The 55,592-nt window shown below is 65.9% G+C and carries 58 protein-coding genes and 1 tRNA gene (1 of these 59 running past the window's edge); 18 read left to right on the forward strand and 41 right to left on the reverse strand.

Annotated elements, in window-relative coordinates; translation table 11 throughout:
• Positions 1–276 (forward strand): hypothetical protein (locus DIE16_RS36910; protein ID WP_221625272.1); only part of this gene is annotated, 276 nt, incomplete at its 5' end.
• A 260-nt stretch (positions 277–536) separates the two neighbouring features.
• Here DIE16_RS36910 and DIE16_RS20165 read toward each other — a convergent pair.
• The gene (locus tag DIE16_RS20165) at positions 537–1,070 is read right to left on the reverse strand and encodes a cytochrome b (RefSeq protein ID WP_124486767.1); all 534 of its coding nucleotides are present in this window, start codon (positions 1,068–1,070) and stop codon (positions 537–539) included.
• Positions 1,067–2,155, reverse strand: a complete 1,089-nt coding sequence (locus tag DIE16_RS20170; RefSeq protein ID WP_124667504.1) for a catalase family peroxidase — start codon at positions 2,153–2,155, stop codon at positions 1,067–1,069. The genes DIE16_RS20165 and DIE16_RS20170 overlap by 4 nt, the downstream gene beginning before the upstream one ends.
• Positions 2,156–2,314: 159 nt before the next feature.
• On the opposite strand from DIE16_RS20170, the gene DIE16_RS20175 reads away from it, so the two are divergent.
• Positions 2,315–2,833, forward strand: a complete 519-nt coding sequence (locus DIE16_RS20175) for a sigma-70 family RNA polymerase sigma factor (RefSeq protein WP_124520413.1) — start codon at positions 2,315–2,317, stop codon at positions 2,831–2,833.
• On the forward strand, positions 2,830–3,591 hold the full coding sequence (locus DIE16_RS20180; RefSeq protein ID WP_124486770.1) for an anti-sigma factor: 762 nt from the start codon (positions 2,830–2,832) through the stop codon (positions 3,589–3,591). The genes DIE16_RS20175 and DIE16_RS20180 overlap by 4 nt, the downstream gene beginning before the upstream one ends.
• A 1,092-nt stretch (positions 3,592–4,683) precedes the next feature.
• Here the strand turns inward: DIE16_RS20180 and DIE16_RS20185 are convergent.
• The 4 genes from DIE16_RS20185 to DIE16_RS20200 form a co-directional block, all read right to left on the reverse strand.
• A complete protein-coding gene (locus DIE16_RS20185; RefSeq protein ID WP_124486771.1) occupies positions 4,684–5,022 on the reverse strand; it encodes an EamA family transporter in 339 nt (112 codons plus the stop codon).
• On the reverse strand, positions 5,019–5,807 hold the full coding sequence (locus DIE16_RS20190; protein WP_124486772.1) for a bifunctional 2-polyprenyl-6-hydroxyphenol methylase/3-demethylubiquinol 3-O-methyltransferase UbiG: 789 nt from the start codon (positions 5,805–5,807) through the stop codon (positions 5,019–5,021). The genes DIE16_RS20185 and DIE16_RS20190 overlap by 4 nt, the downstream gene beginning before the upstream one ends.
• A gap of 71 nt (positions 5,808–5,878) precedes the next feature.
• On the reverse strand, positions 5,879–7,387 hold the full coding sequence (locus DIE16_RS20195) for a hypothetical protein (RefSeq protein ID WP_260434418.1): 1,509 nt from the start codon (positions 7,385–7,387) through the stop codon (positions 5,879–5,881).
• Between the two features lie 138 nt (positions 7,388–7,525).
• Positions 7,526–8,461: a glycosyltransferase family 2 protein gene (locus DIE16_RS20200; protein WP_044845175.1), complete on the reverse strand. Its 936-nt coding sequence runs from the start codon at positions 8,459–8,461 to the stop codon at positions 7,526–7,528.
• Positions 8,462–8,817: 356 nt separating this feature from the next.
• On the opposite strand from DIE16_RS20200, the gene DIE16_RS20205 reads away from it, so the two are divergent.
• Positions 8,818–8,894, forward strand: a tRNA-Val gene (locus DIE16_RS20205).
• Between the two features lie 229 nt (positions 8,895–9,123).
• Here DIE16_RS20205 and DIE16_RS20210 read toward each other — a convergent pair.
• Both DIE16_RS20210 and DIE16_RS20215 read right to left on the reverse strand, forming a co-directional pair.
• A complete protein-coding gene (locus DIE16_RS20210; protein WP_124893299.1) occupies positions 9,124–10,005 on the reverse strand; it encodes a sigma-70 family RNA polymerase sigma factor in 882 nt (293 codons plus the stop codon).
• Complete coding sequence (locus DIE16_RS20215; protein ID WP_124893300.1) at positions 10,005–10,481, reverse strand: carboxymuconolactone decarboxylase family protein; 477 nt, start codon at positions 10,479–10,481, stop codon at positions 10,005–10,007. Before DIE16_RS20215 ends, DIE16_RS20210 begins: the two co-directional genes overlap by 1 nt.
• A gap of 299 nt (positions 10,482–10,780) precedes the next feature.
• On the opposite strand from DIE16_RS20215, the gene DIE16_RS36655 reads away from it, so the two are divergent.
• The 6 genes from DIE16_RS36655 to DIE16_RS20245 all read left to right on the forward strand — a co-directional run bounded on the left by DIE16_RS36655 (position 10,781) and on the right by DIE16_RS20245 (position 14,811).
• Positions 10,781–11,056 carry a hypothetical protein gene (locus DIE16_RS36655; protein ID WP_185735490.1) on the forward strand — a complete coding sequence of 92 codons (276 nt, stop codon included), beginning with the start codon at positions 10,781–10,783 and terminating at the stop codon, positions 11,054–11,056.
• 11 nt (positions 11,057–11,067) lie between these two features.
• Positions 11,068–12,306 carry an ergothioneine biosynthesis protein EgtB gene (egtB, locus tag DIE16_RS20225; RefSeq protein ID WP_124893301.1) on the forward strand — a complete coding sequence of 413 codons (1,239 nt, stop codon included), beginning with the start codon at positions 11,068–11,070 and terminating at the stop codon, positions 12,304–12,306.
• Positions 12,290–13,303, forward strand: a complete 1,014-nt coding sequence (gene egtD / locus DIE16_RS20230; RefSeq protein ID WP_124893302.1) for an L-histidine N(alpha)-methyltransferase — start codon at positions 12,290–12,292, stop codon at positions 13,301–13,303. Before egtB ends, egtD begins: the two co-directional genes overlap by 17 nt.
• 282 nt (positions 13,304–13,585) lie before the next feature.
• The gene (locus DIE16_RS20235) at positions 13,586–13,888 is read left to right on the forward strand and encodes a hypothetical protein (RefSeq protein ID WP_044845179.1); all 303 of its coding nucleotides are present in this window, start codon (positions 13,586–13,588) and stop codon (positions 13,886–13,888) included.
• A gap of 56 nt (positions 13,889–13,944) precedes the next feature.
• A complete protein-coding gene (locus DIE16_RS20240; protein ID WP_124893303.1) occupies positions 13,945–14,199 on the forward strand; it encodes a hypothetical protein in 255 nt (84 codons plus the stop codon).
• A gap of 222 nt (positions 14,200–14,421) precedes the next feature.
• On the forward strand, positions 14,422–14,811 hold the full coding sequence (locus tag DIE16_RS20245) for a hypothetical protein (protein ID WP_124667511.1): 390 nt from the start codon (positions 14,422–14,424) through the stop codon (positions 14,809–14,811).
• Between the two features lie 259 nt (positions 14,812–15,070).
• On the opposite strand, the gene DIE16_RS20250 is transcribed toward DIE16_RS20245, so the two are convergent.
• The 10 genes from DIE16_RS20250 to DIE16_RS20300 form a co-directional block, all read right to left on the reverse strand.
• Positions 15,071–18,106, reverse strand: coding sequence for a type III restriction-modification system endonuclease (locus DIE16_RS20250; RefSeq protein ID WP_124893304.1), 3,036 nt, complete (start codon positions 18,104–18,106; stop codon positions 15,071–15,073).
• Positions 18,106–20,124, reverse strand: coding sequence for a site-specific DNA-methyltransferase (locus DIE16_RS20255; protein WP_124893305.1), 2,019 nt, complete (start codon positions 20,122–20,124; stop codon positions 18,106–18,108). The genes DIE16_RS20250 and DIE16_RS20255 overlap by 1 nt, the downstream gene beginning before the upstream one ends.
• 375 nt (positions 20,125–20,499) lie before the next feature.
• Complete coding sequence (locus DIE16_RS20260; protein WP_124893306.1) at positions 20,500–20,781, reverse strand: hypothetical protein; 282 nt, start codon at positions 20,779–20,781, stop codon at positions 20,500–20,502.
• Positions 20,778–21,200 (reverse strand): hypothetical protein, encoded by a 423-nt coding sequence (locus tag DIE16_RS20265; protein WP_124893307.1) that lies wholly within the window; start codon positions 21,198–21,200, stop codon positions 20,778–20,780. The genes DIE16_RS20260 and DIE16_RS20265 overlap by 4 nt, the downstream gene beginning before the upstream one ends.
• A 632-nt stretch (positions 21,201–21,832) precedes the next feature.
• Entirely contained in the window at positions 21,833–22,963 is a 1,131-nt protein-coding gene (locus DIE16_RS20275; RefSeq protein WP_124486784.1) for a porin, read from the reverse strand.
• A gap of 256 nt (positions 22,964–23,219) precedes the next feature.
• Complete coding sequence (locus DIE16_RS20280; RefSeq protein ID WP_044845185.1) at positions 23,220–23,897, reverse strand: response regulator; 678 nt, start codon at positions 23,895–23,897, stop codon at positions 23,220–23,222.
• Positions 23,898–24,020: 123 nt separating this feature from the next.
• Positions 24,021–25,388 (reverse strand): sensor histidine kinase, encoded by a 1,368-nt coding sequence (locus DIE16_RS20285; RefSeq protein WP_124667513.1) that lies wholly within the window; start codon positions 25,386–25,388, stop codon positions 24,021–24,023.
• A gap of 76 nt (positions 25,389–25,464) precedes the next feature.
• On the reverse strand, positions 25,465–26,322 hold the full coding sequence (locus DIE16_RS20290) for an ABC transporter permease (RefSeq protein ID WP_124520428.1): 858 nt from the start codon (positions 26,320–26,322) through the stop codon (positions 25,465–25,467).
• 24 nt (positions 26,323–26,346) lie between these two features.
• Positions 26,347–27,144: an ABC transporter ATP-binding protein gene (locus DIE16_RS20295; RefSeq protein WP_044845187.1), complete on the reverse strand. Its 798-nt coding sequence runs from the start codon at positions 27,142–27,144 to the stop codon at positions 26,347–26,349.
• Between the two features lie 115 nt (positions 27,145–27,259).
• Positions 27,260–28,264 carry an ABC transporter substrate-binding protein gene (locus DIE16_RS20300; RefSeq protein ID WP_124893308.1) on the reverse strand — a complete coding sequence of 335 codons (1,005 nt, stop codon included), beginning with the start codon at positions 28,262–28,264 and terminating at the stop codon, positions 27,260–27,262.
• Between the two features lie 316 nt (positions 28,265–28,580).
• On the opposite strand from DIE16_RS20300, the gene DIE16_RS20305 reads away from it, so the two are divergent.
• Positions 28,581–29,306, forward strand: coding sequence for a response regulator transcription factor (locus DIE16_RS20305; protein WP_260428107.1), 726 nt, complete (start codon positions 28,581–28,583; stop codon positions 29,304–29,306).
• A 33-nt stretch (positions 29,307–29,339) separates the two neighbouring features.
• On the opposite strand, the gene DIE16_RS20310 is transcribed toward DIE16_RS20305, so the two are convergent.
• From DIE16_RS20310 to DIE16_RS20325, 4 genes are all read right to left on the reverse strand, one after another.
• Complete coding sequence (locus DIE16_RS20310; RefSeq protein WP_124571513.1) at positions 29,340–29,660, reverse strand: hypothetical protein; 321 nt, start codon at positions 29,658–29,660, stop codon at positions 29,340–29,342.
• 73 nt (positions 29,661–29,733) lie between these two features.
• On the reverse strand, positions 29,734–31,884 hold the full coding sequence (locus DIE16_RS20315; RefSeq protein ID WP_124893309.1) for a peptidase domain-containing ABC transporter: 2,151 nt from the start codon (positions 31,882–31,884) through the stop codon (positions 29,734–29,736).
• 40 nt (positions 31,885–31,924) lie between these two features.
• The gene (locus DIE16_RS20320; protein WP_124571511.1) at positions 31,925–33,184 is read right to left on the reverse strand and encodes an HlyD family secretion protein; all 1,260 of its coding nucleotides are present in this window, start codon (positions 33,182–33,184) and stop codon (positions 31,925–31,927) included.
• Positions 33,181–34,563 carry a TolC family outer membrane protein gene (locus DIE16_RS20325; RefSeq protein WP_124893310.1) on the reverse strand — a complete coding sequence of 461 codons (1,383 nt, stop codon included), beginning with the start codon at positions 34,561–34,563 and terminating at the stop codon, positions 33,181–33,183. Before DIE16_RS20325 ends, DIE16_RS20320 begins: the two co-directional genes overlap by 4 nt.
• A 766-nt stretch (positions 34,564–35,329) precedes the next feature.
• Between DIE16_RS20325 and mchS3 the strand changes: the two genes are divergently transcribed.
• From mchS3 to DIE16_RS20340, 3 genes are read left to right on the forward strand one after another with little or no spacing between them, the layout of a single operon-like run.
• A complete protein-coding gene (mchS3, locus tag DIE16_RS20330) occupies positions 35,330–35,797 on the forward strand; it encodes an MchS3 family protein (RefSeq protein ID WP_124893311.1) in 468 nt (155 codons plus the stop codon).
• A 12-nt stretch (positions 35,798–35,809) separates the two neighbouring features.
• The gene (locus DIE16_RS20335) at positions 35,810–36,007 is read left to right on the forward strand and encodes a hypothetical protein (RefSeq protein ID WP_124571508.1); all 198 of its coding nucleotides are present in this window, start codon (positions 35,810–35,812) and stop codon (positions 36,005–36,007) included.
• A gap of 45 nt (positions 36,008–36,052) precedes the next feature.
• Positions 36,053–36,991 (forward strand): cupin domain-containing protein, encoded by a 939-nt coding sequence (locus DIE16_RS20340; protein ID WP_221625273.1) that lies wholly within the window; start codon positions 36,053–36,055, stop codon positions 36,989–36,991.
• A 516-nt stretch (positions 36,992–37,507) separates the two neighbouring features.
• Here the strand turns inward: DIE16_RS20340 and fliR are convergent.
• From fliR to DIE16_RS20385, 9 genes are all read right to left on the reverse strand, one after another.
• Positions 37,508–38,290: a flagellar biosynthetic protein FliR gene (gene fliR / locus DIE16_RS20345; protein WP_124667517.1), complete on the reverse strand. Its 783-nt coding sequence runs from the start codon at positions 38,288–38,290 to the stop codon at positions 37,508–37,510.
• A 29-nt stretch (positions 38,291–38,319) separates the two neighbouring features.
• Positions 38,320–38,592 carry a flagellar biosynthesis protein FliQ gene (gene fliQ / locus DIE16_RS20350; RefSeq protein WP_006750427.1) on the reverse strand — a complete coding sequence of 91 codons (273 nt, stop codon included), beginning with the start codon at positions 38,590–38,592 and terminating at the stop codon, positions 38,320–38,322.
• 16 nt (positions 38,593–38,608) lie between these two features.
• Positions 38,609–39,370 (reverse strand): flagellar type III secretion system pore protein FliP, encoded by a 762-nt coding sequence (fliP, locus tag DIE16_RS20355; protein WP_044845189.1) that lies wholly within the window; start codon positions 39,368–39,370, stop codon positions 38,609–38,611.
• 36 nt (positions 39,371–39,406) lie between these two features.
• Positions 39,407–39,967 carry a flagellar biosynthetic protein FliO gene (fliO, locus tag DIE16_RS20360; protein WP_124520431.1) on the reverse strand — a complete coding sequence of 187 codons (561 nt, stop codon included), beginning with the start codon at positions 39,965–39,967 and terminating at the stop codon, positions 39,407–39,409.
• Positions 39,964–40,455 (reverse strand): flagellar motor switch protein FliN, encoded by a 492-nt coding sequence (fliN, locus tag DIE16_RS20365; protein WP_124486791.1) that lies wholly within the window; start codon positions 40,453–40,455, stop codon positions 39,964–39,966. Before fliN ends, fliO begins: the two co-directional genes overlap by 4 nt.
• Entirely contained in the window at positions 40,448–41,446 is a 999-nt protein-coding gene (fliM, locus tag DIE16_RS20370) for a flagellar motor switch protein FliM (protein ID WP_124486792.1), read from the reverse strand. Before fliM ends, fliN begins: the two co-directional genes overlap by 8 nt.
• Before the next feature lie 22 nt (positions 41,447–41,468).
• Entirely contained in the window at positions 41,469–42,005 is a 537-nt protein-coding gene (gene fliL / locus DIE16_RS20375) for a flagellar basal body-associated protein FliL (protein ID WP_124893312.1), read from the reverse strand.
• Between the two features lie 200 nt (positions 42,006–42,205).
• Positions 42,206–42,928, reverse strand: coding sequence for an LrgB family protein (locus DIE16_RS20380; protein WP_044845194.1), 723 nt, complete (start codon positions 42,926–42,928; stop codon positions 42,206–42,208).
• A gap of 13 nt (positions 42,929–42,941) precedes the next feature.
• Entirely contained in the window at positions 42,942–43,418 is a 477-nt protein-coding gene (locus DIE16_RS20385; RefSeq protein WP_044845195.1) for a CidA/LrgA family protein, read from the reverse strand.
• Positions 43,419–43,557: 139 nt separating this feature from the next.
• Here DIE16_RS20385 and DIE16_RS20390 point away from each other — a divergent pair, with 139 nt between their 5' ends.
• Positions 43,558–44,484 (forward strand): LysR family transcriptional regulator, encoded by a 927-nt coding sequence (locus DIE16_RS20390; protein ID WP_044845196.1) that lies wholly within the window; start codon positions 43,558–43,560, stop codon positions 44,482–44,484.
• 66 nt (positions 44,485–44,550) lie between these two features.
• Here DIE16_RS20390 and DIE16_RS20395 read toward each other — a convergent pair whose 3' ends face one another.
• Both DIE16_RS20395 and DIE16_RS20400 read right to left on the reverse strand, forming a co-directional pair.
• Positions 44,551–46,113, reverse strand: a complete 1,563-nt coding sequence (locus DIE16_RS20395) for a DHA2 family efflux MFS transporter permease subunit (RefSeq protein ID WP_124486794.1) — start codon at positions 46,111–46,113, stop codon at positions 44,551–44,553.
• A gap of 175 nt (positions 46,114–46,288) precedes the next feature.
• Positions 46,289–46,777 carry a MarR family winged helix-turn-helix transcriptional regulator gene (locus DIE16_RS20400; RefSeq protein WP_124486795.1) on the reverse strand — a complete coding sequence of 163 codons (489 nt, stop codon included), beginning with the start codon at positions 46,775–46,777 and terminating at the stop codon, positions 46,289–46,291.
• 175 nt (positions 46,778–46,952) lie between these two features.
• Here DIE16_RS20400 and DIE16_RS20405 point away from each other — a divergent pair, with 175 nt between their 5' ends.
• A complete protein-coding gene (locus DIE16_RS20405; protein ID WP_082088525.1) occupies positions 46,953–47,237 on the forward strand; it encodes a multidrug ABC transporter ATPase in 285 nt (94 codons plus the stop codon).
• A gap of 273 nt (positions 47,238–47,510) precedes the next feature.
• The gene (locus tag DIE16_RS20410; RefSeq protein WP_124486796.1) at positions 47,511–49,058 is read left to right on the forward strand and encodes an efflux transporter outer membrane subunit; all 1,548 of its coding nucleotides are present in this window, start codon (positions 47,511–47,513) and stop codon (positions 49,056–49,058) included.
• Positions 49,059–49,085: 27 nt separating this feature from the next.
• Here the strand turns inward: DIE16_RS20410 and DIE16_RS20415 are convergent, their stop codons facing one another.
• From DIE16_RS20415 to gspG, 8 genes are read right to left on the reverse strand one after another with little or no spacing between them, the layout of a single operon-like run.
• Entirely contained in the window at positions 49,086–49,874 is a 789-nt protein-coding gene (locus tag DIE16_RS20415) for a type II secretion system protein N (protein WP_044845203.1), read from the reverse strand.
• Positions 49,875–49,905: 31 nt separating this feature from the next.
• Positions 49,906–50,412, reverse strand: a complete 507-nt coding sequence (gene gspM, locus DIE16_RS20420; protein ID WP_124486798.1) for a type II secretion system protein GspM — start codon at positions 50,410–50,412, stop codon at positions 49,906–49,908.
• Entirely contained in the window at positions 50,409–51,782 is a 1,374-nt protein-coding gene (gene gspL / locus DIE16_RS20425; RefSeq protein WP_124486799.1) for a type II secretion system protein GspL, read from the reverse strand. The genes gspM and gspL overlap by 4 nt, the downstream gene beginning before the upstream one ends.
• 24 nt (positions 51,783–51,806) lie before the next feature.
• Positions 51,807–52,919: a type II secretion system minor pseudopilin GspK gene (gene gspK, locus DIE16_RS20430; RefSeq protein ID WP_124893313.1), complete on the reverse strand. Its 1,113-nt coding sequence runs from the start codon at positions 52,917–52,919 to the stop codon at positions 51,807–51,809.
• 2 nt (positions 52,920–52,921) lie between these two features.
• Positions 52,922–53,626 carry a type II secretion system protein J gene (locus DIE16_RS20435; protein WP_124893314.1) on the reverse strand — a complete coding sequence of 235 codons (705 nt, stop codon included), beginning with the start codon at positions 53,624–53,626 and terminating at the stop codon, positions 52,922–52,924.
• Entirely contained in the window at positions 53,604–54,089 is a 486-nt protein-coding gene (gspI, locus tag DIE16_RS20440) for a type II secretion system minor pseudopilin GspI (RefSeq protein WP_409364462.1), read from the reverse strand. The genes DIE16_RS20435 and gspI overlap by 23 nt, the downstream gene beginning before the upstream one ends.
• On the reverse strand, positions 54,086–54,619 hold the full coding sequence (locus tag DIE16_RS20445) for a GspH/FimT family pseudopilin (RefSeq protein WP_124520436.1): 534 nt from the start codon (positions 54,617–54,619) through the stop codon (positions 54,086–54,088). Before DIE16_RS20445 ends, gspI begins: the two co-directional genes overlap by 4 nt.
• Before the next feature lie 42 nt (positions 54,620–54,661).
• A complete protein-coding gene (gspG, locus tag DIE16_RS20450; protein WP_027783126.1) occupies positions 54,662–55,114 on the reverse strand; it encodes a type II secretion system major pseudopilin GspG in 453 nt (150 codons plus the stop codon).
• Positions 55,115–55,291: 177 nt separating this feature from the next.
• Between gspG and DIE16_RS20455 the strand changes: the two genes are divergently transcribed.
• A protein-coding gene (locus DIE16_RS20455; RefSeq protein ID WP_044845208.1) for a hypothetical protein crosses the window boundary here: on the forward strand, positions 55,292–55,592 show its 5' portion. 110 nt of this gene lie beyond the right edge of the window; the window shows 301 of its 411 coding nt (coding positions 1–301); it begins with the start codon at positions 55,292–55,294; the stop codon falls past the right edge of the window.

The raw sequence follows: 55,592 nt of genomic DNA on the forward strand, positions 1-55,592 counted from the left end.
TCACTCAAAGCTGACAGGAATATGAATCACTTCATAAACCTGACTTACTTTAGTGTGAGACTCTTGATACTTTCGCCATCTGATCCAAGGATCAGCTCGCTGCCATCAAGCGCCCACACTTATCGGCTGTTAATTTTTAAAGAGCATTTCTGCGAGGACCCGGAGGTTTTCTCAGCAGCGCCGCGTTTTCAGCAGCAGAGAAGCGAGATTATCAACCGTTTTTTAAAACTCGTCAACAACTTTTTTAACTACTTCGTTGCGACGACTGCGGTTTAATTTCGTATGCACTGGAGTCGATAAAACCGACTTCAACAGCACCGCTTCCTTTCTTCCCCCGCGCTGCGTTTCCGTTAGCGCGAAAGAGGCGTGATTCTAAGCACCTGCCCCGGTCTCCGCAACCCCTTTTGTGAAATATTTTTGACGTGCAGTGCCGAGGACCGGTGAGCCTCCCCATTGGTCATATATAAGCGGCACGGCAAGAGCAGCCTCGGTCGCCCGTGAACCGCCCCGCCGCAGCGAACTCAATCTTCTGTCGATTACCGCCCAACCATCGCTCTCACCACGCCGTCCCGTCGAATCAGTCCGTGATACAGCGCCGCCGCGAAGTGCGCGAGGAACGTCAAGAAGAACAGATAGGCCAGCACGCGATGCGCGACCCGGAGCCAGGCGAACGCAACCGGATCAGCCGCAACGATCGCCGGCAACTGCACGCCGCCGCCCAAGGTCACCGGATACCCGCCAGCCGACAGCATCGCCCACCCGATCAGCGGCATCGCCAGCATCAGCGCATACAGCACCAGATGCGACCCATGCGCGGCAACCTTCTGCCACCAAGGCAAATCCTCAGGCAACGCCGGCGGCTTCGACGACAGCCGCACCACGATCCGCACACACACCAGCACCAGCACGGCAATCCCCAGCGGCTTGTGCAACGCCACCAGGAAATCGTGCCGCCCGGAAACCGACGCCACCATCCCTACCCCGATGAACAGCATCGCGAGGATCATCGCGGCCATCACCCAATGCAGCAGCCTCGCCGGCAAGCCAAACGTCGTAGCAGCCTTCATCATCGTCCCTCCGCACTCAATCGCGCCGCGCCGGCCACGCCGGCCTCTTCACTCGTCCTGCGCAGATACGAATCCGCATAAGCCGCCGACCGCGCCGCCAGCAACGGATCCCCCGACACCTGAATCCCCTGCGGCAGCACCGTCGGGTCGTAATTCACGTCCCGGCACGGCCCGCTGTCCTGCGGCTCAACGCGATCGAGCACGAGCGTGCCCGCGTCGATCGTCATCCGCTGCGCGGGCCAGGTCTTCGTCGCGTCGTCCACCGGGTCGCCGGGTTCCGCCAGCGTGACCAGCAGCTTCCACTTCTGCGCGCCGTCCGCGATGCGCCGCGTCAGGTCCTGCTGCAGCACGTTCGGATCCGCGGCCGTCGCGACGTCCCCGGCGCCCGCCGTCTGCTCCGGCACGACGCGCCATCGCACCGCCTGGCGCTTGCCGGCCGCGTCGACGAAGTAAAACGCGTTCAGCCCGTAATAGCTTTCGGTGACGTAGCTCGCGCTCGGCTTCGCACCCTTCACCCAGGCGCGGAACGCGGCCGTCTCCGGATGTGCGCCGAAAAACGCCTTCACCTTTGCCGGATCGGGCTTGCCCGTCGCCGGATCCGGTTGCGTCGCGAGCAGTTGCGCGTAGAACGCCTTCGGCGTCGCCACCGGAAACACCGGCATCGCGTTCATCCCGGTCCGCCATTGCTGGCCGTCCGGTGCGGTGAGCTTCAGCGCGAGACTGCGGATCGGCACGCTGCTGTCGGGCGCATACGGATTCCCGCCCGGCAGCGCAAAGCGGCCGACCACCGGCGTGCGCACCGCCTTGAAGAACGGCGCGACCGAATATGCGCTCGCGGCGCCGTTACCTTCGAAGTAACCGGTCACGCACACGCCCTTCGCGTGATTGCGCCGGAAACCCGGATGCTCGCCGCCGGCCGTCTGCAGCGCGTCGACGAGCCGGTGCGGGGTCAGACGCGCCGGCGCGAGCCAGCCGCCGACATACCCGAACGCCACGGCCACGCCGGCCACCGCGCCGCCGATCACGGCCCAGCGCCACCATCCGCGCCCAGGCTCGCGCGGCGGTGAAGAAGAGGATGATTGCTTCATGGATGCACTCCCGATCGTCAGATCATTGTCGAACGCGTGTAGGACGCCACCCGCGCCGCTTTATTCCATGAAGAAATTTTTCGTATGCTGACGGAATAAGCGGCGCCGACCGGCGTCCTACGCGGCATCTCCACGCTTATCGGCTCGCGCCCCCCGGCCATGCCCTCAAACGCCCCCGACGACGACGCATTACGCGAACTCATCCCCAGGCTGCGACGCTTCGCGCTCTGGCTGGCACGTGATGTCCACGCGGCCGACGATCTCGTCCAGTCGACGCTCGAGCGTGCGCTGTCGCGCTGGGCGAGCCGCCGCGACGACGCGTCGCTGCGCAGCTGGCTCTTCACGATCCTTTACCGGCAGTTTCTCGACGGCAAACGCAGCGCAAAGCGCTATGCGTGGCTGCTCGGCCGCATTCGCGACGACGACGAGGCGCACTGGCCGTCGGCCGAACGCGAGGTGGCCGCGCGCGCGACGCTCGAAGCGTTCGGCCGTTTGTCCGACGAGCAGCGCAGCCTGCTGCTGCTCGTCGCGGTCGAGGGCTTCACGTACCGGGAAGTCGCCGACCTGCTCGATGTGCCGATCGGCACCGTGATGTCGCGACTCTCCCGCGCCCGCCAGGCGCTGCGCCAGCTCAGCGACGGCGAGCTTCCCGCTCCTTCTCTCCGTTTGATGAAATGAATACGCTCCGTCCCGACGAACACGATCTCCAGGCCTATGTCGACGGCCAGCTCGACGACGATGCGCGCGCCGCGGTCGAGCGATATCTCGCGCTGCATCCGGAGAGCGCGGAACAGGTGAAGCACTGGCAGCAGGATGCGCAGCGGTTGCGGGCCGCGCTCGAAGGCGTGCGGATGCCCGGCGAGAATCCTGCGCTGGATCCGGCGGCGATTCGTGCGAAGCGTGCGGAGCGCTCGCGGGTGCGGTTCGCGATGGCGGCGTCGTTCGTGTTCTGTATCGGGCTCGGGACGTTTGGCGGGTGGCAGGCGCGTGGGTGGAACGCGGCGCCGCCGATTGCGCCGATGAGCGATGCGGTCGAGGCTTACCGGATGATGGTGGTCGATCAGGCCGCGAAGGTGGATTTCCGGCCGACGGGTGCGAAGGATTTGCAAACTTGGCTCACCCGGCGCGTGGGGGCATCGGCCAGGCTGCCGGATTTGAGTGCGGCGGGGTTCCGGCCGGTTGGCGGGCGGTTGTTTACGACGGATAGTGGGGCCACGGCCGCGATGGTGCTCTATGAGGACGACGCCGGGCGGACGCTGAGCTTCTATCTCCGGCCCGCGGAATCGAAACATCGGCTGCTGCCGGCCGGGCAACGCGTGGATGGGTCGTTGCTGGCGCGGTATGGGTCGGTGAATGGGCTCAACTTCGCGGTGGTCGGGCCTGTGGATAGTCTTGGTGAGCACGCGGTCGTGAGGGCGCTCGATCAGCAGATTTGAGCTGGACGATACGCTGTCCGTTGGTGGCCGTTGTGCGCTGACTGCGGTCCGTCCGATGCGGTTCGACAAGCCTGAAAGCACGCACGTTCACCGTTCGGGGCCACAGCGTTTAAATTCGCTTTCGTGGTGGTTGTCCACACCGCGAACCTCGTCGCGGTGCGTTCCCGGATGGGTAGACCCTCTTCGGTTCCGACGTCACAGGGTTTGGCGTCTTCTGGACGCAGGATATCCACATCGGCCGCGACGGCTCGGCATGCCGCCTCTGGTTGAATCACTCACCTTCGGCCTGCACAGTATTTCGAGTGTCTTTGGGTCGCGATATCCACATCGCCCTCGCCGAGCTGGTACACAGGATTTCGATTCGGCCGCTCACGGGGTGTTCGCATGCGCGTGAGCGCTTCGAATCAATGTGTTCCCGAGGGGGCACACAGCGTTCCTGATTGTTTTGCGTGCCGGTTGTCCACACGCGACAATCGGGCGCCACGGCCGCACGGACTCCAGCGTCGTGTCGTCCGTCATGTCGTACGACGGTGGCGTGGTTGTCATAACGGATCCTTGTGCAGCCGCATCGGTCATGAGCACCCACGACGCAGCCAGCAATATCCATCACCAGCATCTCATTGACGGGAGCGTTCATCGATCGTCGGGATCGAACTTCACGTTGAATCGCTGGCCCTTGAACCGACAACGATCCCGAACCCCGGCGATTCTACCGATACGAGCGTTCGAGCGGTCACCGGCTTCGGCTTCGCTTGATCCATCCACCGCACGCAGTGCATATCCCGCCCGGAGCACAGTCGACGGACTGTGCTTATCCAAAGGTGTTAACAGAGTTCGTATATATACGTAGTGATAGTTAACAAGCCCGCAGCCTCACAGTGGATAACTTCCGTAACGCCCTGAATTTTCAGCATGAAGTGGAATGCATAACCACAGGCGATGCACAGGAGAATCGCTGTGCATCACAGAACAACTTTCCGTCGATTCACAGTCGCGTCGACATATCCTCAATCGTTCCACTGTGAATCCAGAGGCTTGCCGGACGGTTATCCATAGCGCGCTGTGGATAAGTTGCAGCGCCAGTCCGCCCCGCTATCGAACCATGGCGATCAGATACAGCCCGCCGAGGATCATCGCGACGCCTCCCCATTGCGCATACGACACACGCTCGCCGAAGAACACGATTCCGGCCAGAAAGACGAGCACGAACGTAAGCGCGGTAAACGGATACACGACGGTGAGCCCGGTCTTGCTCAAAGCGAAGATCCAGAGCACCGTGCCTGCGCCGTAGCAGAGCAACCCGAGCGCGACCCACGCATTGATGAATTCAGTCAATGCATGGCGGCCGTCGGCACCGATCTTGAACGCGACCTGGCCGGTTGCCGCGAGGAACACGCCGGCCAGAATGAGCACGTAGACGGACAGTTTCACCGGTGTTCCTCGTGGCGCTTCAATTGGTTGGCGACCATCCGGCTCTTCAGCATGGCGATGCCGGTTTTCACGCGCACCGGCAACCAGCGCAGCAGCAACTTGCGCGCCTTGTAGCCGGGCGGCGACACATCCGGTATGCCCGAACGGCTGTCGACGCGGTGTTGTCCGATCGCGTCCGGCAGCCACTCCGCTTCGTCGGCGGCAGCGAAAAAGAGCAGGTTGTAGCGGTACCACGGCTCGATGCGCATGTCCGTGGCGATCATCGGCCGGACGAAATCGAACAGCTGGTAGCCGTGGCGCGCGAACAGGTCGCGCCAGAATTCGTAGCGCTGTTCGTTGATGTGGTTCTCGCCACCCTGGCCAGGCACGGCGGCGGAAAACAGCACGCGCTTGCCGTGCCGGACGAGATTGTCGACGAGTGCCTCGCTGGATGCCTTTGGCACGTGCTCGCCGACTTCGAGGCACTGGACGAGATCGAACGATCGCCCGAGATCGAAGCGCTTCGAAATATCGGCCGGTACGAAATCGGCGGGGTCGACCATCAGCATCGAACGATCGACATAGTCGCCGTCGATGCCGGTGATGTCCTGCACGCCGAGCTGGCGATGCACGCTGAGCCATGCTCCGGCACCGCAACCGACGTCGAGGATACTTGCAGGCTTCAGCAGCGCGTTGACGCCGGGCAGCACGCCATGCGCCGACCGCGCCGATCCCTCGCGCTGGTATCGGTAGAAGATCTCGTCATACGAGCGCGGCGTATCGTCCGCGATGAATCCAGGTGACATTGCAATCTCCCGATGGCGCGATCGGTGCACGACGTGGCGCGACGCATCGCACCGCACGCGACGCAGTGCAATCAATCGCCCCGACAAGCCTGCTTCTCGTACACCGACCATTCGCCCGCCGTCTTCACGCGCACGACGCGACAGTCCGGATTGGCGAAAAACGTGTCCGGCAGCGGTGTCTCGGCGCGAACGAAGAAATACCGGTACAGGCGCCCTTGGTGCCGCTGCCAGTCGAAGTGCCGGTACAGCGGCAGCGGCGAGACGTCGGACGGCCCGACACCGGGCAGCCGGTCGAGCCGAAAGCGGACGATCTGCGGCGGGAACCGCGCGGCATTGAAATCGACGAATCCGCGGTGCTCGGCCTGATACCAGAGCGCGAAGTTCTCGTAGGCATACGGGTTGCCGGCACCCGGGCTCGTCCTGTCGACGATGATCGCAAGGCCGCGCTGTGCGGGTTCGATCGCGTTGGCAACCACGTCGAAATCAGCGCTCTCGTCGGCGAAGCGCAGCGCGCGGACACCTTGCTGAACGATGAAACCAGCGCAGACCACGGCAAGGAGCAACTGCGTCATCAGCGCGAGTTGCGGCATTCGTCGGCCGGGTTCCATCGGTGCGGGCGCGCGGAACATCAGCGCATAAAACGGAAACAGGAACAGCGCAAAGCGCGGATACAGGAAAAACGTATTGATCGCGAACAGCGGCACGGTAAACCAGACGATGGTCACGATGATCGCCGGTACATAGGCGGCGACCTGCCGGTTCGGTATCGATGCCATCAGGAACGGTGCGGCAGCGATCAGCAGGAATGCCAGCAGCGAACGGCTGTCGCCGGCGACACCCCACGGATAGAGCACGGCCGCGAACACGCGCACGACTGGGCTGATCCCCCACATCACGGTAAACGGATACATCGGCGTCAGATCGACGTCACGATGCAACGCCGCGTACAGCACGGTGACGGAGGCGAGGATCGCATACGGCCACGAGGCGAGCAGCACGCGCGGCAACATGCTGGTCGTGCGCAGGCGCACGAGCAGGAACAGCACGCCGATCGCGTTCGCGAACACGAAGAGTAGTCCGTGCGAGAAAAACAGCGCGAGATTCACGAGCACCAGCATTGCGCCGCGACGGGCTGTCGGCCGCCCGGCATAGTCGAGCGCGAGCGCCAGGAAGATCATCGCGACCGGTACGGCGACGAGGTACGAGTAGAAACCGAACTCGTATGCGAAGCCGAAGAATCCGGGCACGCACAGCCAGTCGAGGCGCGGGTCCGTACCGAGACGCCGGCGCAGCGCGAGGTACGCGGCGACGAAACCATAGAACGACAGGGTCAGCATGACCTTGAACGCAGCCGCGACGGGCATCGCGAACGAAAGCAGCGCTGCCGCGCCATAGCCGAGCAGGTAGGGCGTAAACAGATTGATCCGCAGCAATGGCGCCCATGGCGACTGGCCGCGCAGCAGGTCGCGCAGCGTGGCGACCTGCGCCGCATGCTGCGGAAGATCGACCATCGGCGGGTGCGGCGCGAGCCAGAACAGCAGGCCGGCGGCGGCGACCGTCGCAACGAACAATGCGCGCAACGTGCGATCGGCTGTGCGATATGGCCACGCACGCGGCAAGCGGCCGCTTACCGTGCTGTCATCCATTGCACGAGCCCCCGCGTGAGAGACCGCCGCCGGCCCGGCACCGGGTCGTTGCGCGACAGGACCGATGGCCCGTCATAGCGTCTTCTCGACGATGAAGCGCGGGCGCTGCTTCGTCTCCGAATAGATCTTCGCGACATAGCCGCCGATTACGCCGAGGAACAGCAACTGCAGGCCGCCGAGAAAGTACATCGGGATCACGGTGGACGCCCAACCGGGCACCGAACGGTCGGTGAACAGCCGGATCGACAGCGCCCAGATGCCGAACACGGTCGAGGCCAGCGCGAGCAGCGCGCCAACGTACGCACTCCATTGCAGCGGCTTCGTCGAAAACGACGCGACACCGTCCGACGCGAGCAGGATCATCCTCGCCAATGGGTACTTGCTTTCGCCGGCGAAGCGCGGCTGCCGGTCGTACCGGACGATCGCGGTACGGAAGCCCAGCAGCGGCACGATGCCGCGCAGGAACAGGTTGACCTCGCGGAAGCCGCGCAATTCTTCGATCGCCCGGCGGCTCATCAGGCGGAAGTCCGCGTGATCCGGCAAGATGTCGACGCCGAAGCGGCGCAGCAGCCGGTAGTAGCCGCGCGCACTGACGCGCTTGAAGAAGCCGTCGCTGTCACGACGCTGCCGCACGCCGAATACGATCTCGGCGCCGGACTGGTATTCGCGCAGCATGCGCGGAATCGCGTCGAGGTCGTCCTGGAGATCGGCGTCGAGACTGATCAGCACGTCGCCGTTGACTCTCATGAGCCCGGCAAGCAATGCGTTCTGGTGCCCGTGGTTGCGCGACAGCTTGAGGCCGTGGATACGTGGATCAGCGGCATGGAAGCCTTCGATGAGGGACCAGGTCCGGTCGTGCGAACCGTCGTCGACGAAGGTCACGCCGCTCGCGCCGTCAATGATGCCGTCGCGGGTAAGCTGATCAAGCAGGATCGTGAGCCGGCGTACGGTTTCCGGCAACACGGCTTCTTCGTTGAAGCAGGGAATTACCAGATTGAGCGCGACCATACCCACCCCGATATCGTTACGCGTACGTTGCGGTCTGCCGTCGTCACGAGGTGCTACTGGTTCATGCAAGGTGGCGCGCGGATCGTGCATCGCGCGCGCCTGTTCCCCGTGACCGGATCGGGCCGGTTCCTGCTCTTGATTGTCGTTCGCAACCCCCGGCCCCGGATTCGCGACGAATCCATTATGACGGAACGTACCCGGGCCCGGTGAGACGTCGCAGTGAGGATGAACCCGGATGCGATTGCGGTCTGCGCTCGAGCGCCGGACGATCCCCCAACGCATCCTCCCCGATTCAAAAAATTTTCACGAAGGGGCTTGCGCACCTCCAAAACCCTCTCTATAATTCGCGGCTTCTTAGGCTCGTAGCTCAGTTGGTTAGAGCACCACCTTGACATGGTGGGGGTCGTTGGTTCGAATCCAATCGAGCCTACCAACGAACAAAATGAAGGGGTCTGGCAGCTCGCATTGCCTACAGGCAATCCGGCTCGCCAACATACAAACGCCACGCGGCAACATCGCGTGGCGTTTTTCTTTTTGCGGCCGAAACTGCGCAGGCATGTGCAGGTGCAGCGTATACGATCCACGCGCAACAAGCAGCCGGCAGCCGGCAAAGCAGAACGCAGAGCAGGGGAAGCGGGCGCAAAGCGCCCATCCGCCACCCCTCAATGCAGATGCCTCAACTTGTCAGGATTCCGCACGACATAGATCGCGACGACCTTCCCGTCCTCGATCTCGAGAGCCGTCGTCTGCAGCTCGCCATCCGCTTCCAGTGTGACGAACCCCGGTAGCCCGTTGACGAACCCCGCGCGCACGAGCTTCGACGCATGCGTGGCGAACAGCTCGGCGAGGTACGCGTGCACCTTCATCACGCGCTCGAAGCCGAACACCGGCTTGCCCGCGGCCGTGCGCTTGCCGCCGCCGTCAGAATGCAGGCTCACGTCCTCGGCGAGCATCGCGCCGAGCGCGCGCATGTCGCCGCTGCGTGACGCCGCGAAAAACGCCTCGGCCAGCTCGATCCCGCGCTGCTTCTCGACATGAAACCGCGGCCGCGCCTCGCGCACATGCGTGCGCGCCCGCGCGGCGAGCTGCCGGCAGGCGGCCGGGTCACGCTGGATTGTCGTCGCGATCTCGTCGAACGCGAGGCCGAACACGTCGTGCAGCAGGAACGCCGCACGTTCGAGCGGCGACAACCGTTCGAGCGCGAGCATCAGCGGCAGCGTGACGTCCTCCTGTTCATCTTCCTCGACGACCGGCTCGGGCAGCCACGGGCCGATGTAGGTCTCGCGCTGGTGCCGCGCGGACTTCAGCTGGTCGAGGCACATGCGCATCACCATGCGGCGCAGGAACGCCTCGGGCACGCGCACCTCGGTGCGATCGACGTCCATCCAGCGGATGAACGCCTCCTGCACCATGTCCTCGGCGTCCGCGACGGAACCGAGCATCCGGTACGCGACGCGCATCAGCGTCCGACGCAGCGGGTCGAAGCTCGCCGCTGCGTCGGCCCGGTCTGCGGCGCTGCCGGCGGCCGGATCGAGGTGGGTCATCACGCCACCATCTTCGCGGCAGCGGCCTTCGCCTCGGCGGGATCGATCCACAGCCCGAAGCCGACGGCCAGCCGGTTCCAGCCGTTGATCACGTTGATCATCACAGTGAGTTTCACCTGTTCCTCCTGGCTGAAGTGGTCGTTCAGCACCGCATACGCGGCCTCGTGCGCGCCATGGCCTTCTGAAAGCCGCGTGAGCGCGTCGGTCCAGCCGAGCGCCGCGCGTTCGCGGTCGGTGTAGCAGGGCGCTTCACGCCATGCGGCCAGCAGGTTGATGCGCTGCTCGGTCTCGCCTTGCTCGCGCGCCTCGACGGTGTGCATGTTAAGGCAGTTCGCGCACGCGTTGATTTGCGACGCGCGGATCTTGACCAACTCGATCAGTGTCGGCTCGAGGCTCCCGGCAGCGGCGACCGAGACGGCCATCCAGTTCTTCATCAGTGCGGGCGCGGCGGCAAACGGATTGAGTTTCGCAGTCATGGTTCCTTCTCCTTTCGTGTGGGTTCCGGCGATATGACGAGCGAGCCCTGCGCCCCTGTGACATCGACGCAAAAAAATTTTCAAAAACGGGGAAGCGCGCGGAGGGCAGAGCGGTTGAACGGCGGTGTCGAGGTCCGCGACACCGACGCGCGGACCCGTGCCGATTTCAATTCCATGGCGCCGCTCCCATGGCGAACCCGTGTCATCCGATCTTTCATGACGCCGGCGTGGATGTCATGAGGCGTCGGCATGGCGAACCCGCGGGCATGCACATTGCGCTCACCCTCCGAGCCCCCGTCATGACGGGCATCGACGGTTCGTCACGCCGCCGCTCCGCGCATGGTCGATGCTTTCATTTTTCTTTCGCGCTCGTTTCACCCGAAATGCGATTCGCGACCTTCACATTTCTGGCCCATACTGTTCTGCACGGGCAGATGAAGTCACGCCGCACCAGCGGCCAGGCGCGCGCGCCGGCTGCCCGACGACGCAGCAATGAAGGTCGCACGTCAGCCGCGCGCATCCCAGCGCAAGGCTTTCCTTTTTCCGGCAACGCAACGCAGCGAATCGCGACGTGAACGGTAAACCGATGAGCCTCCTTGCATCCCAGCTTCAGCGCCGTTACCAGGACGTGCGCGCCCATAGCATCGCGTTGACCGCGACGCTGTCCGCCGAAGACCAGGCCGTGCAGTCGATGCCCGACGCGAGTCCGGTGAAATGGCATCTCGCACATACGACCTGGTTCTTCGAAACCGTCGTACTGATGCGCCGCGTGCGCGGCTACGCGCCGTTCGACGACGCGTTCCAGTTCCTCTTCAATTCCTATTACGAAGCGCTCGGCCCGCGTCATCCGCGGCCGCAGCGCGGGCTGCTCACGCGTCCGTCGCTCGATGAGGTGCACGCGTACCGGCAGTACGTCGACGATGCGATGCTGCGCGCGCTCGACGGCGCCGATCCGGCGCTGCTCGCCACGATCGCGCCCGAGATCGAGCTCGGCCTGCATCACGAACAGCAGCATCAGGAACTGATCGTCACGGACATGCTGCACGCGTTCTCGTGCAACCCGCTGAAGCCCGCGTTCCGGCCGCGCAGCGGCGCCAATGCTCACGCCGGGCACGCCGCCCTGGCCGCGGGCGATGCCGGCCCGCTGCGCTGGCTGCATCAGCCGGGCGGGCTCGTCGAGATCGGCCACGATGGCGCCGCGTTCTCGTTCGACAACGAACGGCCGCGCCATACCGCGCTCGTGCGTCCGTGCGAGATCGCGAACCGTCTCGTGACGAATGCGGAATTCGCGGCCTTCATCGCGGATGGCGGCTATGCACGCCCCGAATACTGGCTGTCCGACGGCTGGGCGACGGTGCAGCGGGAAGGGTGGCAAGGGCCCGCGTACTGGATTCCCGGCGACGACGGTGATCCGGCAGCCGCACACGCCTGGCGCGCGTTCGGCCTGCACGGCGCGGAGCCACTCGCGCCCGATGCGCCCGTGTGTCACGTGAGCTTCTACGAGGCGGCGGCGTATGCGGAATGGGCCGGCGCACGCCTGCCGACGGAATTCGAATGGGAGGCCGCGTTCGGCGCGGATGGCATCGCGCAGATGCTCGGGCACGTATGGCAGTGGACGCGTTCGTCCTACGAGCCGTATCCGGGCTTTCGGCCGCTCGCAGGCGTCGCCGCGGAATACAACGGCAAGTTCATGGTCGGCCAGCAAGTCCTGCGCGGCAGCAGCATCGCGACCCCGCCGGGGCACGAACGGCCGACGTACCGCAATTTCTTTCCGCCGGCCGCGCGCTGGCAATTCACGGGAGTGCGACTTGCGCGAGACGTCTGATCTGACGGCCACGAGCGGTGGCCTGCAACCCGCCCGCGATGCGCGGCCGAGCGCGTTCGAGCGCGACCTGATCGATGGGCTGTCGCGCACGCCGCGCAGCATTCCGCCGAAATACTTCTACGATGCGGCCGGCTCCGCGCTGTTCGATCGCATCTGCGAACTGCCGGAGTATTACCCGACGCGGACCGAACTCGGGATCCTGCGCGATCGCGCGGCCGAGATCGTGCGGCGCGTCGGCCCGCATGCGGACATCGTCGAATTCGGCGCGGGCTCGCTCGAGAAGATCCGCGTGCTGCTCGACGCGTGCGCGGACAACTACGCGAACGCGCCGGCGCGCTACGTGCCGATCGACATCTCGGCCGACTACCTGCACGGCGCGGCCGCGCGGCTGCGTGCCGCGTATCCGTGGCTCGACGTCGCGCCGCTCGCGGCCGACTACACGAAGGCCGAGCAGCTGGCCGAGCTGACCGGCACGCCACGCCGGCGCATCGGCTTCTTTCCCGGCTCGACGATCGGCAACTTCTCGCCGGAGGAAGCCGATACGTTCCTGCGCGACGCCGCGCGGCTGTTGCGCGGCGGCGGCCTGCTGGTCGGTGCGGATCTCGTGAAGGACGAACGCACGCTGCATCACGCGTACAACGACGCGCAGGGCGTGACCGCCCAGTTCAACCTGAACCTGCTCGCCCGCGCGAACGCGGAGCTCGGCGCGGATTTCGATGTCGACGCGTTCTCGCATTGCGCGTTCTACGACCGTGAGCTGCAGCGCATCGAGATGCATCTCGTCAGCGATATCGCGCAGACGGTGCACGTGCGCGGCCACGCGTTCCGCTTCGAGGCCGGCGAACGCATCCACACGGAGAACTCGCACAAGTTCACGATCGACGGCTTCCAGGCGATCGCGCGGCGTGCGGGCTTCGAGCCCGACACCGTGTGGACCGACGCGGACCACCTGTTCAGCGTGCACTGGCTGCGCAGCGTCGACGATATCCGCGCGTAGCGTCGTCGCGAGTCGTCGCGATCCGCTCGCGCGGCGTGCGCGCGGGACGCATGCGGTCTGCGTCGCCGGCCCGCGCGCCGGCAAAATTTCCCGACTCTCCCGATTCGATGCGTCGTTGCAACGGCGTGTCGAATCGCTCGTCACCCTTGTCCCGCAAGGCTTCGCGCCCCTCCGTAAACGTCCGTTACCGGTCTCGCATACCGGTTTCACCTGTGTCCGCCCGTGGTGCCTAGACTCCGAACCGTAGTCACATGACGCACGACACGTGCAGGGAGTCGCGAAATGAGCAAGAAACTTATTCTCGGTGCAGTTCTCGGCGTAGCGGCGCTGGCAGCTTCGGGCGTCGCATCGGCCCACGTCGACCTGTCGGTCGGCATCGGTGTGCCGGGCGTCTATGCGGCGCCGGCGCCGGTCTACGTCGCGCCGCCGCCGGTGACGTACGCGCCGGTTGGCTACTATCGCGATGACGACTGGCGTGAGCGTCAATGGCGCGAACATGAATGGCGCCGTCGTGAATGGCGCGAGCACGAGTGGCGCGAGCGCGGCTGGCGTGACGGCGACGGCTGGCGCGGCCGCTGGAACTGAACCGGGCAACCGGTTCACGAGGACACCGAGCACGACGACGAGAGGAGCGTGATTGCATGATGCCTATTCGACACATCAGGTATAGCGCGGCGGCCGCCGTCGTCGCGCTCGCAACGATCGGCAGCGCGCACGCGGCGGGCTGCATGAAGGGCGCGGTGGTGGGCGGCGTCACCGGCCACTACGCGGGACATCACGCCGTGGTCGGCGCGGTCGGCGGCTGTATCGTGGGCCGCCACATGGCGAAGAAACACGAGCAGGAACTGGCCGCGCAGCGCAAGGCCGCAGCGCAGGGCGTGCAGCCGGCGCAGTAAGCGTAGCCACCGGCGGAACGGCGCGATCGCGCCGTCTCCGCCTTTCGTTTCCCTTGTCGGGTGGCGGCCGACCGGCCGGTTCATCAAGCATGCCGAACGCCGGCGGATCGATCCGACGAAACCGCGCCGCACGCGCCGTTACGATCATTTACAACGCCGCGCCGCACGAAGCGCGCGCGTACCTAGAATGCAGTCACTCGAACGCGCTCCAGGGAGCAAACAATGAAAACGCAACGATATCTGTCCGTGCTCGCAGCTGCGCTGCTCGCACTCGGCGCCGTTTCCGCGCAAGCGGCGGGCGGCGGCAATGGTGGTGGCGGTGGTGGTGGCAACGGCGGCGGCCATGGTGCCGGCGGGATGGGCGGCATGGGTGCCAATGCGGGCGGCATGTCCGCCGGCCACATGAGCGGTGAAGCGCTGAGCAACTCGAACGGCATGCACGCGGGCGACCGCGACAAGGGCCTGTCGCGCGCAGCCGACCGCTCCGATTCGATCGCCGATCGTGCCGGCGCGCAGCCGGGCAGCGGTCACGGGCGCTCGCACGGGCATACCGCGCATGCATCGAAGTCCACGCGCCACGCGCATCGGAATGCATTCGGCCACACGCTGTAAGCGCGGCGCACGCATGCGGAAGAAGGGCGCTTCGGCGCCCTTTTTCATTGCCAGCGGACCAAGGGGCGCCGCGGTGTGTCGCGTTGCTCGTCGCGCATCGACCCCGATTTGCAACCAGCCGTAACCGCACGCACGAACGCGCCAGAATACGAACCGCTTTCACGCGAATGACAGGCGGATTCGCTCCCCATACGCGGGCATCGCAGCAGCGCCGCGGCCCGCGCCATGAAAAAAGGGCGGCTCGTCGCCGCCCTTCGTTTCAGCGCCCCGCGCCCGCCAGCGGCGCGACGGCTGCAACAGGCTCGAACAACGCGTCGGCCTGCCTGACGCGCACGAACCGCGCGGCCGCCCCGCCGTCCACCAGCGCCCGGAAATGCGCTTCGCCGCACGCGAGCTTCGCGCGCTCGTGCTCGCTCGTCACGTCGCCGTCTGCATTCGGCGTATCGACGACGAAGTACAGCCGCTCGCCGCCATCCTGCTCCGCGAGCACCGCCCAGTCGGGGTGATAGCTGCCGAGCGGCGTCGGCACGCGGAACCATGCGGGCAGCTTCGCGTACAGCTTCACGCCGTCGTGCGCTTCGAGCGCATCGGCGAACGCGCGCTCGGCGTCGGTCTCGCACACGACGGCCTCGTGGATCGACTTCCGCGCATCCGGCCGCAGGTTGCGCAGATAACCGGTCAGCGCCTCGCTCTCGAACGACTCGAGCGCATGCACGTGGCGCTCGCCGAGCTTGCGGTACGCGATGCCGGCAACCAGCGCGAGCCGCTTGCAGCGGTTGATCGCATCGGCGGCCACCGCGATGAACTGCTGCGGATTCACGCGGAAATCGTCGAGCCGGCCGCTGTCGGCCAGGATCGTCGCGAGCGAGCGGCGCGTGAGCTGCGTGCGGTCCTGCAGTTCGGTGAGCAGGTCGGGCAGCGGCAGCTCGCCTTCGTCGATCAGCACCGTGCCGGCGCCGGCCACCTCGATCGCCTCGATGCCGGCCTTGCCGATGTCGATCTCGGCCTTGCGCCACTGCAGCCGCGCGCGCGCGATGTCCGGCGCGTCGCGCAGCGCGGCCGTGCAGTCGCGCACGAGCTTCGCGTTGTCGAACTCGACGCTGTACACGGTGCGATGGCGGATGCGGTCCCACAGCGCGCGGAAGTCGTCGCCGAACACGACGGCCTTGCCCGACGCGTCGCGCCGCAACGCGATCGCGCGCCGCTCGTCCGCATTGCGCACCGCGAAGCGGCCCGACAGCTTGCGCAGCGTCGCGACGATCGGCGCGCGCAGCGTCTCGAACGCCGCGGGCAGCACGAGCGCGCTCTGGCGCAGCGCATCCTTCAGCCGGTCGAGCACCTTGCCCTGCGCGTCGACGTAGCCTTGCTCGTGCAGATGGGTCCACAGCACGCGCGACAGCTCGATGCCGAGCGCATGCGCGGGCCCGTCGCCTTCCTGCACCGGCAGCGCCGCGAACTGGTGTTCCTCGACGATCCCGAAACGGATGCCCGTATCGGCCTCGATTTCCTTCTGCAGGTTCTCCGCGAACGACTCGTAGCGCTCGGTCGCGATCACGGTGAGCGTGTTTACGCCCGGATCGCGCACGCGTTCGCCGTCCTGGTCGACGGCGAGGCGCAGCCCGCGGCCGAGCGTCTGGCGACGCTCGCGCTCGGTCTGGATGTCGCGCAGCGTGCAGATCTGGAACACGTTCGGGTTGTCCCAGCCTTCCTTCAGCGCCGAGTGCGAGAAGATGAACTTCAGCGGCGTGTCGAACGACAGCAGCGCTTCCTTCTCGCGCATGATGAGGCCGTACGCGCGCTCCGCGTTCTCGCGGGCCGCGGCGCTGCTCTCGCTCGTGTCGGTCCAGCCGCCCTTGCGGTCGATCGAGAAGTAGCCGTTGTGCGCGCGCTCGACTTCGAGCGCGACGTCGACGCCGTCGAACAGCGCACGGTAGGCCGGCACGCGCGCCGCGCGCGCATATTCCTCTTCGAAGATCAGCGCGTAGTCGCCCTTCACCGGCATCCCGTTCTCGTCGTAGCGGCGATAGCGTTCGACCGAATCGACGAAGAACAGCGACAGCACCTTCACGCCGCGCTCGGCCAGGCGCAATTCCTTGTCGAGATGCTCGCGGATCGTGCGGCGGATCATCTCGCGCTGCACGGCGAGCGTGTCGATGTCGCCGAATGCCTCGCCGAGCGACAGGAACGCCTCGCCTTCCGGATGGCGCAGCTCGACGTACTCGGCGCCCTTCACCGCATGCACTTCACCGATCCGCAGCCCCGCGTACAACGCGCGCCTGGTCAGGCGCTCGAGATCGTCGCCGTCGGTGGCCGTCACGATCTGGCGCTTCACGCCGGCCGCGGTCGCGACGTCGAGCTCGATGCGCGCGCTGATCGCGCCGCGCCGGTTCGACACGCCGACGAGCCGCACGTAAGGCTTGTTGTGCGCATCCTCGACGATCGCCGACGCGATCTCGATCTGCTTGACGAGCTTGCGTTCGTACGCGTCGACCGCATCGAGCCGGTACACCATGTGGTGACGGTCGACGTGCGTGGCCGAATAGCGCAGCGTGCAGAGCGGCGCCATCGCGGCGAGCGCTTCGCGCCCGCGCCCCTCGAGCCCGCCGTCGACGCTTTGCGGCTCGTCGACGATCACGATCGGCCGCGTCGCGCGGATCAGGTCGATCGGCTTCTCGCCGCCGGTCTTCTCGCTGTCTTTATAGAGGTTGTTGATCTCTTTCTTGTTGATCGCGGCGACCGTCATCACCATGATCTGGATCGCCGCGCTCGCCGCGAAGTGGCGCACCTGGCCGAGCTTCGCGGAGTCGTACAGGAAGTAGTCGTACGGCACGCCCGCGTACAGCGCGCGGAAATGATCCTCGGTGATCGAGAGCGTCTTGTGCACGCCTTCCTTGATCGCGATCGACGGCACGACGATCACGAACTTCGTGAAGCCGTAGCGGCGGTTCAGCTCGAAGATCGTGCGCAGGTACACGTAGGTCTTGCCGGTGCCGGTCTCCATCTCGACGGTGAAGTCGCGCGAGCCGGGCTGGCCGGACGGCGGCAGCCCGCCGCGCAGCTGGACGTCGGCGAGATTGCGCGCGAGCGCGTCGTCGGTCAGCGACAGCCGGTTGCCGACACCTTGCTCCGACACCGCGAAGCCGAGCGAGCCTTGCGCCGCGGCCGTCGTGCCGGGCGCGGCGTTCGCGAGCACGCTGAAGTCGCCGCGATACGATTCCTGGCCGCGAAACAGGTCGCAGACGGCGTCGATCGCCTCGCGCTGGTAGTCGAGATCCGCTTCGAAATGCAGCCGCATCACAGGCTCCGCACGCGCTTCACGCCGTGCTGTTCGAGCAGCGCGGCGAGATTGAGCTTCGCGACGTCGTCGACGAAGCCGCTGTCGCGGAACAGGCACGTGACGTCGCGCGTGGCACCCGTCGCGTCGAGCAGCTCGACGATGCCGTCGGCGAGCGGGCCCGCGTCGTCGCGCGCGATGCGCGCGTCGAAGCACGCGACGATCGAGCGGCCGATCAGGTGCACGGTCTTGCCCGCGACCGGGTGATGCTCGACCGGCGTGCACAGATCGAGGCCGAGCTTCAACGTGAGTTCGGCGAGCAGGTCGTCCTCGCTGCGGCCGGTCTTCACGTGCTCGACGGAGGCGAACAGCGCGTGGTCGAAGTCGTCGCGGCGCGGATCCCATTCGATCACGTTGGTCGTATCGAGCCGGTACACGCGGAAACCGAGGTCGCCATAGCTTTCCGGGAAGTCGCGCGCGACCTGCTGCGCTGCGCGGCGCAGGCGTTCCTTCGTGATTTCCGCGAGCGTCAGCGGCTTCTTCAGCTTCGCGCAGAAATCGGCGGCCGCGAGCTGTGTCTTGTCGCGGCGGTCGAGCGCCTCGGGCAGCTGCACGAGGATGTAGCGGCGCGCGCCGCCGTCGGTCGCGTTCACCTGCATCACCGCGTGGCCGGTCGAGCCGGAGCCGGCGAAGCAGTCGAGCACGATGTCGTCGCCGCGCGTGCACCAGCCGATCACGGCCGCCGCGAAATCGACCGGCTTCGGCTGGTCGAACGGGATGCCGAGCGTCTTCAGCAGCGCGTCGTCGGAGCCGGCGAACGGCAGCACCGACGGCACGTTCTCGTACATGTTCTCGTCGAGGTAGTAGATCCGCTGCGGCTGCGTGGTTTCATCCGGACCGAATTCGATCTGGCCGCGCTCGATCAGCGCCTGCATCGTCGCGGGCGGGTTGCGCCAGCCGCGCGCCGGCATCGCGCACGGCTTGCCGGTGACCGGGTGGATCAGCGGCGTGAAATACTCGTCCGGTGCCTTCTTCTTGTTCGGCCACGCCATCGACACGAGGCGGTACACACGCCCGTCGGCCGACAGCCGGTCGTACATCACCTCGCCGCCCGACAGGTTGGTCTGCGCCTTCATCCACGCGCGGTAGGCCTTCTGCGCGTCCTTCGCGTTGCCGCTGCGGTACACCGCGTCGTGCGCGGCATCCAGCATGCGCTGCGCGTTGCGCTTCGGGCGCTTCAGCGGCGCCTGCTCGAGCAGCGTCTCGGCGTTGCGCGCGAACAGCACCAGCGATTCGTGCTGGTACGCGACGCCGCGCGCATCGCCCTTCGGGTTGCGCTTGTCCCACACGGCCACGCCGAGCTCGTTCTCCTCGCCGAAGATCTCGCGCAGCATCAGCACGAGCGCATGCACCTCGTGCTCGTCGATGTGCACGGCAATCAGCCCTTCGTCGGACAGCAGCGCGTGCGCGAGCTTCAGGCGCGGATACATCATGTTCAGCCAGTCGGTGTGGAACCGGCCGTTCGCCTCGGTGTTGGTGCTGCGCTTCACGCCGCCTTCGGTCTGGCCCGTCATCGCCAGGTAGTGGCGGATGCTGTCGCTGAAGTCGTCCGGATAGACGAAATCGCTGCCGGTGTTGTACGGCGGGTCGATGTAGACGAGCTTCACCTTGCCCGCGTAGCTCTTGTGCAGCAGCTTCATCACGTCGAGGTTGTCGCCCTCGATCACGAGGTGGCGCGTGTCGTCCCATGCGACGCTGTCGGCAGGGCACGGACGCAGCGTGCCCGTCGACGGCGTGAGCGCGGCCTGGCGCGCGCTGCGCTTGCCGTGCCAGTGGAAGCCGTAGCGCTCGTCGGCGTCGCCGACGGTGCGCTCGCCGACCAGCGCCTTGAGCACGTCGACGTCGACCGACGCGCCGTCCGGGCCTTCGGTCACGAGTTCGGGGAACAGCGCCTTCAGGCGCGCGACGTTGTCGGCGGTGAAATCCGTCGACATCGCCTGCGGGCTCGCCGCATCGAGTTTCTGCATCGTTTTTTCCATCGGAGCCCGGCCGCGTGCGCCAGGACGTCGGGCGCACTCACGGCACCGGCGGCAATGGCCACCCGGGCAAACCCGAAACGCTAGCGAGTCGGTCGGCGCAGGTCAAGCACCACGATTGCCCGGATGCGGGCGCAGCAGGCCGGATCGCCCGTCGGGCGGACGATGAGGACGTGAGATGCGTTGTTGCACCGGGAGTGGACGTGACGCGGATAAAGGTCGGCCAGAACTAATCGGGGTTCGATCCCGTTATGGTCTCATGACGCGCGGTGTGTCGTCAGCAGTCAGGTGGCAACGCTTCGCATAATGTCCTGGACTTTTCCTGCTGGCCTCGGTGGTCGGCAGATTGAAACACGCTACTCGCTCACTGGTTTGCCATCAAAAGCTCAGTGCAAACCACAAGAGGAATTCAATTGACGGCAGCAGAACAACGAGGAACAGGACGACCATTGATCTGTTCGTCTTGTCATGCACCGCAAACCAGATTGCCGAGGCAATCGTTACCAGCCACCCCACCAGGCAGTAAAACGAAAGTTGCACGCTCGAGGGCCACGTGTCACCGGCAAAGTCAATTTGACTCCACGACGTTCGTCTTAGCCAGCCGGAAAGAAGAATCAAAAACAACTGGAACAGGCCAACGAAAAGGTAGCGTCGCTTCACGGGTTCGCCTGCTTCGGATAATGATTCTTTTTTGCGAGACGCTTCGATTTCTGCAGCACGGCATCCAGTTCGGCGGGTGTGACCGGTGTTGGAAGCCAACGCGGATCATGAGCCAAAATACCAATAGATTCGAGAACGTCGGCCACATTCGTTGAGCAACTATTGGCAAACAAGCTGTACGTGCTTTCCTTCGGATGTCTCAGCCTGAATGCTCGATCCACACCGACACGTCGCTCCAGCTCGCGTTTGAGCTTTTCCTTTTCGGCCGGAGATACGCTGAGCACCAGGCCCAGGTTGTCACGCCACAAGTTTCCGTTGGTTCGTATTGAGCCGTTGGTCAAATCGACGACACCACCATAAAAATAAGTATGCCTGTCTATTTTTACGTACTCTTCATGAGCGCGACTGGCACGCTTCACACCACGCAGTCCCGCCAATCAGCGCGACCTGGTGCCCCGCGTCGCCTATTGCAAAGACGGGGCCGCTATAAGGGAGGATTTCCCCACCAGTTGCAAGTTTGTCGCCGACAACGGCGATTCGTCGCATCATGTACCTATTCCTTACCCAGCAAGAAAGACGTGAAGGTTCTCCGCAGTAGAAACCGACTTGGTTCGCCGATGGCGTGCATGTTCTCTCGAAAGCGAAGCTATTCGCGAGCGCTGTGCTTTGGTCTATGGCATGAAAAGGTCGTGCTCGGCGTCAAGGATATCCTCGCTGCGAATCGGTTGCGAATATCGCTGCGGAACTCTAACCGCTAGGAGACGGCATCGCCATCGGACGAGTCTGAATATGACAATTGCTGCGCGGGGACTATCTGCCGGATCTTCAAAATTCCGTTTGCCGCTCGCCCCGATCATCGATTTCACATTTGAATCTGGAGCTTGCAGAAGAGGACCGCGTGTTTTATCCAATCCCGACCGGGACAGGAATGGCCGAACGCAAGAAGGCACGGCCGGCGCGAAGCGCCGGCCGTGCCGAGGGGAAGAACGAAATCGAAGCAGACGGGATAAGCGCCCGCGTCGAATGGTCGGCCCGGGGACCGAGCGCAGGGTCAGAAGCGCGTGCGAATGCCCGACGTCAGTTCGAGCTGGTTCTTCGCGCCGAACGTCGACGACACCTTGTAGCCGCCATGCAGCTTCATGTAGTCGCCGGCCAGATACACCTCGGTGCGCTTGCTCAGGTGGTAGAACACCGACCCGTAGATCGTCTCCTTGAAGCCGTTGCCGACGCCGTTGGTCAGGCTGAACGCGCCGAGGTTCGCGTTCGGCGTGAAGCCGTCGGCGTTGTACGCGGCGTTCTTGATGCGCATCTGCTGATAACCGAGCTCGTAGTCGAGCGCGCCCTTCGGCGCGATCTTCATCGACACGGTCCACGAATCGTCGTGGCGCTGGCCGAGCGCGCCCTGGTCGCCGTTGTAGCGGAAGTAGCCGGCATTCAGGCGCACGATGCTGAACGCGTAGTCGCCGCCGACCGAGAACGTCTGGTTCCTGAAGCCGTTGTGGTTCACGTGGTTGTAGAAGCCCGACACGGCGAACGGCCCGCCGTTGTAGCCGAGCGCGACCTGGTATGCGGAGCCGGTCGCGAACGAGGTCGAGTTGCTGAACTGGTAGCCGGCGCTCGCGAAGATGCCGTTGCTGAACAGCTTCTTCCACGCGACGCCGTTGTTGTAGCGCGTGCCGGTCGGGCCGGCCGCGTAGAAGATCATCTGCTTGAAGTTGTTCGAGTTGGTCCAGCCGCCTTCCTCGGTCGTCAGCTTCGCGGAGCCGTACGCGTCGCCGTAGATCGCCGACGCGTCGCGCGCGATCGTGTTCTGGAAGCCGGCCGTCAGCTTGCCGAAGCGCTCGTCCTCGACGCCGACCCAGGCGTCACGGTCGAAGATCTGGCCCTCGTCTTCCATCTGGCCGTTCGCGACCACGAATTCGCTTTCGAGGCGGAAGATGATCTTCGTGCCGCCACCGATGTCCTCGGCGCCTTTCAGGCCCCAGCGGCTGCCGCTGAACCACGGCTCGCCTTCGTTGCCCATGCCGATCACATGGTTGCCGTTGGCGTCGGCGTGGGTCCGGTAGGTCGGAAAGCTCAGGTCCATCAGGCCGTAAAGCTGCACGCTCGACTGCGCCTGCGCCTGGGTGCCGGCGCACAGGCCTGCCGCCGCGATGGAAAGGGCAAGGGTTTTTCGTTTCAAGATCGTCTCCTCCGAGCTGCCGCATTGAAATCTGTTTGTTGGCAGTACGTAATGTATGCCGATTGTTGCCGACCACAGCGAGAGGGTCGACGCATAGCATCGTAGAGGGGGCAATCCTTCACGCCGCTTTCCCGGAGGAAAGAATCGGATCGGTGAAAACACCGAAATCGCAATAATCGGGAATCGGGCAGGCGGGCAGCCCGCGGGCTGCCAAAACAACGTTACGTGCTGCGAATCGATGCCGCGGGCCGCGCCGTCAGTCCTGCGCGGTCTTCGCGCGCAGGATATAGCCGAGCCCGCGCAGCGTGATGATCTCGGCCGTGCTGAGCGCGAGATGCTTGCGCAGCCGGTGGATGTAGATGTCGATCGCATCCGCGCTCGGCTCGTCGTCGAGCGCGAACACGCTGTCCATCAGCCGCGCCTTCGATACCGTCTTGTTCTGCTGCAGCATCAGCGTTTCGAGAATCGCATGCTCGCGGCGGCGCAGCGCGAGCACCGTGTCGCCGCAGCGGAATTCACGCGTGCCGAACGCATAGACGAGATCGCCGCACACGAGTTGCGTCGTGCCGACGCCGGCCTGCCGGCGGATCAGCGCGCGGATCCGCGCGACCAGCTCGCGCGATTCGAACGGCTTGACCACGTAGTCGTCGGCGCCCGCGCCGAAGCAGTCGACCTTGTCGTCGACCGAGCCGTGCGCGGTCAGCATCAGCACCGGCACGTTGTCGTTGCGGCGCCGCAATCGCGCGAGCACTTCCTTGCCGCTGATGCCAGGCAGCCGCATGTCGAGCAGCACCGCGTCGTAGCGCTCGGTCTTCAGCACGGTATCGGCGCGCTCGCCGTCGCCGACGCAGTCGACCGCGAAATCCTCGCCGCGCAGCAGGTTCACGATCCAGTGCGCGAGTTCGGCGTTGTCTTCGACCAGCAGGAGTTTCATGGCGACTTCATCTCTTCAAGGAAACGCCGGGCCGCCCCAAGTTTCCCGCCCCGCCGGAAGTCCCCTTGGGTGATGGTCCCCTTGGGGGGCCTGGCGCGCAGCGACCGGTTTTGGGCGCACGCTTCAATCGTACGCGGGCAGCCGCACGGTCACGACGATACCGCGATTGCCGGGGCCCGGCGCGAGCGACGCGCTGCCGCCGTGCGCCTGCGCGATCTCGCGGACGATCGCGAGGCCAAGGCCCGAGCCTTCGGTGTCGGCCGACACGCGGTAGAACCGCTTGAACACGTGCGGCCGCGCTTCGGCCGGAATGCCGGGGCCGTTGTCGACCACCTCCAGCACGACCGCGGCGCCGTCGCGCCGTGCCGCGACCGTCACGCAGCCGCCCGGCTGCGTATAGCGCACGGCGTTGTCGACGAGGTTCATCACCAGCGCGGTCAGCAGGCTGTCGCTGCCCGCGACGTCGAGCCGTTCGCCGAGATCGGCGCCGAGGTCGATGTCGCGCTGCTGCGCGAGCACGATCGTTTCCTCGAGCACGCTCGATACGACGGCGGCGAGATCGACGCGATGCGTGAGCAGCGTCGACGGCGTCGCTTCCGCGTGCGCGAGCAGCAGCAGCTTGTCGGTCACGTCGGCCATCTTGCGGCTGCTGCGCTGCATGCTGTCGAGCACCGACGCCAGCTCGCGATCGTCGTGGTCGCGCTGCTGCGCGTACTGGATCTGCGTGTCGAGCACCGCGATCGGCGTGCGCAGCTGGTGCGCGGCGTCGGCAATGAAGCGGCGCTGCGTGGCCGTGTGCGTATTGAGCCGCGCGATGCACTGGTTGATCGCGTCGACGATCGGCCGCAGCTCGTGCTGCAGCCGCTCCGGGCGGATCGGCTCCAGTTCCATCGGCCCGCGGTCGGCGACGTCGTCCTTCAGCTTCATCAGCGGGCGCAGCTCGAGCGTGAGGCCGAGATAGACGAGCACGATCGCGAGCACCAGCATCAGCGACAGGCGCACGAGCTGCGGCCGCCAGATCGTCGCGACCATCGCGTCATACGAGCGCGTCGTCTTCGCGACGATCACCGTGACCGTCTCGATCTGCCCCTCGTCGTACAGCTGGCGGTCGTAGGCGGCCGCGCGCAGCCGCACGCCGTCGAGCGACGTGTCGTACAGCGTCGGCTCGACCCCGTGCCGCCCGGGCAGCGCGAGCGCCGGGTTGCCCGCGAGCAGCCGGTCGTGGCCGTCGATCACCTTGTAGAACACCGAATCGCCCGACGGCGATTCGAAGATCTCCAGCGCGGCCGGCGGCACGTCGGCCGCCGGCCGCCCGTTGCGCCATTCGACGTCCTCGCCGATCGTGCGCGCGGACGCGACGAGCGCGCTGTCCTGCACGAGCCCGGCCGTGCGCCGCGCGGTGTCGTACGACATCGCGCCCGCGATCAGCACGAAAGCCGCGAGCGGCAGCAGCAGCCACCACAAGAGCCGCCCGCGCAGGCTGTGCGCCATTCCGTCTCCTCAATGCCGAACCGCGCCGGGGTAACCGGCGCGGTTCGGGCGTGTCATTCGATGATGCGTGCGTTGCTCAAAACGCGGCGGGGCGCCACTTGAGCAAGCGCTTCTCGAGCCAGGTCAGCAGGTAGTCGGCGGCCAGCGCGACCACGGCCAGCACGATCATCGCCGCGAACACGCCGCTCGCGTTGAACGCGCCCTGGGCGGTGGAGATTAGCAGGCCGATGCCCTGCTTGGAACCCAGGAATTCGCCGACGACCGCACCGACCAGCGCGAAGCCGAAGCTCACGTGCAGGCTCGCGAGAATCCAGCTGAGCGCGGACGGAATCACGACCGACGTGGTGATCTGCCGGCGCGACGCGCCGAGGATCTGCGCGTTCGCGATCAGGTAGCGGTCGGCTTCGCGCACGCCCTGGAACGCGTTGCCGAACACGACGAAGAACACCATCACGACGGCCAGCGCGATCTTCGACGCCATGCCGAGGCCGAGCGCGATCACGAAAATCGAGCCGAGCACGACGCGCGGGATCGAGTTCGCGATCTGGATATAGAGGCCGAACACGTCGGACATCAGCTTGTTGCGGCCGAGCACGATCCCGCAGAGCACGCCGGCGACCGAGCCGATCAGGAAGCCGATCGTGGTTTCCTCGAGCGTCACCCAGACCTGCGTAAGCAGCGGCCCTTGCGACGTGCCGTTCGCGAACCAGTCCTGGAGCTGCGCGAAGATCAGCGTCGGCTGCGAGAAGAAGAACGGATCGATCCACTTCAGGCGCGCGGCGAGTTCCCAGCCGCCCAGCACGACGACGAGCACGGCGATCCGCAGGCCGATGATCAGTTGCCGGCGGCGGCGCAGCCGGGTTTGAGCGGCACGCGACTCGTCCTCGAGCGACGTTGCCGGAATGGCGGTGGGGGGAAGCGTCATGTCGGTCATGCTCCTGTCCTGTCCTTGCTGCTGTCAGCCGATCTGCACTTCTTCGCGCAGGTCGTGCCAGATGTCCTTGGAAATTTCGATGAAGCGCGTGTCGTAGCGAATCTCCGACGTGACGCGCGGGCGCGGCAGGTCGATCTCGTACACGCGCTTGAGCGTCGCGGGGCGCGCGGTCAGCACGAACACGCGGTCGGCGAGCGCGATCGCCTCCTCGAGATCGTGCGTGACGAACACGACCGAGCCCTTGTTCGCGGACCACAGCTGCAGCAGCTCGTCCTGCATCAGCGTGCGCGTCTGCATGTCGAGCGCGGAGAACGGCTCGTCCATCAGCAGGATTTCGGGCTGGTTGATGAAGGTCTGCGCGAGCGCGACGCGCTTGCGCATCCCGCCGGACAGCTGGTGCGGGTAGTGCTTCGTGAACTTGTCGAGGCCGACCTTGCGGATCCATTCCTCGGCCTGCGCATACGCGACGTCCTTCGAGCGGCCGCGAAACAACGGGCCCGCTGCGACGTTGTCGATCACGTTGCGCCACGGAAACACCGCGTCGGCCTGGAACACGAAGCCGATGCGCGGGTCGATCCCGTCGACCGGGCGGCCCATCACGCGCACCTCGCCGGAAGCCGGCTTCAACAGCCCGGTGATCAGGTTCAGCGTGGTCGACTTGCCGCAGCCGGTCGGCCCGACGATCGCGATGAACTCGCCGCGCGCGACGCTCATGCTGAAGTCGCGCAGCGCGACGGTGGCCTTGCCTTCCGGCGAAATGAAGCGGCACGACACATTGCGAAACTCGATCGCCGGTGTGCTCGGAGAAACTGCCTGGGTCATCGCATTCGTCCTGCGGGTGATGAGGGCGCCGCATCGTGGCGGCGCCGGGCCGGTCAGCCGGGCCGGAACGGGGAACGCGCGGCGGCGGGATCGCCGCCGCCGGCGCCGAGATCGATTACTTCGCGTTCACGAAATCGTTGGTGTAGGTGCGCGCCAGGTCGATGTGCTTGCCCTTCACCGACGGGTTGAACGCCGACAGCACCTTCAGCACGGTCGCCGGGCCGTCGGCCGGCATCTTCGCGTCGGCGGTGTACATCGGCAGCGATGCCTTCAGCGCGGACACGTACAGCGCCTTGTCCTTCTGGTAGTCGGCCGGCATCTTCGCGGCGATTTCCTCGGCGCTGTGCGTGTGGATGAACTGCATCGTCTTCGCGAACGCGTGCGCGAGCTTGGTGGCTTCGGCCTTGTGCGAATCGGCCCACGCCGACTGCACGTACAGGCTCGCGGCCGGATAGGTGCCGCCGAGCGCGGCGCGCGTGCCTTCCAGCGTGCGCAGGTCGACCAGCACCTTCGCGTCGCCCATCTTCTCGAGCGCGGACACCGTCGGCTCGGTCGTCATCCCGGCCTCGATCCGGCCCTGCTTGATCGCGGCGATGAAGCTCGCGTCTGCACCGACCGGCAGCATCGTGTACTGCGTCGACTGCACGCCATGCTGCAGCGCGAGGAATTGCGTGAGGAAGCTCGTCGACGATCCGAGGCCCGTCACGCCGAGCGTCTTGCCTTTCGCGTCGGCCATCGACTTGAACGTCGGCGCGGCCTTGGTCGACACCATCTCGACTTCGCCCGGCACCTGGCACAACACGGCGATCGCCTTCACGTCCTTGCCCTTGCTCTGCAGGTCGACCGTGTGGTCGTAGAAGCCGACGACGCCCTGCACGGCGCCCGCGAGCAGCTCGTTCTCGGCGTCGACGCCGGCCGGCTGCGACAGCAGCTCGACGTCGAGCCCTTCGGCCTTGAAGTAGCCGAGTTCCTGCGTGAGCCGCGCGGGCAGGTAGATCAGCTTCGCGATCCCGCCGACCATGATCGTGATCTTGCCGCCGTCGTCGGCGAAGGCGGGGTGAGCGGCGAACGCGCAGGTCAGGCTGGCTGCAACGGCGAGGGTACGCAGGGTGGGTCGCATCGGGTCGTCTCCGGTCGTTATTCGCATGGCGCGATGCTTGCTGCATCGTTGCGACGAGTATAGGGAGGCGAAACCTTCTGCCACCTTTCGCGGGGGGGCGGAATCGTTAGGGGTTTTCCACGAATCCGGCGCGCATGCTCGAAGAGCGCCCCCCAGCCGGATCGTGCCGCGGGTTGGAATGGCAACAGGCCTATCAACGCTGATTTCTCTCCATTACGCTTTGGCAAGCACAAAGAGAATCATCCATTGCGCCGAGCTCCTCTACGGAAGCATGACATCACGACAAAATCGTTGGTCGCCGGGGACGCATCGCGTTGTGCAACGTGCCGACTCCGATTTTTCGCAATTCAATCTATTCGGGGCACCTTCTGACTTGATATTTCATTTCGACGATTCAATGAGTCTAACCACCATCGCCATTGCCGACGACCATCCAGTCGTGATCGAAATGCTGAAGCGCCTGCCGCAATGGGAACCGGATTTCCTCATCTCGCATTGCTGCAATAGCGGGGCGGGGCTGATCGACGCATTGACGCGCTCCCCGGTCGATCTCGTCGTCGTCGACTATTCGATGAATCGGGGTGACAAACCGATCGACGGCCTGAGGCTGCTGCGCAAGCTGCGCGACGTCGCACCGAGCACTCAATGCATCATGCTGACCGCGCAAAAGAATCCGAGCGTCGCCGCCGCCGCGCTGCGACTGGGCGTGAAGGCCATCGTCAGCAAGGACGACCAGATCGACGAGATCGTCCGCGCATGCCGACACGTGCGCGCCGGCCGCACGCGGTACTTTTCGCCGACGATCCGCGCGATCGTCGAACGTGCCGGCGCGAGTGGCCGCGACGCCCCCCCGCCGCTGACCCAGAGGGAGCTTGACGTCGTGCGCCTGTTCGCATTGGGTCATCCGCTTGCAAGCATTGCAATACGGCTCGGCCGCTCGGTCAGTACCGTGTCGACGCAAAAGCAGACGGCAATGCAAAAGCTGCAGGCCGATACGAATATCGACCTGATCCGCTACGCGTACGAAAGTGGGCTGGTCTGACACGTGAGATACGTTGCCGGGTGGTCGCCGCCTTTACCAGGCCTTCGGCGCCGGCTCATTGAAGTCGAACAGCTTGTCCATGATGTCGTTGAAGACCCTGGTCGTTTGCGCCATGTCGTTCACGAGACCATAAAGCGCACCGCCGATGATCCCCAGGGCACCGCCGACCAGCACGCCCACACCGGCGGCGGCGATGCCGGCGCCGAGGATGCCGCCCGAGCTGCCGCCCGTCGCCGCGCCTTTCCAGGCACCCGAGATCGAGCCGCCGACGGCGCCCAGCACCGACGCGCCGCACCGGCTGACGAAACTGCCACCGCTGACTTCGTCGAGTTCCATCATGGTCAATTCACGCATTTTCACTTCTCCTTGAGGTTGCGTATCGCCGATCGTGACAGGCCGGATCGGCATCGGCCTTCCCGCTGCGCCGTCAGGCCGCCGCAGGCGTAGAAATCGCACCGCCGTCGAGTTCCCGCACGCGCCCCTGTGCGAGTGCGATGACCCTGTCCGCGCTGCGGATCGTCTCCGGGCGGTGAGCGATGATGATTCGCGTGACGTTCATCGCGCGCACGGCATCGTTGATCAGATGCTCGCGCTGCACGTCGAGATGGCTCGTCGCCTCGTCGAGCACAAGAATCGACGGTTGGCGGTAGAACGCCCGCGCGAGCAGAACCCGCTGGCGCTGCCCGCCCGACAACGACGAGCCCATGTCGCCGACGAGGCTCTGGTAGCCCATCGGCATCGCAACGATGTCGTCGTGGATCTGCGCGCGCCGCGCGGCGGCGTCGACACGCGCCTGGTCGGGTTGCGGATCGAAAAAGCAGATGTTGTCGGCGATCGATCCGGCGAACAGGATGTCGTCCTGCATCACGCAGCCGATCAGCCCTCGATATTGATGCAGCCCGAGCTTGCGGATATCGACGCCGTCGACATACACGCCGCCATGCTCCGGCGACAGCAGCCCGAGCAGCACTTTCGCCATCGTCGTCTTGCCCTGGCCCGACGGGCCGACCAGCGCGATCGATTCGCCGGGCGCGATCGAGAACGAACAGTCTTCGAATATCCAGGGCTCGGTCTCCGCGTAGCGGAAGCTCACGCCGCGCACGTCGATCGCAGGCGCGGCCGTACTGTCGGCGGACATCGGTGCGCGCGCGACCTTCGCGTCCACATCGGATTCGACGTCGGTCAATACGATGTCGGCAAGACGCTCGCCATGCAGGCGCAGCATGCGGAAATCGATCGCCGTGCCGATCAGGCCGGCACCGCGCGCCATGAACTGATCGGCGAAGCTGACGAATGCGACCAGCATCCCGGCTGAAAACTGCCCGTCGAGCACCTGTTTCGCCGCGAGCCAGACGAGCACGACCCTGCCGGCACCGGAGATCGCGCCCTGCAATGTCGAAAAGACGATCGACAGCCGCTGGATCGCGACGTGCTTGTTGGTCGTCTCGACGACGGCGTTCGCATAGGTCGCGACGCGCGCTTCCTGCTGGTTCGCCAGCTTGATCGCCTGCACGCCGCGAATCGATTCGAGCAGGTTCGACTGCGCGCGCGCCGCATACACGATCTGTTCCTCGTTCGCCTGCCGGAACGGCCGGTACGCGACCCAGCGAATCGCGCCATACGCGGCGAACAGACCGAGCACAAGCCACGTAAGCGGGGGGCTGTAGACGAACAGCATCGCGAGCGTCGCGATCGCCATCGCGCCGTCGAGCAGCGCGCCGACGAACTGCGTGGTCAGCGTGCTCTGGATCGTATTGATCGCGCCGAATCGCGACACCACGTCGCCGATGTGCCGCTGCTCGAAGTACGCCATCGGCAGCCTGAGCAGGCGGGCGCATACGTTCGCCGTCCACTGCACGCCCAGCAGGCTCGAAAACCAGGTCACCACCCACGAACGCAGTGCCGACACTGCGTTCTGGAACAGCACGACGAGCAGGAAGCCGATGCCGAGCAACGTCAGCAGGTCGGCATCGGCCGACACCAGCACCTGGTCCATCACCCATTGCATGTAGAGCGGCGTGACGATGCCGAACACTTCGAGCGCCGCCGACAGCAGCAGTACCTGCGCGAACGCCGCCCGGACGCCCGTCACGCCGCCGACCAGCTTCGCCATCGAGATCGCCTCGCGCGCCTGCGCGCGCTCGAACGACGGCGACGGCATCAGCTCAAGCGCGACGCCCGTGAAATGCCGGGACACTTCGGCAAGCGGCACGTCGCGACACCCGCGCGCCGGATCGTGAATCGTGATCTTGCCGCGCGACACTGATTTCAGTACGACGAAATGATTCATGTCCCAATGCAGGATGCACGGACGACGCAATTTGCCGAGTTCGTCGAGGTCGAGTCGCAGCGCACGCGATGCGAGGCCGAGCCGGTACGCGATCAGCATCACGTCGTTCAGCGTCGCCCCCTTCAACGACGGGCTGAAGCGCCGGCGCAGGCTGACGAGGTCGAGATCGTGGCCGTGATAGCTGGCGATCATGCCGACGCACGCGAGCCCGCACTCGGCCGCCTGCGTCTGCAGGATCACCGGCAGGCGGCGGCGCCAGCCGAATTGCAACGCATCGATCCATTTCATGATTCACATGGCTCCGTAACGAATGCGTTCGTCGCGCGCATCATGTCGACGCGCGGCGACCGAGCGCGTACAGCGGTTCGAGCACCCATTCGATCAGCCTGCGCCGGTCGATCAGTACGTCGGCCTCGAGCGCCGTGCCGGGGCGCAGCGCCTCGTGCCTGCCATACGCGACGATGTCCTGGCGATCGAGTGCGACGACGACCCGGTAGAGCTGCTCCGGCACGTTGGTGCGCCCGGTCAGGTTCGCGACTTCCTGTGGCGACAGCGCGGTACGCGACACCTCGGTCACGCGCCCGAACTGCTGGCCGAATTTCTGGAACGGATAAGCCTCGTAGCGCAGCACGACGCGCGCGCCGGGCCGCACGAAGCCGATCGCGCGGCTCGGCACCATCAGCTGTGCTTCGAGCCGCTCGCCTTGCGGCAACAGCGAGACTGCCGACTGGCCCGCGCTGACGAGCTGCCCGGGCTTCGCGAGCAGCGCCGCCACGACGCCCGCCTGCGGCGCACGCAGGATCACTGCGCGACGCGCCTCGTTTTCGGCGAGCGACTGGTCGATGTCCGCGAGCTTGCGTTCGATCTCGTTTCGACGGTTCCGGTCGTTGAGCGGCAGTTCGCGCAGTTGCTGGCGGGCTTGCTCGAGCTGCTGCCCGACATCGAGCCGCTGGCGGGCAAGATCCCGCAACCGCGCTTGCGCGTCGAGCAGCACGCCTTCCTGCTGCTCGACCTGGCTGTTCGATACATAGCCCTGTTCGCGCATCGACTGCAGCTTGTCGAGCTGCCGTTGCGCAAGCTCGGCCTGCCGCGTCCGCTGTGTGGACTGCAACACGATCTGTGCAAGCTGGTCCTGCAAGGCCGCCTCGCGTGCCCGCAGGCCGCGCCGGGCCTCGCCATTCAATTGCGACTGGCTCGCGAGATCGGTTTCCAGGTGCGAACGCTGAAACTTGAGTTGCCGCGCGACCGTCTCGCGTGTGCCGCCGAGCTCGGTGGCCACTTCGGCGGAGATCGCGAGCAGTTCCGCGCCCGCCACAACCGGCTGCCCTTCACGCACGCGCATGCCGATCACGGTGCCCGTCAGCGGCGGCGCCACCGTCAGCAGCCCTTTCTCCGGTAAGAGCTGGCCGGCGACACGCTCGCGCTTCGTATAAGTGCCGAATACGAAGAGCGCGACGACCGCGAGCGCCAGCGCGGTCGAGACTCCGATCGTCAGCCAGCGGTACGGCGGAGAATAAAGGCTGACGGTGCCCATCAGCTTGTGCTTGGTCGCGTCGAGCGCTTCCGGGCGGAACAGGGAATCGGTCATAAGCGGCGCTCCACGGCATTCGCCGGGCGGGTGCGTGAGGCCGCCGCGCGGTCGCCACCGCGGCAGACAATGCCGGCCACGTCATCGTCGCCGAGCGTGCCGAGCGCGGCGGACAGTTGCAGCCGTGCGCGCAGGTAACGGTAGCGTGCGTCGGCGAGATCGCGGATCGCTTCGAAATAGCGTTGCTGCGCATTCAGCTCGTCGATCTGCGTGCGCAGCCCGACTTCGCGCCCGAGACGCGTCGACTTCACTTTGCTGCCGGCCGACGCGAGAGCACGTTCCCGTGCGCGAATCAGTGCGAGGCCGTTGGTGATGCCGAGATAGGCGGCACGGGCGCGCTCGCGCGCCTTGCGGCGCGCATCCTCGAGCGCGTCGCGCGCCTGGTCGCGCCGCCGATAGGCTTCGCGGCTCGCCGATAGCGGGCCGCCGCCGGCGAACAGCGGGATCGTGACCGTCACGCCGATCATCGACGAACGCGTTTTCGACGTCGTGCCGAACACCGTGTCGAGCCCGTTCTCGTTGGCGCCGCGGCTCCAGTTCGTGCCGTAGCTCGCCTGCAGATTCACGACCGGCAGGTGTGCGCCCGCCGCGGCGACGATGTCGGCCTGCGACTGGTCCAGCTGCTTGCCGGCGATCAGCACGTCGACGTTGTCGCGGGCTGCGTCGTCCATCGCGGCCACGAGATCGGACGATGCAGCCTGCTGTGCGCATGACCACGCGATTGGCTCAAGCTCGGCGTCACTCAGGCCGGTCAGCCGCTGCAGTGTACCGTTCGCGACCGCCAGGTCCGTTTGCGCGCCAACCGTACGCGCGCGAGCTTCGTCGAGATTCGCACGCGCCTCGTCGACGTCAGTCCGTGTGCCGTCGCCGATCCGCAGCGCAGCCAGCGACTGGTCGAACTGCGCGTGGAACGCCTGCTGCGCGGCTTCGGCGGCTTGCAACACCTCGCGCCCGTACAGAACGTCGAAAGAGGCGTTGGCAACCTCGTTGATTAGTGTTTGCCAGGCCTTTTCGTACTCGATGTCGGCCTGGTCGGCCTGTGTGCCGCCACGCTGGAAATCGGCGAAGCGAGACACATCGAAGAGCGGCTGGGTAACGATTGCTGAGGCACTGTGACGGCGGACCGCTGCCGCGTACGCCACGGTGGGTTGATCTTGCTTCGTGTAGTGACCGTTGAGCTCCACGCGCGGCAGCAGGCCGGCGAGACCTTGCCAGCGTTTCTCGCGGCCGGAGAGCCGAGCGTTGCGCGCCGCGCCGATACTCGCATCGAAGTGCTGCGCCGCGTTCACCGCGTCAAGCAGGTTGGCCGCGCGCGCCGGCCATGTCACATCGAGCCATCCGAGGAAGGCCACCAGAAGGAAGAGTCGTGTCGAAATCATCTGTCTGTATGTGCCGCTGCCTAACGGTCGCAAGAGCCACGGCGAAGTAGCACCGTAAAGCAGAAGATTGTTCAGTCAGATAAGACGACAAGATATCGTCGTTTGTCCAATTTCAGGTCGTTGCAGATACCGTCGACTCGCAATCGACGTTGATATTGCGACTCCGAACGCCGTGACTTGCTCGCCGATGCGGATTTCGGTGTGTGCCGAATGACCGTGCACATGTGATTTTCGGGGCCGACAAGGTAAGTACACGGCAGCGACCACGCGATGCTCGATACGCTCATGCCGGCAATCGAAAGCGGATACGCAATCAGTAGGATCCAATGCGTGACAGTCTGCAACGATTCATGCGCGCTTTTCCATCCGTCGACAAACATCGCATATTAATTAGTGACGCATCATATTCACCATATCGACAATCGCATCACCATTCATGCAGCCGGCACAGCCAATGATCATGCTGCGTGCTCGAGACAATTCGCGATTTTCCCCGCGCAGCAGATCACCTAGCATTTTGATATTGCGTCGCATTGAGTAATTCAGATCGATTGACAACGGGCAAGCAATGCAACACATTCCGGAATCGGATGGATTTTGAAGTTGACATGTCAGTCGCAACTCAGCACATTCACCTGCATGTGCAATCAAAAAAGGGAGAAAAACCGTGCATAGGGTCACAACTTTCCGATCTTTCCCATTCAAAGATTACGCATCAATATTATTCGGATCATTATTTGAAATAATTTTTATCTCGCCGAATTTCGTGAAATTTATTGCAAATAATTTGCATCGTAGCGGCTGGCAATTCCGCCTCACGGGCAAGATAAAAAATAAAATCATCGGAATTTTGATGGTCATCCAAATGTCAATCCCAGTTTCGGTAAATTCAATGGAAATTCCAAAGGAGGAATTTAGAGATATTAACGTCTTTTCTCTGGGATTGGTGGGGTTTGTCGGGCACATCAGCCCGCAAGAAAAGATGTACAGAAAAATAAAACAAACCGCGGGGGCAAAATCATATTTCGTCAAGATATTGGAGTCCAAAGATGCAACCCTTGAATCAAAAATGTATGCCATGTGCGGCTTGAGAGAAATCGACCATCGATCATTTATAAAATACAAAAATACATTCTCATCCTCACTCAAAGTATCAATCATGAAAGGAGATATCTTATCGAGAGAAAGTATTTCTGATGTTCTTTATCGAATTAATAAATTTGGATGCAACTGAGGAATATGACTTATGAAAATCATTTCCAAATCCGAGGCCGCAGAAATTTCTGGGGGACTTGATTTGTCCGGAGAAGAAGAGTCGAGCAACGTGATTGACTTGAGAGGCACGCAGAAGAACGGGTGGGTTGACGCGAATGGAACCTGCTGGGCCCCGGGCTCCTCATCGTCAACCATGTACCCCAATTTTGGTGAAGATGGCGACGGCTAATCAATCCCCAACACATCAATACACCGGATCAAGATAACGGGTCCGGTGTCTCATCAATCTAAAATTCCTTGCGTCATGATCCATTTCCCTATCAGCAAAGAAGAGTTTTTCCAGAATTTCTTTGAAAAAAAGCCGGCACTATTTCGAGGCGCAGCTTCAGGGAAAAAATTTGATTGGCTTGATGTCGATGAGTCAATATATGCTAGTCAATCTAGCCCACTAAAAATCAAGATGCACTCCGGAAGCAGTTTTCTCGAACCCGAGAATTACGAATGGAAGTGCCTTGAAGTTGGCGTTCTAAAAAGTCAGCTTAACTCTACCGAGATTCATCGCCAGCTAGACAATGGATCCACACTGGTTTTCAATAGAATTGAATCGCCATCACTTAAAATCAGAAAACTATGCCAACATATTTCTGATTTTTTGGCGATGACAGTCGTGGCAAATGGCTATCTCTCATTCGGGAGAAGGGGATCTTTTGGCGACCATTGGGATACTCACGATGTTTTTGCTGTGCAATTAATAGGAAGAAAAAAATGGAAAATCTACAACCCGACATTCAAGCTACCAATTGAAGGACAAACGAGCAAGGATCAAAAACACCTTCGCCCGATTCGCCCAGAACTGGACTTCATCCTGGAAGAAGGGGATATCGTATACATTCCTCGTGGATGGTGGCACTCAGCAACCGCCCTTGATGAACCAACGTTCCATATTGCTGCCGGCATCCATACGAATAAATACTTGGATTACATCGACTGGATAACCAAAAGAAAACTAAAGAACAGGGATTTTTTGCGAACCTCGCTACCCTTCCATGACATAAAAGATCTCAACATTGAACAGATGATTGAGGATATAAATCAGGAAATCAGGAGCCCCCAAAATTTCCTTGAATATATCGAAGACGTGAATTCGGAGACTGTCTCGGCAAGCGACATAGGAATAACAGAATATGTAAAGAAATTCTCCAATAAAAAATAATCTAATGTCGATTTCGACCCGAAAATCATCAAAACCTGAACTGCAAGATCTACGGTTGCAGTGTTTTATCCGCGAAAGGAACCATCGATGTAGATGATTCCACCAAGTAAAGGCTGCAGACACGATTCTCGCAACGCTGCTTAGTCTACCGGCCTCTCAACACAAGATGACCTTCAGGACAGGCAGCGGAAGCAGCTGACGTCTATTCCGTCGACGCACCACAAGCATTACTGGCCGGAAAAATCGCGCCGAGATCATCTGCCTGTAAGCGCCACTGTCTGACGGTCGGTCGCGTGAACCGTGGCCATGATGCATCGCGAAAGCGTCAAATGTGAGGTGGCGAATTGCAATGACAGATTGTTCCGATAACGGCATGATTCACATAGTTCTGTACTCGCTTCGGCGTTTCTGACTTGGTTGGGTCTTCGCATACATGGATGAAGAAACCTTGAATCCAGCCTAAATCCTGACGAATTGGCCAAGGCGGCGACCCGACCTGAATGAATGATCCGCACATCACCGCCATCCTCCCAAAACCCGCCCCATCGCATCCAGCCCCATGTCGAACAGATGCGACACGAACGGCACGAGGTTCGGGATCATCAGTTGCACGAGCAACAGCCCGACCAGCATCGTGACCGGAAAGCCGATCTGGAAGATGCCGATCTGCGGCGCCGCGCGGTTCAGGATCCCGAGCGCGAGGTTCGCGATCAGCAGCGCCGCGACGACCGGCAGCGCGAGCAGCAGCCCCATCTCGAACACGGTCGCGCCGAACGCGGCGAGCGTGCGCCAGCCGGGCGCGTGCAGCAGGTCGGCCGACACCGGCAGCGTCTGGAACGACGCGGCCAGCGCCGCGAACACCTGCAGGTGGCCGTCCACCGCGAGAAACGCGAGCATCGCGATCGCATTCAGGAAGCGGCCCATCGCCGGCGTCGCGCCGTTCGAATGCGGGTCGAAGAAGGTCGCGAAACCGAGCCCCATCGACAGGCCGATGAAGTCGCCGGCCGCCTCGACGGCCGCGAACACGATCTGCATCGTGAAGCCCATCGCAACGCCGATCAGGAACTGCGTGACGACGATCCAGATGCCCTGCGCGGAGAACACCGTGACGCCCGGCATCGCGCCGAGCGTCGGCGCGACGACCAGCGCCAGGAACGCGGCGATGCCGATCTTCACGCGCACCGGCACGGCCGCATGGCCGACCACGGGTGCCGTCGCGACGAGCGCGAGCATCCTCACGAACGGCCACAGGAAGGCCGTCAGCCAGCCGTTGAGCTGCGCGTAGGTAACCGAGAACATCGGCGGGGATCGAAAGCCGGACGCGCCGCTCAGCCGGCGCCGAGCGTCGCGACGTGCAGCAGCGTCTGCCGCAGGTAGTCGAGCATCGTCGTCAGCATCCACGGGCCGGCGATCACGAGCGTCGCGGCCACCGCGAGCAGCTTCGGGATGAACGACAGCGTCGATTCGTTGATCTGCGTCGCGGCCTGGAACAGGCTCACGACGAGGCCGACCGCGAGCGCGACCAGCAGCAGCGGGGCGGCCAGCAGCAGGCCGACCATCATCGCCTGGTGCGCCAGCGTCATCACCTGTTCGGGTGTCATCGTGCGCGTCCTCCGCTTACGTGAAGCTCTGCGCGAGCGAGCCGATCAGGAGCTGCCAGCCGTCGACCAGCACGAACAGCATCAGCTTGAACGGCAGCGACACGGTGGACGGCGACACCATCATCATCCCCATCGACATCAGCACGCTCGCGACGACCATGTCGATGATCAGGAACGGGATGAAGATCGTGAAGCCGATCTGGAAGCCGGTCTTCAGCTCGCTCGTGACGAACGCGGGCACCAGCAGCGACAGCGGCACGTCTTCCGGGCCCTGCATCGGCGCGGCCTTCGAGATCTTCGCGAACAGCGCGAGATCGGTCTCGCGGGTCTGCTTCAGCATGAAGGTCTTGAACGGCGCGACGCCGCGCTGCACGGCCTGCTCCATCGGCATCGAGCCGTCGGAAAACGGCTTGTAGCCGTCGGCGTACGCACGGTCGAGCACCGGTGACATCACGAAGAAGGTGAGGAACATCGCGAGGCCGACCAGCACCTGGTTCGGCGGCGTCGTCGCGGTGCCGAGCGCCTGGCGCAGCAGCGACAGCACGATGATGATGCGCGTGAAGCTCGTCATCATCAGCAGCATCGCCGGCAGGAACGACAGCATCGTGAGCAGCAGCATCGTCTGCACGCTCAGCGAATAGGTGGTGCCGCCGTTCGGGCCCGGGCTCGTGTTGAACGCGGGCAGGCCGGCCGCCTGCGCGCATGCGAGCGCCGGGGCGACGCAGAGGATCAGCACGGGCGCGAAGCGCGCCGCGCGACGCAGGAATTCGTGTTTCATCGGAATGCGAGTACGGAAAGAGGGCGCGACGCCATGTCAGCGGTCCTTGCCGCGTCCGAAGCGCTTCGCGGCTTCGCCCGCGAGCGCGTCGCGAAACCGCGCGCCGAACGTGCCGGGCTGGCCGCCGCCGGTTGCGGTGCCGCCGGCGGGTGCCTCGGCCGTCGCGGTGGCCGCCGCCGAGCCGGCCGGCAGCGTATGCAGCAGCCGCACGTTGCCCGGCGCGACGCCGAGCACGAGCCAGGTGTCGCCGATCTCGACGATCGTCGCGCTTTCCTTCGCGCCGAGCGCGACGCTCGACACGACCTTCAGCGGGCCACCGCGCCGCGCGGGCTGGAACCCGAAGCGGCGCGCGAGCCACGCGCAGCCGAACACGAGGCCGATCACGACCGCGAGCCCGACGAGCGTCTGCAGCACCGCGCCGACGCCGAGCGACGGCACGGCCGAGCCGACCGTCACGCTCGATGCGATGGCGCCGGCGTTGTTCACCGCGTTCATGTCGGCGGCGCCGGCCGGCGCGCACGCAAGCGACGCGGCAACGGCAGCCGCCGCCGCGATCGCGAACAGGCGCGCGCGGCGGCCAGACGTCACGACTTTCATCGATTCAGCTTCCGGATCCGTTCGGCCGGCGTGATGATGTCGGTCAGCCGGATGCCGAACTTGTCGTTGACCACCACGACCTCGCCCTGCGCGATCAGGCAGCCGTTCACGAGCACGTCCATCGGCTCGCCGGCGAGGCCGTCGAGCTCGACGACCGACCCCTGCGCGAGCTGCAGCAGGTTGCGGATCGCGATCTTGGTGCGGCCGAGCTCCACGGTCATCTTGACCGGGATGTCGAGAATCATCTCGATGTCGTTGTGCGTCGAGCTGGCCGCGGCCTTCGACAGCGGCTGGAACACGCCGGCGCCGGTCGCGCCCGCCTGCACCGGCTGCTGGTTCTGCTCGGCGAGCGCGGCAGCCCAGTCGTCAATGCCCGAATCCTCTTCCGCGGCGGCGGGTGCTGCCTGCACGGCCGCGGCCGATTCCGCGAGGGCCGCGTCGGCGAGTGCCTGCGGGTCGAGTTCGGTCGTCGGGTTCAGCTCACTCATATCCACCTTCCTTCATCGTGTCGCCCGCGCTGATCATCTTCTGTACGCGCAACGCATATTGACCATTGAAAATGCCGTAGCCGCACTCCATCACCGGCACGCCGTCGACCTTCGCGGTGATCGTGTCCGCGATCTCCAGCGGCAGCACGTCGCCCGCGCGCAGGTTCAGGATCTTCTCGAACGTCGACGGGATCTCGGCGAGATCCGCGCTCAGCTCGACCTCGGCCGACTGCACCTGCTGCGACAGCACGCGCACCCAGCGGCGGTCGACTTCGAGCGCCTCGCCCTGGATCGGCGACGCGAGCACGTCGCGGATCGGCTCGACCATCGAGTACGGCATGCAGATGTGCAGCGTGCCGCCGGTCGGCCCGAACTCGATCGAGAACTGCGTGACGATCACGATCTCGTTCGGCGTCGCGACGTTCGCGAACTGCGTGTGCATCTCCGAGCGCACGAATTCGAACTGCAGCGGCCGCACGCTCTTCCACGCGGTCGTGTAGTGCTCGAACACAAGGTTCAGCAGCTTGCCGATGATCCGCTGCTCGGTGGCCGTGAAGTCGCGGCCCTCGACGCGCGTGTGGAAACGCCCGTCGCCGCCGAACAGGTTGTCGACGACGAAGAACACGAGGTTCGGGTCGAACACGAACAGCGACGTGCCGCGCAGCGGCTTCACGTGCACCAGGTTCAGGTTCGTCGGGATCGGCAGGTTGCGGGTGAACTCGCTGTACTTCTGCACCTTCACCTGGCTCACGGAGATTTCCGCCGTGCGCCGCATGAAGTTGAAGATGCCGATCCGCAAGAGGCGCGCGAAGCGGTCGTTGATGATCTCGAGGCCGGGCATCCGGCCGCGGACGATCCGCTCCTGCGTCGCGATGTTGTAGGGGCGGACGCCCGACGTATCGCGCTGCTCGTCGATTGCGTCGGTTTCGCCCGTGACGCCCTTGAGGAGGGCATCGACCTCCTCCTGGGACATGAACTCCTGGTGGCCCATGCGCGCTCCTTTTCCGGCCGCGTTACTGGACGACGAATTCGGTGAACAGCACGTCGTCGACCTTCGCGCGCTGGTTGCCCGGCTGCGTCGGCTGTTCGATCAGCTCGCGCAGCTCCTTCGCGAGCGAACGCTTGCCGTCCGGCGTCGCGAGATCCTCGGGATGCTTGTTCGACAGCGCGAGCAGGATCCGGCTGCGGGTCTCCGGCATGCGCGCGGTCAGCTGCTCCTGTGCCTTCGGGTCGGTGAGCTTCAGCGACAGGCCGACGCGCAGGTAGTGCTGCACGCCGTCGTCCGACTGCAGGTTGACGGTCAGCGGGTCGAGCGGGAAGAACACCGGAGCGGCCAGCAGCGCCGGTTCGGCGGGCGCGCTCGCATGGCCGACGCCGGTCTTGCTCAGGAACACGTACATGCCGCCCGCGGCGGCGGCCGCTGCGCCCAGCGCGATGACGGCGATGAGCGCGATGCGCTTGAACTTGCCGGACGAGGCCGGCTTGTCGGCAGTCGGGTTTGCGGTCGTGGAGGCCATGTGAATGCGTGCGTGATGTCTCGTAGCATGCATTGTTCGGCATCCGGGCCGAGCCCGATGGGCGGAAAAGAGGGGGGAATTGCGGCTATCTCAGCCGATTGTCGGCAGGGTGTCGGCTCGATGCAGGGTACGAGCGGCGGGAAAACGGCGTCTGCGAGCGGTGAGGCGGGCGACCGGCGGGCATCCGGGCCTTCAGGCGGGAAGGGCGGGCGGCGGCACCCGCCCGCGCATCGTCAGATCGGCAGCAGCGACAGCAGCGGCGCGATCAGCACCATCGCCACGCCCGCGATCATCATCGTGAGGCTCGACACGACGCCTTCCTCGCTGCCGATCTCGCGCGCCTTCGCCGTGCCCACGCCGTGGGCGGCCGCGCCGAACAGCGCGCCGCGCGCGAGCCGCGTGCGCATCGGCACCAGCGCGAGCACGATCTCGCCGAGCAGCATCCCGCAGATGCCGGTCGCGATCACGAACAGCGCGGTGAGATCCTTCGGCGCATGGATCTTGTCGGAAACGGCGAGCGCGAACGGGGTCGACACCGAGCGCGTCATCAGCGAGCGCTGCAGCTCGGGCGACAGGTGCAGCAGCTTCGCGAGCAGCAGCGATCCGCACACGCCGGCACCGATCCCGACCGCGACGCCGACCGACAGCGACAGCCAGTGGCGGCGGATCAGGTCGCGATACTCGTAGATCGGCACCGCGAACGCGATCGTCGCCGGGCCGAGCAGCCACATCAGCCAGCGCGTGTCGCGGAAGTAGACCGAATACGGGATGCCGGTCAGCACGACGAGCAGCGCCAGCACGCCCGGCACGAACACGAGCGGCGAGAACAGCAGCGTCTTCCTGTATGCGTAGAGCCGCTTCGACACGAAATACAGGACGACCGTCAGCACGAAGCAGCCGACGGAGATCGCGGTATTCACGCGGTCGGCGGACAGGTTCGACAGCAGCGCAAGCATCGCAGGCTCCGGCTCAGTGGGCCGACGCGGTCGCGAGGCGCGCACGGCGGCGCTCGGCGAACACGCGCTGCGCGGCGAGCCGGCGCTCGAGCTTCGCGGCGAGGTCGACCGCCACCGCCACCGCGACCATCACGAACGCGGTGCCGGCGAGCATGACCAGCGCGATGCGCCAGCCGTCCTCGCGGAACAGCCCGCCATACTGGACGGCCGCGACAGCGGCCGGCACGAAGAACAGCAGCATGTCGGACAGGAGCCAGTTCGCGCCGTCCTTCACCCACGCGGGCGCGACCCGGCCCGAGAACAGCAGCGCGAGCAGCACCGCGAGGCCGACGACGCCGGACGGCACCGGCAGCCCGACCGCGCGCACGGCCCAGTCGACCGCCATCCACAGCACGCCGAGCGCGGTGGCCTGCAGCACGATCCGGCCCGTACGCGCAACGTTGCCCGCAGCGGCGGGGCGGGCGGCGGCAGTGGCGGTCGGCTTGGTCATGGCGGGCTCCATACAGATATTGCGTTGATGGTGTGAGTATAGGGTTTCCCCTAACCATAAATAAAATGACTTGTCTCTATCCTTGTCATTCCAATTCGGAATTCAGCTTGGTCCGTTGCACCAACTTGGGGAGTCATCGATGGAATTGCGCGCGCTGCGGTACTTCGTCGAGGTGGTCCGTCAGCAGAGCTTCACGGCGGCCGCCGACCGGTTGTTCGTCACGCAGCCGACCATCAGCAAGATGGTGAAGGCGCTCGAGGACGAGATCGGCTCGCCGCTGTTGCTGCGCGACGGCCGGCAGATGGTGCTGACCGACGCGGGGCGGATCGTGTTCCAGCGCGGCCAGGACGTGCTCGCCGCGCAGGCGCAGCTGCAGTCGGAGCTGAAGGATCTGGGCACGCTCGGGCGCGGCGAGCTGACGATCGGCATTCCGCCGCTCGGCGGATCGCTGTTCACGCCGATCATCGCCGCGTACAAGCAGCGTTATCCGAACATCGAGCTGAAGCTGTTCGAGCAGGGCGCGCGGATGATCGAGGCCGCGCTGATGTCGGGCGAGCTCGAGCTCGGCGGGCTGCTGGAGCCGGTCGATCCGGCCACGTTCGAGCGACTGCCGATGGTGCGCGCGCCGCTGTGGCTGGTCGCGCCGCGCGAGTCGCGCTGGGAGGATCACACGGCCGTGCCGCTCGCCGATCTGGCGCGCGAGTCGTTCGTGTTCTACGCGGAAAGCCTCGCGCTGCACGACGCGGTGCTCGACGCGTGCCGGCAGGCCGGCTTCACGCCGTCGATCGTGAGCCGCAGCGGTCATTGGGATTTCATGGCCGCGCTGGTGCACGCGGGGGTCGGCATCGCGCTGTTGCCGGAGCCGTACTGCCGGCGGCTCGATGCGCGGCAGTTCACGTGCCGGCCGATCGTCGAGCCGGAGATTACCTGGGCGATCGCGCTCGGCTGGCTGAAGAAGGGTTACCTGTCGCACGCGGCGCGGGCGTGGCTCGACGTCGCGCGGGCGACGCTGCCGATCGCGTCGGGCGACGATCTGGCCTTCGGCGGGTTGCGGGCGCGGGAGTGAGGCGCGCGGCGCGGGCGGCGCAGCGATACGACGAACGGGCGAAGGCCGGCGCGGCCCGCCGCGCGTTCAATGCCCCATCGCCGGCCCCGCGCCTTTCCTCGGCTTCGTGATCCACACAAGCGCCGCGAGTGCGATGAACACGCCCGCCGACAGATGGAAGAAGTCGTTGGTCGCCATCATGAAGCCCTGCTGCGTGACGAGCTGGTTGAGCTGCGCGTTGGCCGTCTGCCCGACGATCCCGAGCTGCGCGAGCGCGCCCTGGTAGTCGGTCGTGCTCTGCGCGTAGATGCTCACCGATTCCGACAGCCGCGCGTGGTGATAGATCGCATCGTTCTCCCAGAACGTCGAGCTGGCCGCGGTGCCGATCGCGCCCGACAGCGTGCGCAGGAAGTTCGACAGCCCGGACGCGCTCGCGAGCCGCTCGTCGGAGATGCTCGACAGCGTGATCGTCGTCATCGGCACGAAGAAGCAGGCGACGCCGATCCCCTGCACGAGCCGCGGCAGGATCACGTGGTTGAACGGCACGTCGAGCGTGAACGTCGAATTCCAGACCGATACACCCGCGAACACGATGAACGCGAAGCTCGCGACCATCCGCAGGTCGAGCCGGTGCATGTTGCGCCCGATCAGCGGCGACAGCACCAGCGCGAGCAGCCCGACCGGCGCGGTCGCGAGGCCGGCCTTGCCGGCCGTGTAGCCCATCACCGTCTGCAGCCACAGCGGGAAGATCACGACCGAGCCGAAGAACGCCATGAAGCCGAACGAGATGATCAGCGCGCCGAGCGCGAAGTTGCGGTCCTTGAACAGCGACAGGTCGACCACCGGTTCCTTCTCGGTCGCCTCCCACACGAGCATGAACGCGAGCGACACGACCGCGATCAGCGCGAGCGCGACGATGAAGCTCGAGTTGAACCAGTCGCGGTCCTTGCCGAGGTCCAGCATCATCTGCAGGCACGACACGCCGATCACGAGCAGCGCGAGGCCGATCGCGTCGATCCGCTGCTTCGTCGTCTTCGTCTCGCGGCCGCGCAGCAGGAAGTATGCGCAGGCCGCCGAGAAGATGCCGATCGGCAGGTTGATGTAGAAGATCCACGGCCACGTGTAGTTGTCGCTGATCCAGCCGCCCAGCAACGGGCCGAAGATCGGCGCGACGATCACCGTCATCGCCCATAGCCCGAGCGCGAGCCCGCGCTTCGCGGGCGGATAGCTGCGCATCAGGATCGTCTGCGACAGCGGCACCATCGGCCCGGACACGAGGCCCTGCAGCAGCCGGAACGCGATCAGCGTCTCGAAGTTCTCCGCGAGGCCGCACAGCGCCGACGCGATCGTGAACGCGAGCACCGACAGCGTGAACAGGCGCACCTCGCCGACCCGCCGTGCGAGCCAGCCGGTCAGCGGCACCGCGATCGCGGACGCGACCGAATACGACGAGATCACCCACGTGCCTTCGCTCGTCGCGACGCCGAGGCTGCCCGAGATGGTCGGCACCGCGACGTTCGCGATCGACGTGTCGAGCACTTCCATGAAGGTGCCGAGCGCGAGCCCGACGGTGAGGAGCGCGAGCGCGCCGCCGGTGAGCGGCGCGGGCTGGGCGGCAGGTGGCGCGGCGGATGCCGTGGTGGCGGACATCGGAATCTCCTAGACGCGACGCGCGCAGCGCGCCGGCACAACACACGGGCGCACCCTATCGCGCGGCCCGGACGGGTGGAACGGGTGAGGGGAGAGATGGAGCACGTGCCTCGTCATCTTCTGCCCAGACAGAGAAATAAGCGAATACTTAACCTAGACATCGGGCCTCCCGCGCTCAGCAATCCGGTTCGTCGGGCTTCGGGCAGCCGGCGTCGCCGGGCCCGTTGGCGATGAACCGCTGCAGCAGGCCGGTGAGCAGCGCGAGTTCGTCGGCCGAGAAACCGGCGAGCTGCGCGTTCAACGCGGTCGCGATCAGCGACGGCAGCGCGCGGGCCGCGTCGGCGCCGCGCTCGGTCAGCGTCAGCTCGATCACGCGGCGGTCCTGTTCGCTGCGCGAGCGCGCGACCAGGCCCTTGCGCTCGAGGCGGTCGAGCATCCGGGTCATCGAACCGCTGTCGTACGACATCTTGCGCGACAGCTCGAACGGCGTGCGCGCATAACCGCGCGACAGCAGCAGGATCACGCCGATCTGCTGCGCGGTGAGGTCGTACGGCTCGAGTGCGCGGTCCATTCGCTCGACGAGCGCCTGCCGGGCCTTGGTCAGGTAATAACCGAGGCTCGTTTCCAGTGCGATGGTGTCGGGATCGTAGAGGCCGCCGTTCATGCGAATTGCGCGCGCAGCAACAGTGCGTTTCAGGTCAAAACGCGCCCAGTATCTTGAAAAATGATTGCTTAGTCAATATTATTTCAGGCAACCAGTTACGACGTGCATGCCGCACTGCCGGAGACGATGTTCTGACCGCTCAGCCCGCGCTGCCGGGCACCCGAGGATGTTCGCAATGCTGTTCCTGAAAAATGCCGCCGGCGCGCTGCGCCGCAACCTGACCGATACCGCTCATCATGTGTTCTCCGGGCCGCACCGCGGCTGGAAGATCGCGCTGTACGTGACGATGCTGGTGGTGCCGGGCGGGTCGCTCGCGGCGCTCGGGTTTGCCTGGTTCGATCACCGCCGGCAGCGCAACGCGAAGGGTGCCGCCCGCCGCACGAGCCGGCCGGCGGCCACGGAGCCGTCGACATGGCGGTCCGCCGCCGATCCCGTCCCGGTGCCCGCGCGCTGTCACTGACACCGCCGGCTCCCGTCATCCCGACCGAATGCCGGCCGCACCCCGCGGCCCGGCTTCGTCTGCGCCGCATTCGTCGCCTGCCTCGAGCGCAAGCGATCCGTAATGACCGGTAAACCGGCCGGCCGCGCCGGTAACACATTCGTGCCGCCGCGCACCGTACCCTTAGGGCTGCGCGGCTTTCCCGCCGTCAGTTACCATTTGTCCGCCAGCGGCACGACGACCGCATCGCGCGACGCCGCTCGCCGGCCGCAGCATCCCGACAGGAAAACCACCATGCCGTACGCTCCCCTCCCGCGCGCCCTTCGCCCGCTGAGCGCCGCCGTCGCCGTCGCGACGGCCGTGCTGCTCGCCGGCTGCGCCGTCGGGCCCGACTATCACCGGCCCGACACGTCGATCCCCGCCGCCTTCAAGGAAGCGCCGGCCGGCTGGAAAGTCGCGCAGCCCGCCGACCGCGCCGACCGCGGTCCGTGGTGGAGCGTCTACAACGACCCGCAGCTCGACGCGCTGGTCGGCAAGCTCAACGCATCGAACCAGACCATCGCGCAATCGGCCGCCGCGTACCGGCAGGCCCGCGCGCTCGTCGCCGAAGCGCGTGCCGCGTACTTCCCGACCGTCGGGCTGACCGCCTCGGGCTCGCGCTCCCGGACGGGGCGTACGTCGTCTTCGTCGAGCTTCGGCAGCAGTTCGTCGATCGGCAACAGCTACAGCGTCGGCCTCGACGCGAGCTGGGAACCCGACCTGTGGGGCAAGGTGAGCCGCACCGTCAGCGCGCAGCGCGCCGGCGAAGCGGCCGCCGCGGCCGATCTCGCGAACGCGCGGCTCTCGCAGCAGGCGCTGCTCGCGCAGACCTACTTCCAGCTGCGCACGTCCGACGCGCTGCAGAAGCTGCTCGACGACACCGTGAAGTCGTACGGCGAATCGCTGAAGCTCACGCAGAACCAGTACGCGCAGGGCGTCGCCGCGCGCGCGGACGTGATCCAGGCGCAGACGCAGCTGCAGAGCGCGCAGGCCGCGTCGATCGACAACGGCGTCGCGCGCGCGCAGTACGAGCATGCGATCGCGACGCTGATCGGCGAACCGGCATCGACGTTCTCGCTGGCGCCGAACCCGCTCGCGGCGGAGCCGCCGATCACGCCGGTCGACGTGCCGTCCGCGCTGCTCGAGCGCCGGCCCGACATCGCGGCGGCCGAGCGCCGCGCGGCGGCCGCGAACGAGCAGATCGGCGTCGCGATCGCCGCGTTCTTCCCGACGCTCACCCTGTCGGCCACCGGCGGCTTCCAGAGCTCGGTGTGGTCGCAACTGTTCACGCTGCCCGCGCGGTTCTGGACGGTCGGCCCGCAGCTCGCGGCGACGCTGTTCGACGCCGGCCTGCGCGCCGCGCAAACGGATGCCGCGCGCGCGACCTACGACCAGGACGTCGCCGCGTACCGCCTCGCGGTGCTCACCGCATTCCAGGACGTCGAGGACAACCTCGCGTCGCAGCGCATCCTTGCGCAGGAAGTCGACGTGCAGCGGCAGGCCGTCGACAGCGCCCAGCACGCGCTCGCGATCGTCACGAACCAGTACAAGGCCGGCACGGTCGCCTACCTGAACGTGCTGACCGCGCAGACCACCGCGTTCACCGCGCAGCAGAAGCTCGCGACGATCGCAGGCCAGCGGATGGTGTCGTCGGTCGGGCTCGTGAAGGCGCTCGGCGGCGGCTGGGATGCGTCGGACATCGCACGCGAAACGGGCGACATGGCGGCGCCGGCGCCGGCATCCGGTGCGGCGGCGCCGGCCGCGACCGCACCGTCGGCCGCCGTGCCGCTCGCGCAGAAGTAAGACGGAAAGGAGAGGGTGGCGCGCGCGTCAGCGCGTCGCGTCGCCGAAGATCAGCGACACTTCGTTGTTGCCGATCGGATGGCCAAGCAGGTTCAGCAGCCCCGCGAGGTTCGCCTGCTGCTCGGGCGCCGCATGCGCGGTGCCGCGAAACGAACCCTGGCCGGGGCCGAAGCTGCCGTGTCCGTCGAGGAACAGCGGGCCCTGCGTCGTCGACAGGTCGAGATCGGCGCCCGAGCCCTTCGCCTGCAGCACTGCGCGATACGACCCGAGCGGCTTCACGCGCGACACGCGCGAACTCATCGAATCGATCGTCACCGTCAGCTGGCCGAACGCGCTGTTGCCGATCATCCGCCAGTCGGTCCAGCCGAGCCGCACGTCACCCTGCAGGTCGAGCGTGTTGAACGGCGTGCCGAGCCCGGCAAGCAGCGACGCGGGCACGGCCATCGTGCCCGCCGACAGCACGGCGCCGCGCCACGTCGCGTCGAGCGTGACGGCGTCGGGCATCGCCTCGGTCTGCCGCATGCGCATCCGCACGCGCCCGGTCAGGAGCGGCCAGAAGCCCGTGGTCCATTCGACCCGCCCCGGCAGCAGCGTTGCCGCGCTCTGGTCCGCGCCCGGTGCGAGCATCAGCGTGCCCGACCCGTGCCACAGCGATCCGTCCGGATCGACGAGGTTCACGTGGCCGCCGCTCGCGCGCGCGAACTGCGGCGCGATCCACGCGGCCGGCGCGAGCGCGACGAGCGTCAGCGCCGTCGCGAACCCGCCCGCCACCACCCACGGCAATGCGGCGACGAGCCGCCTGATCCCTGGCCTCATCGGCCGACCGTCGCTGGTTTCATCCACTGCGTCATTTCTGCGTCGAGGGTTGCATCACGGCCGTCAGGTCGACCTGGCCGTCTTCCTTCAGTCCGGTCACGTGCGCTTCGCCGACCTGCACCTTGAACTGCCGGCGCGCGTCGTCGAGCCACTGCGTCCACACCGGAAACGAGGCGTTCTTCATCTGGATCTGCACACCGTTGCCGACGACCTGCACCTGCGCACCCTGCAGCCCGTGATCGGACAGCGACGCGGTGAGCGCGTCCTTCAGCGCAAGACCGGTCGGCGCGACGCCTTGCGCGGCGGCCGTCAACGACTTCGCCTCGTTGGCCTGCGCGGTCATCTGCGCGAGTTCCTGGCGCATCGTCGGCAGCTCGCGCCGGATCCGCGCGCGGCCTTCCTCCGCGGGCGACCACAGCACCGAATACGCGATCGCGACGGCCAGCACGGCGCCGCCCCAGCCGAGCAGCGTCCGCTCGCGCGGCGTGCGCTCGCCCCAGAACTGGGCCAGCGTCTGGGTCAGTTGTTCCGTCTTCATGAGCGGCTCCGGATCGTCCATTTGCCGGTGCTGCTGTCGACTTCGCCGGCCAGCCCGTTGCGCGCGAGACGCTGCGGGAAATCGGGGTCGACCTTGACCTCCGGCTTGAAGCCGACGTCGAGCCGCCGGTCGTGATAATCGAGCGACGCGATACCGTTCAGCGGCAGCGCGCCCATCGAACGCGACAGCCCGCTCGACAGCGCGAGGAAATCGTTCGGCGACAGCTCGCCCGCCGCAAGGCGCAGCTGGTCGAGCTGACGCTGCATCTGCGCGGGCGGATCGAGCACCGTCGTCGTCTTGGGGAAGGCAGACAGCAGCGTCTCGGTGATCTGCGCGGACAGCGCGTCGCGCTCGCGCGACAGCTTCCACCAGTGCAGGTTCATCCCGATCACCGCGACGCCGAGCGTGGCCGCGGCGAGTGCGATCGGCACGCGCAGGCGCTTCAGCGTCGCGCGGTCGAAGCGCCACGGCTGCGATTCGAATTCGAACTGGCACAGATCGAAGCGCTCGGTCAGCGCACGCCGCGCGAACGCATCGAACGGCAGCGGTTGCGCGCCCGGCAGCAGCGGGCCGTCGGCGCGTCCGACCGACGCGAGGCGCGGCTCCGCGCCCGGTTCGCCGAGTTCGTACAGTTCGACGTCGCCGCCGCCCGCGAGCGCGGCGAGCGTGCCGGCCGCGCGCGACGCAGGCGCCGCGAACCCTTCGCCGAGCGCGCCGCGCGCGACCGCGAACTCGAGACGCGGCGCACCGGCCGCGGCCGGCTGCGCGCCGGCTTCCACGAGCACCGGCTCGATCGCCGTCGTGAGGCCGAGCACCGCGGCGACCGCGGTCGGGCGCGCAGGCGGCTCGACCGCATCCGTGAGCGCGTCGGCTTGGGTGGCCTCACCGTCGGCATGCGCATCCGGTGCAGCTTCCGCCGCCGGCGCGCGCGGTGCGGGCAGGCAGCGCGTCGCGGGCACCGCGCTCAGGTGCCGGTGGCCGGCCGCGGTGAAGGCATCACAGATCGCGCGGAACCACGCGCGGTCGACGACGGCCAGCACGCGGCGGCCGTCGGGCAGCGCGACCGGATCGAGCGCGACATGGCAGCCGAGCGGATCCTGGATCAGCTGATCCTCGACGATGTTCGGCAGCGCCTGGCGCAGCTTCGGCCCCTTGAGCGGCGGCACGGTCGCGGCCAGCAGCAGCACGTCGCGCGCGGCGACGATCAGCACCGTCGCGTTCGCGCGCGGCAGCAGCGCGAGCGCGGCGCGGCCCGCGCGCTGCACCTGGCCGGCCTTGTCCACGAGCGTGAACGGCAGCTCGGGCCACTGCCATTCCTGCAACGGCACGGCCGGCTCGCGCGGCGGCAAAGAAACAATCAGCGTGCTCAAGAGCTCCTCTCCCGGATGGCGTCGTTATAGCTGGTCGCGGATGCGCACGACCCGCGTCGAGTGCGTGGTCGGATCACGATACACGAGCGAGGTGCGATCGACCTCCGCGCGATCGTGCTGAATCCGGCCATGCACGATGAAGTAACTCGAATTGACGTCGACGAGGCTCGAGTCGATCGTCACGTTCGGCGCGCCGGCACCGCGCAGCGCGAGCTGCACGTCGCCGACGTTGCGGAAAAACACGGTCTCGCGCCGCGCGACGAGCGCCTGGGCGGACGACACGCTCATCCCCGGCATCAGCGCCGCGATCACCTCGGCCGGCGCGGTGTTCATGTTCACCGGCGTCGTGGTCGGCAGCACGGTGACGAACGGGCGCAGCCGCGCGACCATTTCGGGCGTGACGCCATCGACGTCGAGCAGGCTGTCGACGCCGGTCATCACGAGCGGCGCGGGCCCGCGGTCGCCGTCGGACATCCCCGGCTCGTCGGTGAAGTTGCCGGCCGTGTCGCCGCCGGGCACCGGCGCGGTCGCGGCCGTTCCGGCACCGGGCAGCGTCGGCGTCTGGAAACGCGTCGCCGAGTGCATCAGGCCCGCGCGCATCTGCAGCGCGATGCGCTTCGCGAGCGCGCCGTCGTAGCCAAGGGTCGTCAACAGCCGCTGGAACGCCTTGAGCTGCATCGCGTTGAGCTGCAGCACGCCGGGCGCCGGCGACGACACGAGGTTGCGCAGGTTGTACTTCGCCTGCGCGTCCTCGATCGATCCGGAGATGTAGGTGTCTTCGCCGCCGTTGTCGTTCGGCGCGCCGATCCGGCCGAGGAAATCCGACAGCTTCGTCTTCGCGATCGGCACGGCCCAGATCCCGCCGAGATAGGTGATGCCGGGCGCCGTGTCGCCCTCGGAGCGCAGGATCATGCGCGTCCAGTCGAGCGCGCCGCGCGCGACCCACTGCGCCTGCGCGATCACGCGCTGGTTCTCGATGCGGCGAATCTGCACCTGCTGGCGCCACAGCATCCCCGACACGAGGATCGCCGACAGCGCGACGACGAGCAGCGCGGTGATGATCGCCGCGCCGCGCTCGCGGCGGGCGCGTGCGGCGCGACGCTCGGCGAACCGGGAACGATGAGGGCGCGCGCGCATCGTCATTCCCCGACGAGGAAGATGCGCGTGACGGGCACGCGCAGCGAGGTCGCGCCGATGCTGACCTGCAGCCCCGTCACCGCGCGCGCCGGCGGCGCGTTGCCGATCTGCGGCACCTTCAGCGCATCGTTGTTCTGCGCGAGCGCGTCGTTGGCCGTCTGCAGGTTGGTGGTCCAGCCGACGCGCGGCACGTACAGCTTCGCGTCGATCGCACCGACGCCGCCCATCAGCGCGACCCAGCTCCAGCCGTCGACGCTGCTGTCCTTCAGCACGTCGCGCAGGCGGTTCGCGTCGTCGAGCGGCGGCGATGCATAGCGCACGACGCGCCCGCCGGCGATCCGGTAGCGGACCACCTGCAGCCGCGGCGCGGCGCCCGGCACGTCGAGCTCGCGGACGATCTGCAGCGTGTTGCCGGCGACGCCGATCGCCGGCTGGCCGGCTTCGTCGTCGGTCGCGGCGAGCCGCGCGTCGATGCGCATCTGGTCGAACATCTGCGCGAACACGCGCTCGTCTTCCATCGCGGCCGCGACCTTGTCGCGGCCGCGCATGATCTGGTCAAGCCCGCGCCACGACAGGATCGCGACCACCGCGAGGATCGCGATCGCGATCATCAGTTCGATCAGCGTGAAGCCGCGCACGCGGCGCGAGCCGGCGGCGCGCAGCGGCCGGCGCGGCATCGGCACGTCAGAGCGGACGGCTGGTTTCATTCGCGACCACCGTCACCATTTGCGCGAGCACGCCGGCGCGCCCCGGCATGCTCACCGACATCTGCACGCGCCGGAACACCGGGTTCGGCGTCGTGCTCACGCGCTGCGTGCAGACCAGCTGCAGGTTGCCCTGCGAACAGTCGAAGCTCTGTTCGCCGACCTCCGGCCACGCATGCGTGAGGCGCAGTTGCGCGAGCGCGTTGTCGGCACTCCAGCCGGCGAGCAGCCGGCGGTGGAGATCGGATGCATTGGTCGCCATCGTGCCGACCGCGCGGATCGACGCGGCGAGCGCGACCGCGATGATCGCGAGCGCGACCAGCACCTCGATCATCGTGAAGCCGCGCGCCCCGACGAGGCCGGCCGCGGGCCGGTCTCCGGAGGAAGTACGCCCGGGGTGCCCCGAAGGGAGTCCCCTTGGGGGGCGGGAAGCGGCCGGAAAGGGCAGGCGACGACGCATCGTCATTGCACCTCGTAGCGGCCGTTGCCGGTGCCGACGATCGTCGCGCTGCCGACCGCCGAATGCAGCGTCACGCGCACCGGCGTGTCGATGCTTTCCGTGCCGAACACGACGCGGCTCGCGCGCGTGTCCGAACCGGGATAGTCGATATCGGCGCCCGTGACGCCGCCGTCCCAGTCGCGCGGGCGCAGCACGTCGTCGCGCAGCGTGTGCCAGCCGTCGGGCGAGCTCACGTCGAAGCGGAAACCGTGCGCGGTCGGCTGCCACGCGACCGGGCGCGCGCGCACCTGTGCTTCGTCGCCGGCCGTCTCGAACAGCAGCGCGATGCGCTGCGCTTCCTCGCGCAGGTCGGTGCGCGGATTGCGCGTCAGCGACAGCGACGCGAGCGACACCAGCAGGCCCGCGATCACGAGCACGACCAGCATCTCGAGCAGCGTGAAGCCGCGTGCGCGTGCCACGGTCACGGCCGCGCCGCGCCGCACGCGGCCGTCGCGGCGAGCGCGAGCGGAGCGCAAGGGCGTGCGAGGGGCGGGCATGGAGTGAAGAACGGGGAGAACGTCGGGACGGTCAGCGCAGGCTTACTGCCACGAACCGATGTCGGAATCGTTGCTCTCGCCGCCTTCCTTGCCGTCGGCGCCGTAGCTGAACACGTCGATCTCGCCGTGCACGCCCGGGTTCAGGTACTTGTACCCGTTGCCCCACGGATCGTTCGGCAGGCGCTCGAGATAGCCGCCGTCCTTCCAGTTGTTCGGGATCGGATCGGTGGTCGGCTTCTGGATCAGCGCGTTCAGGCCCTGTTCCTGGGTCGGATAGCGGCCGTTGTCGAGCCGGTACAGCTTGAGCGCCTGCATGATCGTGCCGATGTCCTGCTTCGCGGCGATACGGCGCGCCTCGTCGGGACGGCTCATGATCTTCGGCACGATCAGTGCCGCCAGGATCCCGAGGATCGCGACCACCACCATGATCTCGATCAGCGTGAAACCGCGCTGACGGCGCACGGCCGCATTACGGCGAGTGATCCACGTTTGCATGACTGACTACCTCTTCCAAAAAATGTCGTCGATTAAGTGACGCACCCGGCGCATTCCGGACGTTTGCCTGACGGCCAGCTTCCGTTTCCCCCGGGCGCGGAGCACGCATTGTAAGGCGCGCGCTGCCGAGGGCTTTCACCCAACGCAAATTTCATATACATCCGTACAATAGCGCGCATGAACGCGCTCTCGATCCGGATCCTCTCCCTAGCCCTCTTCGCGGGTTTGTGCGCGACGGCCACCTACTGGGTCGTCACGCTGTCGGCCCGCGAAGCGCCGCTGCCCGCCGCCGCCGCGCGGTTGCCGATCCGCACCGAGGACGCCGCCGCGCTCTTCGGCGGCCAGCTCGACAAGAATCCCGTGCAGGACATCCACCTGTTCGGCATTCTCGCGCTCGATCATGGCGGCGCCGCGATCGTCGGCATCGGCGGCGAGCCGCCGCGCGCCGTGTCGCTCGGCGCGGAGCTCGCGCCCGGCG

Source organism: Burkholderia sp. Bp9090 (genome assembly GCF_003857985.1).
Classification (GTDB): Bacteria; Pseudomonadota; Gammaproteobacteria; order Burkholderiales; family Burkholderiaceae; genus Burkholderia.

Bases quoted from the DNA above. Each gene is read 5' to 3' on its own strand.
- DIE16_RS20325 (WP_124893310.1), bottom strand. From the start codon at position 34,563: ATGATTTCGACACGACTCTTCCTTCTGGTGGCCTTCCTCGGATGGCTC.
- DIE16_RS20170 (WP_124667504.1), bottom strand. From the start codon at position 2,155: ATGAAGCAATCATCCTCTTCTTCACCGCCGCGCGAGCCTGGGCGCGGA.
- DIE16_RS20190 (WP_124486772.1), bottom strand. From the start codon at position 5,807: ATGTCACCTGGATTCATCGCGGACGATACGCCGCGCTCGTATGACGAG.
- DIE16_RS20210 (WP_124893299.1), bottom strand. From the start codon at position 10,005: ATGACCCACCTCGATCCGGCCGCCGGCAGCGCCGCAGACCGGGCCGAC.
- DIE16_RS20335 (WP_124571508.1), top strand. From the start codon at position 35,810: ATGAAAATCATTTCCAAATCCGAGGCCGCAGAAATTTCTGGGGGACTT.
- DIE16_RS20280 (WP_044845185.1), bottom strand. From the start codon at position 23,897: ATGAAACTCCTGCTGGTCGAAGACAACGCCGAACTCGCGCACTGGATC.
- gspK (WP_124893313.1), bottom strand. From the start codon at position 52,919: ATGCGCGCGCGCCCTCATCGTTCCCGGTTCGCCGAGCGTCGCGCCGCA.
- DIE16_RS20410 (WP_124486796.1), top strand. From the start codon at position 47,511: ATGCCGTACGCTCCCCTCCCGCGCGCCCTTCGCCCGCTGAGCGCCGCC.
- fliO (WP_124520431.1), bottom strand. From the start codon at position 39,967: ATGAAAGTCGTGACGTCTGGCCGCCGCGCGCGCCTGTTCGCGATCGCG.
- DIE16_RS20180 (WP_124486770.1), top strand. From the start codon at position 2,830: ATGAATACGCTCCGTCCCGACGAACACGATCTCCAGGCCTATGTCGAC.
- DIE16_RS20415 (WP_044845203.1), bottom strand. From the start codon at position 49,874: ATGAGGCCAGGGATCAGGCGGCTCGTCGCCGCATTGCCGTGGGTGGTG.
- gspI (WP_409364462.1), bottom strand. From the start codon at position 54,089: ATGACGATGCGTCGTCGCCTGCCCTTTCCGGCCGCTTCCCGCCCCCCA.
- fliP (WP_044845189.1), bottom strand. From the start codon at position 39,370: ATGAAACACGAATTCCTGCGTCGCGCGGCGCGCTTCGCGCCCGTGCTG.
- DIE16_RS20255 (WP_124893305.1), bottom strand. From the start codon at position 20,124: ATGGAAAAAACGATGCAGAAACTCGATGCGGCGAGCCCGCAGGCGATG.
- DIE16_RS20285 (WP_124667513.1), bottom strand. From the start codon at position 25,388: ATGGCGCACAGCCTGCGCGGGCGGCTCTTGTGGTGGCTGCTGCTGCCG.
- DIE16_RS20395 (WP_124486794.1), bottom strand. From the start codon at position 46,113: ATGTCCGCCACCACGGCATCCGCCGCGCCACCTGCCGCCCAGCCCGCG.
- DIE16_RS20245 (WP_124667511.1), top strand. From the start codon at position 14,422: ATGAAAACGCAACGATATCTGTCCGTGCTCGCAGCTGCGCTGCTCGCA.
- DIE16_RS20300 (WP_124893308.1), bottom strand. From the start codon at position 28,264: ATGCGACCCACCCTGCGTACCCTCGCCGTTGCAGCCAGCCTGACCTGC.
- DIE16_RS20400 (WP_124486795.1), bottom strand. From the start codon at position 46,777: ATGAACGGCGGCCTCTACGATCCCGACACCATCGCACTGGAAACGAGC.
- fliR (WP_124667517.1), bottom strand. From the start codon at position 38,290: ATGTTCTCGGTTACCTACGCGCAGCTCAACGGCTGGCTGACGGCCTTC.
- DIE16_RS20295 (WP_044845187.1), bottom strand. From the start codon at position 27,144: ATGACCCAGGCAGTTTCTCCGAGCACACCGGCGATCGAGTTTCGCAAT.
- DIE16_RS20315 (WP_124893309.1), bottom strand. From the start codon at position 31,884: ATGAAATGGATCGATGCGTTGCAATTCGGCTGGCGCCGCCGCCTGCCG.
- DIE16_RS20320 (WP_124571511.1), bottom strand. From the start codon at position 33,184: ATGACCGATTCCCTGTTCCGCCCGGAAGCGCTCGACGCGACCAAGCAC.
- fliQ (WP_006750427.1), bottom strand. From the start codon at position 38,592: ATGACACCCGAACAGGTGATGACGCTGGCGCACCAGGCGATGATGGTC.
- DIE16_RS20200 (WP_044845175.1), bottom strand. From the start codon at position 8,461: ATGGTCGCGCTCAATCTGGTAATTCCCTGCTTCAACGAAGAAGCCGTG.
- DIE16_RS20290 (WP_124520428.1), bottom strand. From the start codon at position 26,322: ATGACCGACATGACGCTTCCCCCCACCGCCATTCCGGCAACGTCGCTC.
- DIE16_RS20250 (WP_124893304.1), bottom strand. From the start codon at position 18,106: ATGCGGCTGCATTTCGAAGCGGATCTCGACTACCAGCGCGAGGCGATC.
- gspG (WP_027783126.1), bottom strand. From the start codon at position 55,114: ATGCAAACGTGGATCACTCGCCGTAATGCGGCCGTGCGCCGTCAGCGC.
- DIE16_RS20175 (WP_124520413.1), top strand. From the start codon at position 2,315: ATGCCCTCAAACGCCCCCGACGACGACGCATTACGCGAACTCATCCCC.
- fliN (WP_124486791.1), bottom strand. From the start codon at position 40,455: ATGAGTGAGCTGAACCCGACGACCGAACTCGACCCGCAGGCACTCGCC.
- DIE16_RS20385 (WP_044845195.1), bottom strand. From the start codon at position 43,418: ATGACCAAGCCGACCGCCACTGCCGCCGCCCGCCCCGCCGCTGCGGGC.
- fliL (WP_124893312.1), bottom strand. From the start codon at position 42,005: ATGCATGCTACGAGACATCACGCACGCATTCACATGGCCTCCACGACC.
- gspM (WP_124486798.1), bottom strand. From the start codon at position 50,412: ATGAAGACGGAACAACTGACCCAGACGCTGGCCCAGTTCTGGGGCGAG.
- DIE16_RS20240 (WP_124893303.1), top strand. From the start codon at position 13,945: ATGATGCCTATTCGACACATCAGGTATAGCGCGGCGGCCGCCGTCGTC.
- egtB (WP_124893301.1), top strand. From the start codon at position 11,068: ATGAGCCTCCTTGCATCCCAGCTTCAGCGCCGTTACCAGGACGTGCGC.
- DIE16_RS20310 (WP_124571513.1), bottom strand. From the start codon at position 29,660: ATGCGTGAATTGACCATGATGGAACTCGACGAAGTCAGCGGTGGCAGT.
- DIE16_RS20405 (WP_082088525.1), top strand. From the start codon at position 46,953: ATGCTGTTCCTGAAAAATGCCGCCGGCGCGCTGCGCCGCAACCTGACC.
- DIE16_RS20380 (WP_044845194.1), bottom strand. From the start codon at position 42,928: ATGCTTGCGCTGCTGTCGAACCTGTCCGCCGACCGCGTGAATACCGCG.
- DIE16_RS20235 (WP_044845179.1), top strand. From the start codon at position 13,586: ATGAGCAAGAAACTTATTCTCGGTGCAGTTCTCGGCGTAGCGGCGCTG.
- DIE16_RS36655 (WP_185735490.1), top strand. From the start codon at position 10,781: ATGACGGGCATCGACGGTTCGTCACGCCGCCGCTCCGCGCATGGTCGA.
- DIE16_RS20445 (WP_124520436.1), bottom strand. From the start codon at position 54,619: ATGCCCGCCCCTCGCACGCCCTTGCGCTCCGCTCGCGCTCGCCGCGAC.
- fliM (WP_124486792.1), bottom strand. From the start codon at position 41,446: ATGGGCCACCAGGAGTTCATGTCCCAGGAGGAGGTCGATGCCCTCCTC.
- DIE16_RS20390 (WP_044845196.1), top strand. From the start codon at position 43,558: ATGGAATTGCGCGCGCTGCGGTACTTCGTCGAGGTGGTCCGTCAGCAG.
- DIE16_RS20165 (WP_124486767.1), bottom strand. From the start codon at position 1,070: ATGATGAAGGCTGCTACGACGTTTGGCTTGCCGGCGAGGCTGCTGCAT.
- DIE16_RS20435 (WP_124893314.1), bottom strand. From the start codon at position 53,626: ATGAAACCAGCCGTCCGCTCTGACGTGCCGATGCCGCGCCGGCCGCTG.
- DIE16_RS20215 (WP_124893300.1), bottom strand. From the start codon at position 10,481: ATGACTGCGAAACTCAATCCGTTTGCCGCCGCGCCCGCACTGATGAAG.